49 protein-coding genes are annotated in these 57,671 nt (G+C 55.2%); 27 read left to right on the top strand and 22 right to left on the bottom strand.

The window, feature by feature from the left end:
* Nucleotides 1-25: 25 nt before the first annotated feature.
* Both CGZ80_RS24735 and CGZ80_RS24730 read left to right on the top strand, forming a co-directional pair.
* Nucleotides 26-1,111, top strand: a complete 1,086-nt coding sequence (locus tag CGZ80_RS24735) for a DUF1559 domain-containing protein (RefSeq protein ID WP_094418364.1) — start codon at nt 26-28, stop codon at nt 1,109-1,111.
* A complete protein-coding gene (locus CGZ80_RS24730; protein WP_094418363.1) occupies nt 1,111-1,443 on the top strand; it encodes a hypothetical protein in 333 nt (110 codons plus the stop codon). The genes CGZ80_RS24735 and CGZ80_RS24730 overlap by 1 nt, the downstream gene beginning before the upstream one ends.
* An 86-nt stretch (nt 1,444-1,529) precedes the next feature.
* Here CGZ80_RS24730 and CGZ80_RS24725 read toward each other — a convergent pair whose 3' ends face one another.
* The 3 genes from CGZ80_RS24725 to CGZ80_RS24715 are packed head-to-tail and all read right to left on the bottom strand — an operon-like array spanning nt 1,530 to nt 5,041.
* On the bottom strand, nt 1,530-2,660 hold the full coding sequence (locus tag CGZ80_RS24725; protein ID WP_094418362.1) for a Gfo/Idh/MocA family protein: 1,131 nt from the start codon (nt 2,658-2,660) through the stop codon (nt 1,530-1,532).
* Nucleotides 2,661-2,719: 59 nt separating this feature from the next.
* Nucleotides 2,720-3,730 (bottom strand): sugar phosphate isomerase/epimerase family protein, encoded by a 1,011-nt coding sequence (locus CGZ80_RS24720; protein WP_198953785.1) that lies wholly within the window; start codon nt 3,728-3,730, stop codon nt 2,720-2,722.
* A 60-nt stretch (nt 3,731-3,790) separates the two neighbouring features.
* Nucleotides 3,791-5,041 carry a hypothetical protein gene (locus tag CGZ80_RS24715; RefSeq protein ID WP_094418361.1) on the bottom strand — a complete coding sequence of 417 codons (1,251 nt, stop codon included), beginning with the start codon at nt 5,039-5,041 and terminating at the stop codon, nt 3,791-3,793.
* 417 nt (nt 5,042-5,458) lie between these two features.
* Between CGZ80_RS24715 and CGZ80_RS24705 the strand changes: the two genes are divergently transcribed.
* Nucleotides 5,459-6,634, top strand: a complete 1,176-nt coding sequence (locus tag CGZ80_RS24705) for an aldose 1-epimerase family protein (protein ID WP_094418359.1) — start codon at nt 5,459-5,461, stop codon at nt 6,632-6,634.
* Between the two features lie 7 nt (nt 6,635-6,641).
* Here the strand turns inward: CGZ80_RS24705 and CGZ80_RS24700 are convergent, their stop codons facing one another.
* Complete coding sequence (locus tag CGZ80_RS24700) at nt 6,642-7,478, bottom strand: peptidase C39 (protein ID WP_233148644.1); 837 nt, start codon at nt 7,476-7,478, stop codon at nt 6,642-6,644.
* Between the two features lie 158 nt (nt 7,479-7,636).
* Nucleotides 7,637-7,843: a hypothetical protein gene (locus tag CGZ80_RS27765; RefSeq protein ID WP_143544138.1), complete on the bottom strand. Its 207-nt coding sequence runs from the start codon at nt 7,841-7,843 to the stop codon at nt 7,637-7,639.
* A gap of 289 nt (nt 7,844-8,132) precedes the next feature.
* On the opposite strand from CGZ80_RS27765, the gene CGZ80_RS24690 reads away from it, so the two are divergent.
* The 9 genes from CGZ80_RS24690 to pssA all read left to right on the top strand — a co-directional run bounded on the left by CGZ80_RS24690 (nt 8,133) and on the right by pssA (nt 18,747).
* Nucleotides 8,133-8,894, top strand: coding sequence for a GDSL-type esterase/lipase family protein (locus tag CGZ80_RS24690; RefSeq protein ID WP_143544137.1), 762 nt, complete (start codon nt 8,133-8,135; stop codon nt 8,892-8,894).
* 287 nt (nt 8,895-9,181) lie between these two features.
* Nucleotides 9,182-10,513, top strand: a complete 1,332-nt coding sequence (locus CGZ80_RS24685) for an O-antigen ligase family protein (protein WP_158222841.1) — start codon at nt 9,182-9,184, stop codon at nt 10,511-10,513.
* Nucleotides 10,514-10,627: 114 nt separating this feature from the next.
* The gene (gene pyk / locus CGZ80_RS24680) at nt 10,628-12,181 is read left to right on the top strand and encodes a pyruvate kinase (protein ID WP_233148643.1); all 1,554 of its coding nucleotides are present in this window, start codon (nt 10,628-10,630) and stop codon (nt 12,179-12,181) included.
* 282 nt (nt 12,182-12,463) lie between these two features.
* A complete protein-coding gene (rpmI, locus tag CGZ80_RS24670; protein ID WP_094418353.1) occupies nt 12,464-12,670 on the top strand; it encodes a 50S ribosomal protein L35 in 207 nt (68 codons plus the stop codon).
* A gap of 114 nt (nt 12,671-12,784) precedes the next feature.
* Nucleotides 12,785-13,144, top strand: a complete 360-nt coding sequence (rplT, locus tag CGZ80_RS24665; RefSeq protein ID WP_094418352.1) for a 50S ribosomal protein L20 — start codon at nt 12,785-12,787, stop codon at nt 13,142-13,144.
* Nucleotides 13,145-13,438: 294 nt separating this feature from the next.
* The gene (pheS, locus tag CGZ80_RS24660) at nt 13,439-14,470 is read left to right on the top strand and encodes a phenylalanine--tRNA ligase subunit alpha (protein ID WP_094418351.1); all 1,032 of its coding nucleotides are present in this window, start codon (nt 13,439-13,441) and stop codon (nt 14,468-14,470) included.
* Between the two features lie 81 nt (nt 14,471-14,551).
* Nucleotides 14,552-16,630: a phenylalanine--tRNA ligase subunit beta gene (pheT, locus tag CGZ80_RS24655; protein ID WP_094418350.1), complete on the top strand. Its 2,079-nt coding sequence runs from the start codon at nt 14,552-14,554 to the stop codon at nt 16,628-16,630.
* A gap of 1 nt (nt 16,631) precedes the next feature.
* A complete protein-coding gene (locus tag CGZ80_RS24650; protein ID WP_094418349.1) occupies nt 16,632-17,660 on the top strand; it encodes a DUF4272 domain-containing protein in 1,029 nt (342 codons plus the stop codon).
* Between the two features lie 154 nt (nt 17,661-17,814).
* Nucleotides 17,815-18,747: a CDP-diacylglycerol--serine O-phosphatidyltransferase gene (gene pssA, locus CGZ80_RS24645; RefSeq protein WP_094418348.1), complete on the top strand. Its 933-nt coding sequence runs from the start codon at nt 17,815-17,817 to the stop codon at nt 18,745-18,747.
* Here pssA and CGZ80_RS24640 read toward each other — a convergent pair.
* The 11 genes from CGZ80_RS24640 to CGZ80_RS24590 all read right to left on the bottom strand — a co-directional run bounded on the left by CGZ80_RS24640 (nt 18,739) and on the right by CGZ80_RS24590 (nt 28,758).
* Complete coding sequence (locus CGZ80_RS24640) at nt 18,739-19,101, bottom strand: hypothetical protein (RefSeq protein ID WP_143544136.1); 363 nt, start codon at nt 19,099-19,101, stop codon at nt 18,739-18,741. The two genes, pssA and CGZ80_RS24640, sit on opposite strands and share 9 nt — an antisense overlap.
* Nucleotides 19,098-19,613, bottom strand: coding sequence for a hypothetical protein (locus tag CGZ80_RS24635; RefSeq protein ID WP_094418346.1), 516 nt, complete (start codon nt 19,611-19,613; stop codon nt 19,098-19,100). Before CGZ80_RS24635 ends, CGZ80_RS24640 begins: the two co-directional genes overlap by 4 nt.
* Nucleotides 19,613-20,443, bottom strand: coding sequence for a hypothetical protein (locus tag CGZ80_RS24630; protein WP_143544135.1), 831 nt, complete (start codon nt 20,441-20,443; stop codon nt 19,613-19,615). The genes CGZ80_RS24635 and CGZ80_RS24630 overlap by 1 nt, the downstream gene beginning before the upstream one ends.
* 5 nt (nt 20,444-20,448) lie before the next feature.
* Nucleotides 20,449-20,946, bottom strand: a complete 498-nt coding sequence (locus CGZ80_RS24625; RefSeq protein WP_094418344.1) for a type IV pilin protein — start codon at nt 20,944-20,946, stop codon at nt 20,449-20,451.
* Complete coding sequence (locus CGZ80_RS24620; RefSeq protein ID WP_094418343.1) at nt 20,943-22,037, bottom strand: type II secretion system F family protein; 1,095 nt, start codon at nt 22,035-22,037, stop codon at nt 20,943-20,945. Before CGZ80_RS24620 ends, CGZ80_RS24625 begins: the two co-directional genes overlap by 4 nt.
* A gap of 31 nt (nt 22,038-22,068) precedes the next feature.
* The gene (locus CGZ80_RS24615) at nt 22,069-23,835 is read right to left on the bottom strand and encodes a GspE/PulE family protein (RefSeq protein ID WP_198953784.1); all 1,767 of its coding nucleotides are present in this window, start codon (nt 23,833-23,835) and stop codon (nt 22,069-22,071) included.
* Nucleotides 23,836-23,892: 57 nt separating this feature from the next.
* On the bottom strand, nt 23,893-24,447 hold the full coding sequence (locus CGZ80_RS24610) for a hypothetical protein (RefSeq protein ID WP_094418342.1): 555 nt from the start codon (nt 24,445-24,447) through the stop codon (nt 23,893-23,895).
* A 2-nt stretch (nt 24,448-24,449) separates the two neighbouring features.
* Nucleotides 24,450-25,001 carry a GspMb/PilO family protein gene (locus CGZ80_RS24605; RefSeq protein ID WP_094418341.1) on the bottom strand — a complete coding sequence of 184 codons (552 nt, stop codon included), beginning with the start codon at nt 24,999-25,001 and terminating at the stop codon, nt 24,450-24,452.
* Nucleotides 25,002-25,014: 13 nt separating this feature from the next.
* Complete coding sequence (locus CGZ80_RS24600; protein WP_143544134.1) at nt 25,015-26,505, bottom strand: hypothetical protein; 1,491 nt, start codon at nt 26,503-26,505, stop codon at nt 25,015-25,017.
* Nucleotides 26,506-26,619: 114 nt separating this feature from the next.
* Nucleotides 26,620-27,063 carry a type IV pilin protein gene (locus tag CGZ80_RS24595; protein ID WP_198953783.1) on the bottom strand — a complete coding sequence of 148 codons (444 nt, stop codon included), beginning with the start codon at nt 27,061-27,063 and terminating at the stop codon, nt 26,620-26,622.
* 342 nt (nt 27,064-27,405) lie between these two features.
* Nucleotides 27,406-28,758, bottom strand: a complete 1,353-nt coding sequence (locus CGZ80_RS24590) for an enolase C-terminal domain-like protein (RefSeq protein WP_094418339.1) — start codon at nt 28,756-28,758, stop codon at nt 27,406-27,408.
* A 215-nt stretch (nt 28,759-28,973) separates the two neighbouring features.
* On the opposite strand from CGZ80_RS24590, the gene CGZ80_RS24585 reads away from it, so the two are divergent.
* A complete protein-coding gene (locus CGZ80_RS24585) occupies nt 28,974-29,657 on the top strand; it encodes an ABC transporter ATP-binding protein (RefSeq protein ID WP_094418338.1) in 684 nt (227 codons plus the stop codon).
* A 12-nt stretch (nt 29,658-29,669) separates the two neighbouring features.
* On the opposite strand, the gene CGZ80_RS24580 is transcribed toward CGZ80_RS24585, so the two are convergent.
* The 5 genes from CGZ80_RS24580 to CGZ80_RS24560 all read right to left on the bottom strand — a co-directional run bounded on the left by CGZ80_RS24580 (nt 29,670) and on the right by CGZ80_RS24560 (nt 34,453).
* Nucleotides 29,670-30,554, bottom strand: a complete 885-nt coding sequence (locus CGZ80_RS24580) for a methyl-accepting chemotaxis protein (RefSeq protein WP_143544133.1) — start codon at nt 30,552-30,554, stop codon at nt 29,670-29,672.
* Between the two features lie 182 nt (nt 30,555-30,736).
* Nucleotides 30,737-31,108 carry a response regulator gene (locus CGZ80_RS24575; RefSeq protein WP_094418336.1) on the bottom strand — a complete coding sequence of 124 codons (372 nt, stop codon included), beginning with the start codon at nt 31,106-31,108 and terminating at the stop codon, nt 30,737-30,739.
* Between the two features lie 70 nt (nt 31,109-31,178).
* Nucleotides 31,179-31,730, bottom strand: a complete 552-nt coding sequence (locus CGZ80_RS24570) for a hypothetical protein (RefSeq protein WP_094418335.1) — start codon at nt 31,728-31,730, stop codon at nt 31,179-31,181.
* Between the two features lie 45 nt (nt 31,731-31,775).
* On the bottom strand, nt 31,776-33,794 hold the full coding sequence (locus tag CGZ80_RS24565) for an ATP-binding protein (RefSeq protein WP_094418334.1): 2,019 nt from the start codon (nt 33,792-33,794) through the stop codon (nt 31,776-31,778).
* A gap of 8 nt (nt 33,795-33,802) precedes the next feature.
* A complete protein-coding gene (locus CGZ80_RS24560; protein WP_094418333.1) occupies nt 33,803-34,453 on the bottom strand; it encodes a hypothetical protein in 651 nt (216 codons plus the stop codon).
* Nucleotides 34,454-34,839: 386 nt separating this feature from the next.
* Here CGZ80_RS24560 and CGZ80_RS24555 point away from each other — a divergent pair, with 386 nt between their 5' ends.
* Together CGZ80_RS24555 and CGZ80_RS24550 are read left to right on the top strand one after the other, a co-directional pair.
* Complete coding sequence (locus CGZ80_RS24555) at nt 34,840-36,042, top strand: Tm-1-like ATP-binding domain-containing protein (RefSeq protein WP_094418332.1); 1,203 nt, start codon at nt 34,840-34,842, stop codon at nt 36,040-36,042.
* 60 nt (nt 36,043-36,102) lie between these two features.
* A complete protein-coding gene (locus CGZ80_RS24550) occupies nt 36,103-36,933 on the top strand; it encodes a phosphoenolpyruvate hydrolase family protein (RefSeq protein WP_094418331.1) in 831 nt (276 codons plus the stop codon).
* A gap of 25 nt (nt 36,934-36,958) precedes the next feature.
* Here CGZ80_RS24550 and CGZ80_RS24545 read toward each other — a convergent pair whose 3' ends face one another.
* The gene (locus CGZ80_RS24545) at nt 36,959-38,638 is read right to left on the bottom strand and encodes a cation:proton antiporter (RefSeq protein WP_158222840.1); all 1,680 of its coding nucleotides are present in this window, start codon (nt 38,636-38,638) and stop codon (nt 36,959-36,961) included.
* Nucleotides 38,639-38,921: 283 nt separating this feature from the next.
* On the opposite strand from CGZ80_RS24545, the gene CGZ80_RS24540 reads away from it, so the two are divergent.
* The 12 genes from CGZ80_RS24540 to CGZ80_RS24485 all read left to right on the top strand — a co-directional run bounded on the left by CGZ80_RS24540 (nt 38,922) and on the right by CGZ80_RS24485 (nt 57,466).
* Complete coding sequence (locus CGZ80_RS24540; protein WP_094418329.1) at nt 38,922-40,475, top strand: DUF1549 domain-containing protein; 1,554 nt, start codon at nt 38,922-38,924, stop codon at nt 40,473-40,475.
* Between the two features lie 94 nt (nt 40,476-40,569).
* Nucleotides 40,570-41,880: a DUF1501 domain-containing protein gene (locus CGZ80_RS24535; RefSeq protein WP_094418328.1), complete on the top strand. Its 1,311-nt coding sequence runs from the start codon at nt 40,570-40,572 to the stop codon at nt 41,878-41,880.
* Complete coding sequence (locus CGZ80_RS24530; protein ID WP_094418327.1) at nt 41,877-43,607, top strand: hypothetical protein; 1,731 nt, start codon at nt 41,877-41,879, stop codon at nt 43,605-43,607. Before CGZ80_RS24535 ends, CGZ80_RS24530 begins: the two co-directional genes overlap by 4 nt.
* Nucleotides 43,604-44,698: an AAA family ATPase gene (locus CGZ80_RS24525; RefSeq protein WP_094418326.1), complete on the top strand. Its 1,095-nt coding sequence runs from the start codon at nt 43,604-43,606 to the stop codon at nt 44,696-44,698. The genes CGZ80_RS24530 and CGZ80_RS24525 overlap by 4 nt, the downstream gene beginning before the upstream one ends.
* Nucleotides 44,695-45,609 (top strand): DUF58 domain-containing protein, encoded by a 915-nt coding sequence (locus CGZ80_RS24520; RefSeq protein WP_158222839.1) that lies wholly within the window; start codon nt 44,695-44,697, stop codon nt 45,607-45,609. Before CGZ80_RS24525 ends, CGZ80_RS24520 begins: the two co-directional genes overlap by 4 nt.
* Nucleotides 45,609-47,705, top strand: coding sequence for a BatA domain-containing protein (locus tag CGZ80_RS24515; RefSeq protein WP_094418324.1), 2,097 nt, complete (start codon nt 45,609-45,611; stop codon nt 47,703-47,705). Before CGZ80_RS24520 ends, CGZ80_RS24515 begins: the two co-directional genes overlap by 1 nt.
* Nucleotides 47,702-51,286: a hypothetical protein gene (locus CGZ80_RS24510; protein WP_094418323.1), complete on the top strand. Its 3,585-nt coding sequence runs from the start codon at nt 47,702-47,704 to the stop codon at nt 51,284-51,286. Before CGZ80_RS24515 ends, CGZ80_RS24510 begins: the two co-directional genes overlap by 4 nt.
* Nucleotides 51,283-53,877 (top strand): glutamine amidotransferase, encoded by a 2,595-nt coding sequence (locus CGZ80_RS24505; protein ID WP_094418322.1) that lies wholly within the window; start codon nt 51,283-51,285, stop codon nt 53,875-53,877. The genes CGZ80_RS24510 and CGZ80_RS24505 overlap by 4 nt, the downstream gene beginning before the upstream one ends.
* A 60-nt stretch (nt 53,878-53,937) precedes the next feature.
* Nucleotides 53,938-54,321 carry a BlaI/MecI/CopY family transcriptional regulator gene (locus CGZ80_RS24500; protein WP_094418321.1) on the top strand — a complete coding sequence of 128 codons (384 nt, stop codon included), beginning with the start codon at nt 53,938-53,940 and terminating at the stop codon, nt 54,319-54,321.
* Nucleotides 54,318-56,384, top strand: coding sequence for a M56 family metallopeptidase (locus tag CGZ80_RS24495; protein WP_094418320.1), 2,067 nt, complete (start codon nt 54,318-54,320; stop codon nt 56,382-56,384). The genes CGZ80_RS24500 and CGZ80_RS24495 overlap by 4 nt, the downstream gene beginning before the upstream one ends.
* Before the next feature lie 51 nt (nt 56,385-56,435).
* Complete coding sequence (locus tag CGZ80_RS24490; protein ID WP_094418319.1) at nt 56,436-57,137, top strand: hypothetical protein; 702 nt, start codon at nt 56,436-56,438, stop codon at nt 57,135-57,137.
* Complete coding sequence (locus CGZ80_RS24485; protein WP_143544132.1) at nt 57,086-57,466, top strand: hypothetical protein; 381 nt, start codon at nt 57,086-57,088, stop codon at nt 57,464-57,466. Before CGZ80_RS24490 ends, CGZ80_RS24485 begins: the two co-directional genes overlap by 52 nt.
* The last annotated feature ends 205 nt before the right edge of the window (nt 57,467-57,671 follow it).

Genomic DNA, 57,671 nt, shown 5'->3' with positions numbered 1-57,671 from the left:
GCCCCGCGAGAAATTAGAGGTCTCGATGATTTTCAAAAGTAGACGGCCCCGAAAAGCGTTCACGCTGGTCGAGTTGCTTGTCGCAGTCGCGATCATCGGCGTGCTCGTCGGTTTGCTGACGCCTGCGGTGCAAGCATCGCGAGAAGCCGCACGGCGAATGTCTTGCGGCAACAATCTTCGCCAGATCGGATTGGCGACGATGAACTATCACTCGGCGTTCCGGCAGTTCCCGGCTGGTTATGTTTCGCACCCGACAACCAACGGAGCCGCGCCTCCGAACGTTCGCATCGATCCGCTGACCTGGGACGCGTCGCCGGGCTGGGGGTGGCAAGCTGCGATTCTGCCTTTCGTCGAATCGAATGCGATTTTCGAAGCCTTGCAAATGGACGAACCGATTTGGTCCGAACATAACCGGCGAACGGTCGCAGCAACCTTACCCTGGACGTTGTGCCCATCGGCAACCGGCGGCGACGATGCATTTTGGGTTCGCGATGCGACGGGAAATAACCTTGAAATTGATGGGCAACCACTCCAACTGGGACGCAGCCACTACGTCGCCAGTCACGGCCAAGAGAGTTGCTGGGGCGAGTGCGGGTCGGCGGCGACGGGTGAAGTGTTTAGCAATATCTACACCGGCGCGACAAAGATCGTCGCGATTAACGGAGATGCCAAGCAGGTTGCCGACGGGCCGTTTTTCCGAAACTCGCGAACACGGTTTCGCGACATCCTTGACGGTACGTCCAACACCCTGTTTTTCGGCGAACATAGTTCAGCGCTGAGCGAGAAGACTTGGGTCGGCGTCGTGCCGGGGGCCTACACGCATCCACAGTTTTCGAGCCCCGAGAACGGCCCTGATGCTGCCGCCACGTTGACGCTCGTGCACAGCGGGCCTTCCGGTGGCGAACTCGATATCACCGGTACCCCGATTATTCACCCGGTCAATTTCCCGACCTATCACGTGGGGCAAATGTACTCGCAGCACCCCGGGGGCGGATACGTCGTGATGGGAGATGGATCGGTTCAGTTCGTCACCGAATTTGTCGATCTGCTGATTTGGGCGGAAATCAGCAGCATGAGAGAGAACGAAGTGATCGACTGGGGGAGGTTCTAGTGAGCGCACCATCGCGAAAAGGGCGGAACGTTCTGCTGGCGTTTGCCGTCGCTGTGACTGTGGGGATCATCGCCTACATGTTATTTCCCGAGAATTCGGTGACTCTCAGTAAGCCAGGGTTCGACATCACGCTAGCGTTGTTCCGGACCTGCAACCAAAACAGCGACGTAGGGCTGGTCAAGGTTGAAGCACTTGTCATGCAGATGCAGGATCAACTTCATGAGGAAGAAAGGCAAGCGATTGGCTCAATCATCAGCTCAGCAAGAGCAGGCGAGTGGCAAGCGGCGCAAATCGATTGCCGTCGATTACTTGATTCGCAAGTCAAGCATTAAAGAGCCGATCTTGAATGGCAGCGAGTGTCTAGCCATCAGGGCCCGGCGGTCGCTCGGGCCCTTGTTGCTGTTGTCAGGAAAAGCGATCAGACGTTCTTCCAAGCTCGCTCGCTGGCACTCGCCAACACGGCGTCACAGACCTTTTGTGTTTCCAGTGCGGAGCGGAACGTTGGCTCGCAAGGTTCGCCCGTTTCCAACGACTTGAGGAAGTCCGCGACTTGGTGGATGAAGGTGTGTTCGTAGCCAATGTTCAAGCCAGGCACCCACCAGTGGTTCATGTAGGGCTGGTCGCCATCGCTGATGTGAACGCTACGCCAGCCGCGAACGATCGAATCGTCGCTGTGGTCGAAGTATTCCAAGCGATGGAGGTCATGAAGGTCCCAGCGGATCGACGCGTTTTGGCCGTTGATTTCCAAGGTATAGAGCGCCTTGTGGCCACGAGCGTAGCGGGTCGATTCGAACAGGCCGAGCGATCCGTTTTCAAAGTGGCAATGGAAAGCACAGGCGTCGTCGATTTTGACCTCTTTCTTTTCGCCGGTTTCGGCGTGCAAGCGTTCTTTGACGAAGGTCTCGGTGACGGCGGAGACATCGGTAATGCTTCCGTTGAGCCACAGTGCCGTGTCGATACAGTGTGCCAGCAAGTCGCCGGTCACGCCGCTGCCAGCCGCTTCGGCATCGAGACGCCAAGTGGCTGCACCGCCTTGCGGCACGTCTTCGGAAATCGTCCAGTCTTGCAAGAAGTTGGCGCGGTAGTGATAGATCTTGCCCAGGCGACCTTCGTCGATCAGTTGTTTCGCCAGCGAAACGGCAGGGACACGTCGATAGTTGTACCAAACGGTGTTTTTGACGCCGGCCTTTTCAACCGCTTCACACATCCGTTCGCCTTCGGCGGTGTCCATCGAGATCGGTTTCTCGCAGAGGACCATTTTGCCAGCTTCGGCGGCCGCGATAGCGATTTCGGCGTGCAGGTTGTTTGGGGTGCAAATATCGATCGCGTCGATATCGTCACGCTTGAGCAACTCTCTCCAATCGGTTTCGACGGACTCGTAACCCCATTGGTCGGCGAATGCTTGGGCTTTGTCTTTGTTGCGAGCACAGACTGCTTTCAGAACTGGCTTGTACTCGAGATCGAAGAAGTGATTGGCTTGGCAGTAGCCGTTGCTGTGCGTCCGGCCCATGAAGCCATAGCCGACCATTCCGATATTAAGCGATTTCATGACGAAGTGATTGAGGAAGGTAGTGGTGGCGGGTGAAGAATTGAAAAGCGGTGATTAGTTTACGAGATCGATTGGTCGACTTTGATCATGGCGTCCAAAATCGTGTTCCAAGTCTCGGGCTTTTCCAGAGTCTCGTTGGGGAACATGCATCCGTCCCAGCAGATGTGCTTGATCCCACGTTGGTCGGCGTCTTTTAACCAGTATTGGGAGCAGCGGACGATGTCCAATTTGCCGTTGGGATCATCAGCCGGGCAGTGCTTGCCGGTCTTGTCGTGATCGCCGGCGCCGTGGACTTCCCCATCGTTTTGGGCAACATGGAAGTCGATCGTCCAAGGGCGAAGTTTGTCCGTCATCTGCTCGTAGGCGGCATAGAACTCTTCCTCGCTATAGCCGTCTTTCAACAGCGCGTGCTCGGGAGCGTTGTAGCCCATCAGGTACAGATACGTGTGTGCGAGGTCCGCTTGGAACCCGAGTGATTCTGGCATGCCGACTGCTTCGAGCAGATCCAACATGTCTTTCCAGCTGTGCATGCCCGCCCAGCAGATCTCGCCTTCGGCAGCCAGACGCTCGCCATGGTCGGCTGCGATTTTGGCAGCTTCGCGGAACGTGTTGGCGATCTTTTGGGTGTTGGCCTTCGCGTCTTCACGCCATTTTTCGACACCGAATTCGGCGCTGTCGATACGGATGACACCGTACTGGCGAACGCCGTGTTCGTTGAAGATCCCGGCGATCCGGCAAGCGAGCTTGACCGCGGAGAGGAACTTGTCGACTTGTTCTTTGTCGCCCATCGCGGAATCGCCAACGGTGCCTGGCCAAATCGGGGCGACCAGCGAACCGACGGAAAAACCCTTGGACTGGATCAGGTCCGCGATCCGTCGCAGCTCGTCATCGCTCGCTTCCGGGTCGGTGTGGGGCAGGAACAAGAAGTAATCGATTCCGTCAAACTTGCGTCCATTGACTTCGGCAGCGGCGGTCAAGTCCAGCATGTGTTCCAGACTGATCGGTGGCTCTTGATCGGGGCCGTCACCCTTGCCAACCAAGCCGGGCCACATTGCGTTGTGCAGTTTCATCGTTATCTATCGCGTAAGAATTTCGAGTTTAAGAAAACGTCAGTGCCAGCGCGGCGTTGATTAGGTCCCACCTTTGGGCAGGTTATCGTGCGTGTCTGGGCCGAAGTAACGCAGCCCGACCAACGGCTCGCTGCCGAGGTTTTCAATTTCGACTCCGCCGGTCGCCGCGACGTGCGAGATAAACACCTCGTCGGTGGTGTTTTCGCCAAAGTGAATCATCGCGGGCGTTTGCAAATCGAGAGCGCCCATGCGACCGCGGCCTTGAACGGTGATCCAGCTGCTCGCACCTGGATCTTGCAGCGTGCACTTGGCACCGGGTTGCAAGGTCAGTTCTTTTGCGCTGAAACGCTGCACGCCGTCGACGGTGCCATAAACGATCCACTTATCCTCGTACCCATCGCCGCTGCGGTTTTCGTCGACGATCGGTTCCAGGTAGTTGCTTTCTTTGAAGTGCGTGTCGACGTTCTTGTCCCAGTCCAGCTGGCCGACGATGAAGTCCAGGTCCTGGTGTTTTTCCTCGGGCATGTCTTTGACCAACAAGTCCCAGGGGACATAGCGGCCTTCGACGATCGATTGGTACATGCCGAACACGTCGCTGCCCCACTGGGGTTCGTACGTGCACAAAGAACCTGGCGCGTGCAAGACACCTGGAGGAATCAACCATCCGGTTCCACGTTTGAGGCGATACGCACGGCTTAGGTCCAAGATGCCGTTGTCGCCCGCGTTCCAGTTTTCCAGGCAGCGACGGACGTCTTCGGGTTGGGTTCCCGGTTCGAGGCCCATGAAGGTGTAGGCAAAGTTGTTGTCGACGTTATTCAGCTGCGGCGGAAAGTAATAGCTTTCCGGTTTGCCTTCTTGTCCGACCAGCGCCGCGTCCTCATACGTTTGGTGCATGTGGTGCGGGATGGGGCCCATGTTGTCAAAGAACTTGCTGTAAACGGGCCAGCGGTCGTACTTGCTGAAGATGGCTTCACCGACGACGTCATTGCCACGTTCGGCGACGGCGTCTTTTAGCATGAATTTCTTGCCTTCGAACAAGCAGAAGCTTTGCCCTTCGTGCCAGACACGTCCGTCGTTCGCAGCGTCCGTCGTGCTGCCAAACCATCGCTCATCAATCCCGCCCCGATCGGCACCGAATCGGTAGTAATCGTTGGGATGCAATTTGATCCGGCGTCCCGGGTGCAAAAACGAACGTGGGACCCACGTCGGGGTCAGTCGAAGCAAACCGCCACCGGCATCCATCGCGGAGTCCAAGATGGATGCTACCGAATCGCCTTTGATCAGACCGTCATCGAGTTTTACTTGCGTCATAGAAGCTGACTAACTGGGGGGATGGTGGAGGGAAATGCGGGCGCCAATTATCGCATGTTTGCGGCGGCAAGTCTGCCCGCATGTTGTATGGACTGTGCGCGCCGGAAACAAGATTGCAGGGGTAGCAAGGGGGGCAAGAAAGCGGGTGATTGACGCCCTCTGCGGCGAAAAATCGTGCTCGATCTTTCCCGTTCGTCGATCGGAGCATCGATTCGATGACGACTTGTCGCAGCACAACACGTACAACGCTGCCATCTCACTTAACCGGATCATGTGTGACAGAATTGTCTCACCGCTATCACAGGCCATGAACTGGCCCCTGGTTGGATCTATCCAGATCATCGACACTGATTGAATGATCTGCAAAGATCTGCCGCCGCTTTCGAGCTTATCAATCACTGACGAGACACTGACGCAATGGTGAAAACGCGAACGCTTCGTGCGATCGACGACCGAACGCAAAGCATCCTTTGGTACGAGAATTCTCCACTGGCCGTGTCGGTCGAATCCTCCGACGGCACGATCACGACCAAGCACGGTCGTTTCGTCGGTGGGCGATCCGATGGCGTCGAAATTGTTCGGATCGATACCGGTGCGATCGTGATGGACGTTCTGCCAACACGCGGAATGGCGATTTGGAAAATCGATTCGCGTGACACCCGTTATGGTTGGGATTCCCCGGTCGATGGCCCCGTGCATCCGTCGCTTGTGCCGACGTTTGATCCCAGTGGTCTCGGTTGGCTCGAAGGGTTTGACGAACTGTTGACGCGCTGTGGTCTGAACAGCAACGGTGCGCCCGAACACGACGACACAGGGAAACTTGTCTATCCGCTGCACGGCCGAGTCGGAAATCTTCCGGCCGATGGGTTGGTGATCGAATATGACGAGGTCGCAGGCCGCTTGGAATTGATCGGAGAGATCCGCGAAAGCCGGCTGTTCTTTCCAAACCTGCGCTTAGTCAGTCGTCTTCGCGTGCACGCCGGCAGTGCCAAAGTGGATATCTTGGATGACGTCACCAACGACGGTTCTAAACCTGCCGCGATGCAGATGCTTTACCACATCAATGTCGGCAGTCCAGTGCTCGAAGAGGGGTCACGGGTTGTGATGCCGATCGACGAGTTGGCACCCAAGGATCAACTCTCGGCCAGCGAAATCGACCGCTGGGACGAATATGACGCGCCGCAATCCGACTATGCCGAACGAGTCTACTTTGCCAAATTGCGAAGCGATGATCTCGATCAAACCACGGTCATGCTTCACAACGCTGCGGCTGATCGTGGCCTGGCCGTCACCAGTTCCACGCGAACGCTACCACGCTTCATCGTCTGGAAAAATACCGCCGATGTTGCCGATGGTTACGTGACAGGATTGGAACCGGCAACGAACTATCCCAATCATCATTCCTTTGAAGCAGAACAGGACCGAGTGCTGGCGATTGCTCCCGAACAGACGATTTGTTTTCGGGTGTCACTGGAGCCGCTTACCGACAGCGAAGCGGTGAATGAAGTGCGTGATCGTATTGATATGATCACCGGTGCCGATCCACCAACGATTCATGACGCGCCTCGACCAGGCTGGTCGCCGCAAGCGTAGCGTGAGATCACTCGTTGGAATGACTGAGACGAATCCCGTTGCCGTGCCACAAGACACGTAGGTCGTCCTCGCCCCAAAGCTCGATTCCACGCGACGGGTCGCCAATCACCAACGATGAACCGCCACCCGGTGCGCGGCCAAGTACGACGACGCTGTGCCCCATTCCCGGAATCCAGCCCCATTGATCAGCGTACCGTCGGTCCTCTGTGCCGTACGGCAGTTCAACGGCAAGCAGCGCCGGCCATGCGTTTTCATCGAGTAACTGTTGTAGCGTCGCATCGATGACTTCGGCGCGACGTCCGTTCGCTTCCGCAACCAATTTGATCCCGCGGTACAGGCCAAGCGTTGGTGTTCCGTCGGAATCGGTCAAGCAAAGCGGCACCATGTCGGCTTCCGAAACGGCGATGCCTTCGGCGTTCAGAAGTGTGGCCGCGGCGGCAGGGCTGCAATTGGCCCAGGAGGTTTGCATCGCGACGCCATCTTTCCAGTAGTTATGACCAGGCTCGGGCGGTCGAATCGCGATCGAAAGCATTGGCCATAAAATGATGGCGAACGAGCTTGCCGCAAGCAGGCTCGCGAAAAGCACGCGGCGCCAGCGTGGCGTGTCAGGCAACTGCCATGCGCAGCCCGCGGCGACCGCTGCGAAAAGGCAAGCGACGTTCGTGTAGATGATCGCCGCGGAGTGCGGAACGAACTTTGCCCACAGAAGCTGACCCGCCCCATAGAACAGGAAATAGATCATCGCCAAGCTCGATAGCGCGATGCCCAACATCGGGATCTGTCCCTTCGTTCGCGACGAAAGCGTTGCCGCCAATACTCCCAGCACCAAACATGCGAAAGACATGGTGACGATGGCGGTTAGCAGATCCGATCCTAGCATCCAGTTGGCTCATCAAGTAGCGTCGACGTCGGGCACAATCATTGTTACCACACTGCAACTGGTGTTCCGGGCAGCCGATGTATCGGCAGAAAAATACACGCGCCTCGACGACTCGCGAGACGCTAATTCGCCTCGGAGCTTTCTGCGAGACCGGGATCAACGGTCGACAAGCATCTGCCGACGATGATCGCGATACAGCCGGTGCAGGTGACGACGCCCGACGCGGGGCTGGAGGTCATCCAGCTGCAGCCGAGGCCTCCCAGAATGACGCCTGCTCCGATGCCGGTTAGCAGGGTTGAAATCTGTGTAAAATCAAGACTTCGAAACATCAAGCGTCCTTTGGAAAGGCAAATCAAGGGAGTGAGATCAGCGTTGCAAAAGCCATGGATTATCACGATCGGATCGATCGCGCGAGGTCGTACGATCCGTAAAGGCGATTTCAGCACGGATCGGCGGACCTAAGAGTTCTTAGCACAAGAATGAAGTCCGCGCACCCCCAGTGTTTCGTGTGCCCACAGAGGCAAACTTCCCAGAGCCCCAAAAAGGTACCTGACACCTTTTTGTGGGGTTGGGTAGATTGGTTGGACTTTGGAATTGACCTTGGAGGTGAACGTGGTGATGGCTCGGCAGTTTCGTTTGGTTGTGGTGCGGTTTGCGGTGTTGGTTTTGGTTTCTTGCGGCGTGGCAGCGTCGGCACAGGATGATGCGAGGCCAAGCGGTGCGGATTCTCCTGTGATCACGCCACACGTGCAGGAGGCAACGCAACGATGGGAAAAAGACATCGCGGCATTTGATTCGCTGAACGACGAATTGGAGCCGTCGGACGAGGCGATTCTGTTTATCGGGAGCAGCAGCATTCGGCGTTGGGAAACGATGCAGCGCGATATGTCGCCGTATAGGACGATCCGGCGGGGGTATGGCGGCGCGAAGTTTACGGACATGGCGGTCTATGCCGAACGAGTGATTACGCCACATCAGTATCGCGCGGTCGTGATGTTCGTCGGCAATGGGATCACTGCCGGTCCTGACAGTCACAGCCCTGAATTGATCGAGCAAATGACCCGTCACATTGTCGATGTCGCTCATCAGCATCGACCAGACGCTCCGTTCTTTTTGATCGAGATCACGCCGACGCAAAGTCGTTTCGGAATCTGGGACAAAGTTCGCAAGGTCAACGAACGGCTGCGTGAAATTGCTTTGACCACACCCAACACGTACTTCATCGAAACGGCTGGCAATTTCTTGCATAGCGATACCAAGCCACGCACCGAATTGTTCGTCAACGATCAATTACACCTTAACGAGGCCGGCTATCGATTGTGGTCGGATCTGATCCGCCGCCGCTTGGATGATGTGTTTCGAATGATCGCCGCCGAATAGTTGGGTGGCGAGATCGATTCTGGGGTGATGACAGGGTTCCGGCCGTGTCGGTCACGCCGGACAAGACGATTGTGGCGATTAAAGGTTGGTTGATCCGTAGCGGCGGATCACAACGCCACACTCTTTGGCACCTATGTTTGCACGACAACTGTTGTTCATTCGATCGTGCCCCCAGATCGCATCGCCCTCATTGAAAGGGGCGAGCGAAGCTTCTTATGTCGTTCCTGGCTCTTCTATTCGCGTTTGCCTTTGCCGTCTGGTGCATCCCGCTAGCCAGATACGTGCAGATGGTTCACATGCTCCTGGGTCTGCTGTGGGTCGGAACGATTTTCGGGCCTCCATTTTTCGCATTCGACGGGCCGATCCAGATCAGTCTCGATCGGCTGTTGCTCGCGATTACGATCGGCGTGGCGGCGTTCCATTGGTGGACGGGCGCGATCACGTTGCCTTCGCTAAACCGTGTCGACGTCTGTGTTGCCGCTCTGGTCGTTTATATCTACTGGAGCAGTCGCGGATACAACATCGCCGAAACAATTGTCGACCCGACCGCGCGGTGGCTGTTTTATATCTTGGTGCCCGCCATCGTTTATGGACTTGCCCGCATCACCCCGTTTTCGTCAGCCGATTTCAAGCTGCTGATGCGGGGAATCATTGTGCTGGGTTTGTACCTATCGGTGACCGCAGTTTGTGAAGTCAAAGGCTTTCATTCGCTTGTCTATCCAAAGCACACCTTGGATCCGAAGGTCTGGATGTTTTTAGGCCGTGGTCGTGGCCCTTTGTTGAACCCGGCGGGCAATGGGTTAATCATCGCGATCGCAATGGCTTCGGTTTCGGCGCTGTTTGTCAAAGCGGATCGCCAAGCACGCGCGGTGTACGCGGCGCTCGGAGTCATTTTGTTTTTGGGCTGTTATGCAACGTTGACACGCAGTTGTTGGCTAGGAATTGTTGGTGCAGTGGTGGCTGTCGGATTTGTCTTCAGCCCTCGGTGGATGCGCGTGATGGGCATTGCTTCGGTCGCCTTGCTGGCCGTCGCCATGTCGATGGGACTGAAAGAGCAAATCATGTCGTTCAAACGCGACAAAGCGTTGTCAGCTGAAGACGCAGCCAAAAGCGTCGAGCTACGTCCGCTGCTAGCGGCTGTTGCATGGGAAATGTTCAAAGACAAGCCGCTGACCGGTCATGGATACGGGCAGTACCTCCAGCGTCATACCAGTTACCACAGCATTCGTGAGCTCGGTTTGCCGCTTGAAATGGCGCGCCCTTACAGTCACCACAATGCGTTTTTGGCATTCCTGGTCGATTCAGGCCTAATCGGGCTGGGACTGTATCTGGCGATTTTGGGGATGACAGCGGTCTATGGTTGGCAGCTCGCCCACAACGGGGGCTTGCCGCTGGAGGCCCGGCAGTTGGGGTTGTTCAGTCTCGCAACCTTGGCGGCCTACCTTCCGAATGCCATGTTTCACAACATGACCATCATTCCCATGGTCCAGATCTTTTTGCTGACCACCAGCGGTCTGGTTATCACCGTTTATCAGCGTGGGCTGTCCGGTGCTAAGCAGGGCGAGCGACGTCGGGTCGAGCATCAACAGACGCGATCGTCGTTCCCTGTCACCGGATAGGGGGCAATGCGGTCGCCTTGATGTCCGAGATACGACAAGGGGGTGAAAGGCAGTGTTTCGTGGGGGTGTGACGTCCGAATGAGGAAATGGTGCGCCAATTGAAGCGGTAGTGGAATGATCAACGACCTAATGAACAATCGTCTTGCCATTGTTCCCGGAGACGCGAAATTGGTGGTTGGCCTGATTGGCCCCTCAGCACGCTCCGCAGGAACCCCAATGCAAGACGCATCGAGTGGCTATCGCCACACCAAGATCATCGCAACGATCGGCCCCGCCACCGAGTCCGAGGACAAGCTGACGAAGCTGATCGAAGCCGGTGTCGATATCGTTCGACTGAACATGGCGCACGGTACCGGCGAATGGGTTGCCGAAACGATTGGGCGAATCCGGGCAGTCTCGCAAAAAATCGGTCGCCATGTTGCCGTGATGATGGACGTCAAAGGCCCCGAGGTTAGAACCGGGCCCGTCGAGAAAACGATCGACCTCTGCGTGGGGGATCACTTGGAATTGCACACCGGTGATTTCGAACAAAAGGACGACGGCATTCACCGGGTGAGCGTCAACTATCCCGATCTGCCAAAAGACGTTCGCGTGGGGACCACCGTATTGATCGATAGCGGTTTGATTCGAACCGAGGTGCTGTCGAAAACCGAGTCAACGATCCTGCTTGAGGTCAAGACGCCCGGACCGATGGGATCGCGGCGACACATCAATTTGCCCGGTACGCTGATCAACCTGCCAGCGCTGACTAAAAAAGACGAACGAGATCTGCAGGCAGGAGTCGAAGCCGGGATCGACTTCGTCGCATTGTCGTTCGTACGGCAAGCCGCTGACATTCGCACGCTCCGCGAATACTTGAAATCGATTGGATGCAAAGCTCGCATTATCGCCAAAATAGAAGATCAGGCGGGTGTGCGGAACATGCATGAAATCATCATGGAAACCGACGCCGTGATGGTTGCCCGCGGCGATCTCGGTATCGAAATCGAGTACCACAAGCTGCCGCTCGTCCAGTCAGAGTTGGTGCAGTCCTGCCAAGCACACGGTAAGCCGGTCATCATCGCGACGCACCTGCTCGAGTCGATGGTGACGTCGCCGATGCCGACCCGCGCAGAAATCTCCGACGTTTCAAACGCTATCCGCGAGCAGGCTGATGCGATCATGCTGTCGGGGGAAACCACGACAGGCGCTTACCCGCTCGAATCGGTCGACGTCCTTAAAAATATCTGTCACAGCATCGAGCCCTCCGTCGCCGGCCACATCAACGACCGCATCGAACTGCACACGCCCAAGTCGAAGATGCTCCGTTCGAGCGTCAAACTCGCCAAAGAGCTTGGCAAGTCAGGCGTGGTCGTGTTCACGCGGAGTGGATTTTTGGCATACGTGCTGGGAGCGATGCGGGCGCAGAATGTGCCGATCTATGCCTTCACCGATGTCCCGTCGACGTTCCATCAACTGATGCTGCCCTGGGGCGTCGAGCCGTTTCTGATGGAATTTGACGAGAACCCCGAAATCACCATCCAAAACGCACTGGGGCAATTGCTGGTCAAAGGTTGGTGTACCGAAGAGGATTGGCTGGTGGTGATTACCAATGCGCTAGCTGACAATCAAATCATCGACACGTTGCAGCTCCGCCAGGTGAAAATCACCTGTGATGTGAAGTTCTGAATTCGCAGCGTTCAGTATCGCCTTGTGAGGAGAAAAGTCCGGGCCGTCACTTTGGGCGGTTCAGTGCGTCCCCGCGTCGGCGGCAGCCAAGGAAAGCAGAGTCGCCAGTTGGTAAATCCGATCAAATTCGCTGCGCAGGCGAATTTATTGCCAATTGGACAGCGGAACCTCTTCCGAATCGCCGAGACAGTTGATACGCTTCGCGATCCCTCACGAGACAGCGAATCTCGCGGTGTTTGCTAGCAATAGCTCACATTTTCCTGTACACCCACTAATGGAACGATGGGAACTAAGATCAAGACCCACAAGGGTACGAAGAAACGATTTCGGTTGACCGCTAAAGGCAAAGCAATGCACCGCCAAAGCGGAACCAGCCACTTGGCATGTGGTCTGAGCAAAAAACGTCGCCGCAACTTGCGCGGAACGACTGCTCTGGACACCTGCATGGAAAAGACCATTCACGCTGCATTGAATGGCAACAGCTACTAAGCTGCCTTAAATCAAACAAGTTTTCCCCAATTGGATGGGCGATCGAACATCAGCTGAACGCGTTTGGCGAACAGTTGGGGCCTGATTCCAATACAAATCTGAAGGAATGCACCGATGCGTGCAACTAACGGTGCCGCTCGTCGGCAATCGAAGAAACGTCTTTTCAAACGTGCAAAAGGCTATCGTGGTGGACGCGGTAAACTTACCCGTACCGTCAAAGAAACGTTGCTGCGAAGTGGCGTGTACGCTTTTCGTGACCGTCGTGTCAAAAAGCGTGAATTCCGCCGCCTGTGGATCACCCGTCTGAACGCTGCATGCCGTATGCACGACATTCGCTACAGCGAGTTCATCTTCGGTCTGAAGAAAGCGGGTATCGAAATGGACCGCAAGACCTTGTCGGAAATGGCGATTCACGACGCCGACGGTTTCAAGGCTGTTGTCGACAAAGTCAAAGAAGCTCTGGCCGCCGCTTAATCGGCAGCAAGCTGACTTTATCCTGGGCGTGAAGGAATCGGTGACGACCAGTTCATCGACGACCGCACGCCCAGTCCTGTTCCCTCGTTCTCGCGAACGATTTCAGGCTTGGTTGCATCTCAATTTGTGGCGAATACGTTTCGCCACTTTGTGATCGAGGTGCCTCTCACCAGCCGGCCGCGATGAAAGCGATGCCGGGGTGCGTTGTTGCAAGGGATGTTCTATTCTGCTGCACGCGTTCCCTGAACGTACGCCCCGATCCCCAACGTCTTCGCGTTCAAACTCTAGTGACCCATGTCTCTCAAAGACTTTCTATCGGCACTCGATTCTCTTCAGTCTGAAGCCCTTGGCACCCTCGAAGGTGTAGCTGACGCAGAGACCTTTGAGGCCGCGCGAGTCAAATACGTCGGCCAAAAGAAAGGCGCCCTCAAAGACATCCAAAAGCAAATGGGTGTTGTCGCTCCGGAGGATCGCAAGTCCGCCGGAATGAAGCTGAACGAGGTCAAACGAGCAATCGAAGATGCCGTCGAGCAGGCACAAAAACGTTTAAAAGGCGGCGACGATCAGTCGGGTGATCCGACCTTTGATCCCACGCTGCCAGGGATCCGGCCGAGCATTGGTCACGTCCACCCAATCACACAAACCATCAATCACTTGATGGAGATCATGGGGCGGATGGGGTTTGAAGCGGCCGAAGGTCCCGAGGTCGAGGACCCGCACCATAACTTTGTCGCGCTCAATATTCCCGAAGACCACCCGGCACGTGACCCGCTGGATAACTTTTATCTAGCGACAGCCGCATCGGGAGCCGAGCGTCAAAATGTGGAAGGCACACGGTTGCTGCGCAGTCAAACCAGCACGGTGCAGATCCGTGTGATGGAAAACAAGCAGCCGCCGATCCGCGTGATCTCGTTGGGACGCGTCTATCGTCCCGATGCGCCCGACGCCACGCACTTTCCGATGTTCCACCAGATGGAAGGGTTGTACGTTGACACCAACGTGACGATGGCCAACCTGAAAACGGTGCTACGGATCTTCGCGACGAACTACCTCGGTGGCGACGTCGAGATCCGCTTCCGCCCCTCGTTCTTTCCGTTTACCGAGCCCAGTGTCGAAGTTGACTTTTACTGGGACGGCAAATGGATCGAGTTCGGTGGTGCCGGAATGGTTGATCCGAACGTTTTCCGCGCCGTCGGCTATGACCCCGAAAAGGTGTCCGGGTTCGCGTTCGGCCTGGGCGTCGAACGGCTTTGCATGCGGCGCCACGACATCAAAGACATCCGCGACCTTTACAGCGGTGACATGCGATTCCTGTCGCAGTTTTAAATCCTTCGGCGCGACGGTTCGCTTCGCAACCAGTTGCGCTGATCTTGATGACTCCTTTCCACTAGCGATCTTAGATCTCAAATGTTGGTTTCCTGGAACTGGCTCAGCCGCTACGTCGACTTGTCGATGGATCGAACCGAATTGGAAACCAGGCTGAGTCTCAGCGGACTCAACCACGAGGAGACCGACTCGTGGAAAGACAATCCGGCGCTAGTCGAAGGCGACTATTGCATCGACCTGGAAGTCACCAGCAACCGCGGTGATTGCTTGGGGCACATCGGCGTTGCTCGCGAAATCGCGGTGTTGTTCGATCTGGATTTGAAAGTCCCTGATCCGAAGCTGTCGACTTCAGCGACTGACGTGAATTCGTTGTTGAAGGTCGACAATCGCTTTGCGGAGGCTTGCCCACGCTACACCGCTCGAGTGATTCAGGGCGTCAAGGTCGGCCCCAGCCCTGATTGGTTGGTCGAAGCGTTGCGTTCAGTATTTTGGCGTCGCAACAAAGACCAAAAGGTCGAATTGCCACAAAGCGTCAATAACATCGTCGACGCGACTAACTACGTGATGATGGAATGCGGCCAGCCGCTGCACGCGTTCGATTATGCGAAACTCGCAGGGCAGCAGATCGTCGTCCGTCCTGGTCAGCCCAAGGAAACGATCACGGCGATTGACCACCGTGAGTACGAATTGGACGAGTCGACCTGTGTGATCGCCGATGCCAATCATGCTTGTGCTGTCGCTGGCGTGATGGGTGGCGCGGATTCGGAGGTGACTGAGTCGACGACAGACCTCGTGATCGAAGCAGCCATTTTCACGCCGCTTTTTGTTCGCCGTTCCGCACGTGCTTTGAAGCTGCACAGCCCTTCGTCGTATCGCTTCGAGCGTCGCGTCGACCCCGTCGGACTCGATTGGGCCAGCCGACGTGTGTGTGAGTTAATTGTTGACATCGCAGGCGGCAGTGTCGCCGAAGGTCTCATCGACACCGCTCCAGACGTCCAGCCCAACCCGCCGGTTGTACTTCGTTTGTCGCAGATCGAGCGAATCCTTGGGATCAAGGTCTCTGCTGACGAGACAACGCGAATCTTGAACGCGCTGGGCTGTGAAACGAAAATCAAAATTGGCAGCGACGAAGGCTCATTCGTACCGCCGACTTGGCGTCATGACCTGTCACGCGAAGCCGACTTGATTGAAGAAGTTGCTCGGGTTCACGGGTATGAAAAGATCCCGGAAGACAGCCCGATCCCGGTGGCGCCGAGTAGCAAGCGTCCATTCGATGTGGCGGCCGAAAAGATCCGCCATACGTTGACGGCCTCCGGGTACAGCGAAGCGATGACGCCAAGTGTTGTTCGCAAGGTGCTTGATGACGCGCTCTCGGTGTGGACCGAGCGGCCTGCGCTTGTCACGCAGACCGCGATGCTGAAAGGTGCCAAGACGATTCGGCGGTCGTTGCTGCCCAGCTTGTTAGAAGCTCGCGCGAACAACTGGGCATCGGCATCAATCGAAGCCAACCTGTTCGAAATGGCTCACGTTTATCTTCCCGATCAAGCCGCCGAGGGATTGCCAGAGGAGCACTACAGTGTCGGCATAGTGTCCGGCGAGAACTTCTTCGTGGTCAAAGGCGCTGTCGAAACACTTTGCCAATCGATGGGCATCGGACAATCATTCGGTGTCAAACCAAAGCCAATCAAAGGCTTTGTCGAAGGCCAAGTCGTTGAATTGACCCTGGGCGATGATTGCTTGGGGTACTTGGGTGTTGTCGATCCTAAAACGCTGAAGCAATGGAAGTTGCCCGGCAATGTTGTCGTCTGTGAACTATCGATGTCGACGCTGATGGACCATGCTCAGCTGGTGCCTCAGCAACAATCGGTGAGTATGTATCCGTCGGTCGAACGCGATTTGAACTTCGTCATGAAAGAATCGGTTCGCTGGAATGATTTGGAATCGATCGTTCGCTCGGCAGTCGGCGATCAATTGAAGGCGGTGACCTATCGCGAAACGTATCGCGATGCCGAACGCGATGGCAATGACAAGAAACGCATCTTGATGACGGTCCAATTGCAACGCGACGACGCGACGCTGAGTGGCGACGAAGCGGACGCACTCGTGCAGGCCGTGATCGGCAAATGCAAGAGTGAACTCGGCGCCGAACTGTTGGGTTAAGATGCCCGTCAAAGTATTCGCCTACTGCACCAACCGCGACGCCGCATGGCCGGACTTTCCGCATCAGCCGGAGCAACGTCGCGATCTTTCAACGCCGGGTTTCGATCAGCATTTGATCGAGATGGTCACGCAGATTTTCGAGAAATCGGGCGGCGAGATCAGCCAATCGGTGTACGGCGTTTGTCGTCACTTGCAACGGACCAATGTGATCCTGACCTTCGATGTCGAAGCGGAATTCTTGGAAGCGATCGCGCCTTGGGCTTGGAATGCGAACGCGATTCTATTTTTGCCCGATGGCAACATTCGTGATCCCAACGGTGCGGTCTTGGTTGAACGGGAAACGATGCAGCCCGACCCGAGTGCGCAGTTGCCATACCCGCAGGACGCTCGGCAACGTAAGGCACAGAATGAGCAAGAACTACGCAACCGCCAAATCGACACGCCGGATGCGTTGCCGCCGGTAGTTGGGCTGAATGAAGTTCACTTGCGAGCTGCTGATGACGTCGCTTGGCGGGCGCTGGCACTGTTCGTGGTGGCGGTCCGCGCCGAATCGTTGGCAAGCGGGAATCCGATTTCGGAAGAGGCGTTGCGTCAGAAACAACCGCTGGCGTTCCAAGCCCTCACGCCTTGGGAACAGCAGTTCATCAGTGATGATTCTCCTGCAGAAGAAGACATTTCGGCGGCCGGTTGGCGTTACGAATCATTGGCCACGCTCCAATGGGTGCTGGGAATGACACCGTCGCTGCCTTTCCCAGATGTGATTTGTGACGTTCCTGCGGCAGCGACATTGATGATGTCGGTGTCGGCGCGAGAATTTGTCGCGGGTGCAAAATTGCGACCGGTCGACCAAATCCTTGACGCGATGGATTTGAATTACCGATTGCTTTGGGCGGCGCGTCAAGCAACGGTTCAATCGGTCGATCCGCCATCCGGAATCGAGGGCGGCGTCATTGCCGAGAGGCAGCATTCGCTAAACTGGTTGACCTGCTTCGAAAATGCAGAATGGGACAACGTGGACATTCCGAGCTGACAGGCTCTTACCGTCCAAGCGATATGCCAGCCAGATTTCTTGAAAGTCGGGGATTCTGGCGTGCCGGTTGCAGCGATGCTTGCAGCGTATTTGATTGATTGAAACCGAACCACAGCAGTAGGTCTGTGATGATGCCAACGACAAAGGTTGGGCGATGAGTGAACTGAAAGGCGAATTGCGTCCCATCCCTGACGAAGAACAAGAGCTCGAAGACGGCGAAGGCCCTCCGTTGTCGGCAAAAGACTTTCGACGCCAAAAACGTCGCCGCCGTCGGAAGCTGATGTTGGCGGTGCTGCCGACAATGTTGACACTCGGTAACGGGATGTGCGGGCTAGCGTCGATCGCGGTCGCCGTCAGCGGACCTGAGCTCGGCCTGCCGCTGGAGCAGAAATTGTTCGCGTCGGGATTGCTGATCTTCGGCGGAATGTTGTTCGACGCACTCGACGGCTCGGCGGCCCGAATGACAGGGCAGGAAACCGAATTCGGTGCCCAGCTCGACAGTCTTTGTGATGCTGTCACGTTCGGCACCGCCCCGGCGGTGATCATTTGGCGGATCAGTGATGCGTTACCCCAGCGATTTTTGTGGGCCTGTGGCGTGCTGTTTACGCTTTGCGTCTTGATTCGCTTGGCTCGGTTTAACGTCGAAACCGGCGAAGACGACACCCACGAAACCTTTGAAGGGCTACCCAGCCCGGCGGCCGCCGGGACGTTGGCCGCCTTCGCGTTGGCAATGCCGGAGCTTAAAAGTATCGCCGAAGAAGCGAGCTATTCAGAGCACCTGCAATGGGTTGCCGAGAAGATGTTGATCGCATCGCACTATGTGATTCCAACACTGGCGGGTGTGTTAGCATACCTGATGGTGTCCCGATTCCAATATCCACACTTGGTCGCCCAGTATGCTCGCGGGAAGCGGTCGCTGCATCAGATCGGTCAGGCATTGTTTGTCGTGGTGGTCGCGATCTTTATCCACTGGATGGTCTTGCCGATCGCGTTCTGCTACTACTCGTTTGGCACTCCATTGAAGTCATTGTTGTTGTCACGCAAAGATTCCTCGCCACTCGATGCGGCGACCAATCATTCAGAATGACTTCGGCAGGGGCGGCAGCGACAGCGCGTCAGCATCTTCGCGTGCCGAAACTGTCCACTGACTAGCATTTAAACGCTGATACGTGACTCGATAAATTCGATTCGAGTTATCGATGTCAGCATCAAATCGGAAATCAAACGATGTTGCTGGCGGGTCACCAGTTTCCAGCCGTTGGCACGCGATTGCCAAAACGCTTACCGGACCATGGACGAATGCTTCTCGCTTGATCCGTGCTTGTTCGATTTGCAACGCGGTGGTTAAGTAACGCGAGTGAACCGCTGCCAGAGCACTTGATGTCAGAATCAAGATCATCACCACCAGTAATGCGTACCCGCGTCTTGTAGAGCGTTTCATTGCGAAGGCTTTGAGGTATCGAAGGTATACGTTTCGGTGAATCGCCCCAGGCCTAGGGTGAGCAAAAGCTGTACGTGATCGCCTTGGTCATCAACTTGCCACGCTTGAACGGAGTGTGTCAACACATTCGAATGCGACCCGAATGGATCGGAACGGATTAAGAGTTCTTGCTCCGATTCGTAAACGATGACACGGTCTGGCGGCATCCAATCGGCTCGGTTGTTTTGATCGCCGTCAAAACATAGTCGAAGGGTCGTGCGATTGGTCGATTCGATCCCAACCAGTGTTCCAACACTCCGTTCTCCCAGCGGCTGGTCCGGATCACAGCCGGAAAGGTCACGTCGAAGTGATTCGACTGTCAAGCGAGCTTCCGTGGCCAATCGTGTGCGGGCAATGTTTTCGCTCATTCCCCGTGACAAATCCACGGAGATCGAAGCGGACACGACCGCCAGCATCGCGACTAGTCCGGTTGCGATAGTGACTTCAAGTAAGCTGGTCCCGCGTCGCCGCATCAGTTCAGCTCCACCGTCACGGAGACGCTTCCATCGGACGACTGGATCGGCGGGGCCACAATGTCAAACGACCGCCGTGAGCGCAGACGCACCGCGTCACACACAATCGTTGGGCCGGAGCCAGGTGTGTCGATGACTTGGACCGCAATCATCGATCCCCGCACGTGGTACACGCCCAATCGCTGCCAATAGAGTCCGTCGATTTCGGTGTCACGGGTATCGACCGTTTGATCGACATCAATTGTGTCGGCAAACGATCCTGCGAAATAGACACGGTGCCGTACGGCCACGCCAAAGTCGGGTGATCTTGGGACGTGCAGAAGCAGTTCATATTCGCCATCAGGTACATTTGAAAAAACGTAGGCAGCGAACGATCCGTGCGATTGATCCGCAGAGAGTCGCGTGATGGTGTTTCCAAAACTGTCTGGTACGTTGCTCTGCGTTTGCCAAGGCTGACTGTCTTGGGCATGGTGCGAATAGAAATTCGGTCCACTATTGTCGACGACTCGATCGAAACCGGCTTGGAAAGGGGTTGGCATTTTCGCGATCCTTCGCTCATCGACTTCAAGATCCGCGAACACACCTAACTTTCTCGCCCAAGCTGCTTCGGCAGGCTCTCCCAGCGAATTCGGGTTGATGGAGATCGTTTGCGATGGTGGCAAAGTGTTTTGCAGTCGAACACTTTGACGCGTGGCCACCACTGAGAGGCTAAACAGACCACTGGTTGCGATTGCCAACAAGACCATCGCAACCTGCACTTCAAGATAGGTTGCAGCCAGACGTGACCTTTGCGAAGTCCTGCGGTGTAGCGGAAGTTGCGAGCCAGTCATGGTGATTACACCCCTGGCGTCAACGTTAGTGGCTTTCCTAGCCAGTTGCCGGAGGATCGAGCGACCTCGCCGGTGACTTTTCCGGTCTCGTCAATGCCGAAGCTTCCGTGCCAAACACCGGAACTGCCGGACGAACCGCCCCTTTGAAGATTGCGACGTGTCGCTCGGATCGAAAAACTCTCTTGATCGGCCATGCGGATCGAAAAATCGTATCGTCCTGAGCCCTGAAGAAGATCTTCGCTTAGCAGATCCGCGTCGACCAAGTCGCTGATGTCGTTGGCGTAGCTTCGGTGATCCAGCCAGTAGAAGCGTTGTGCGCTTGCGATCGATCGAAGATTGGCGATGGCTAGATCTGCATGTGACTGTTCCATCGTGTGCATGACGCTTGGTGCGGTGAACGCCAGTAACACCGCTAAAATGGTCATCGTGACAACGACTTCGATCAACGAAAACGCGCGAACGTATCGGCGACTCAGAAAGGAACTGTATCGACGAGGGATCAATGGACATTCCCCGCCATTTCGAACATTGGAATATAGATGGCCAGCATGACCACGCTGATAATTCCGCCCATCACCATGATGATGATCGGTTCGGTCAGCTTGGTAACTCGCGTTACAAAGGCTTGCGACTTTTCGCGATAGTACGGCGCGATCTCCTCCATGACTTTGCCCAGTTGAGCTGACTCTTCGCCGACACGAACCGCGTTGATCATCATCGTGGTAAACAGTCCGGATTCTTGCAAACCGTCGGCAAGGCTGCGGCCGGCGGCGAGACGATTACGGGCATCCAAAATCGCTTCACGGAACGGTGGCTGCGCGGCAAAGAGATCGGCAACCGTCTGCATTGTTTCCAGCATCGGAACGCCGCTGCGCAACATCAACGCGAGATTGGACGCAAAGCGGTACATCGACGACTGAATGACAAGATCGCCAACGATGGGAATCGCCACCAACAGACTAGTCGCGTAGTGCCGTCCCGGTCCCGTTTTCAACCAGCGACGGAGCGCCCAAACGGAAAACACGAGGACGCCGAACGCATACAAACCGTAGGTGGCTAAGGTGTCGCTAATCTCCAGCACGAACAGTGTCACGCCGGGGAGTTTGGCACCCATTTCATCGAACATTTCGCCAAACGTTGGTACGACGAACCACAGCATTGCCAGAACGACTAATACGGCAACGAAGATCAAAACGCAGGGGTAGATCATCGCCCCGACGACCTTGCGGCGCGTGTCGGCCAATTCGCGAATCTGTTGGTTCAGATCGGCAAGCACTTCATCCAATTTGCCAGTTGCCTCGCCGGTCGCAATCATCGCGTTCCAATGCATCGGAAACAGATCGCTGGACGATTGCATCGCGATATGAAGCCGAGTGCCTGATGCGACACGGTCGGCGACGTCGTCCATTGCCTGTGAGAGGGTCACGCTTTGGTTTTGTGCCGCCGCAAGCCGGATCGCTTGCAGCAACGGTGTTCCCGACGACAACAGCGATCCTAACTGTTGGAAAAAGGTCATCTTGTCGTCGAGGTTGGCTCGTCGGTGTTTTTGCGAGGCGGTCCGCGCCCGTTTTAGGAACCAACGATCGAGAGACATGATGAGATGGTGGTATGGTAAAGAGTTTGGATTAAGGATCACTGCAGAGGCCGATCGCCTCTTCGAGACTCGTCATCCCGTCAACGACTTTCACTAATGCGCTTTGGGCTAGCGATTTCATACCGCTTTTCGCAGCCAAACGTTTCATGTTCCCGACCGATTCACCGGACTGGATCATGTCTTTGAGTTGCTGGTTAATGCGGATCACTTCGAAGACAGCAACGCGGCCTCGATAACCGGTTTGTCGACAGCGCTCGCAACCCACGGCACGAAAGACTGGAACGTCACGCGGAATGTGGTACCGCTTGCTGGTTTCTTGATCGAGGTGATACGGGATTTTGCACTCGTCACAAAGTCGACGAATCAGACGTTGGGCAACAAGCAGACGCAACGTATTGGCAAGCAGGAACGGTTCAATTCCCATGTCTTGCAGGCGAGTCACGCTGCTGAGCGCGTCATTGGTATGCAAGGTGGAAAATACGAAGTGCCCCGTGAGTGCCGCTCGCATACAAATTTCGGCGGTTTCCGTATCGCGGACTTCGCCGACCATAATCACATCGGGGTCTTGGCGAAGAAATGCACGTAACGCGCTGGCAAAAGTCAGACCAACCTTGGAGCGTGTTTGAACTTGGTTGATTCCTTCGAACTTGAATTCGACAGGATCTTCCACCGTACAGATATTCGTTTCGCTATCGTTTAGTGCGTTCAAGCACGAATAGAGTGTCGTACTTTTCCCGCTCCCGGTCGGACCGGTAACAAGCATTAAACCGTGCGAACTTTGGATCGCTTCGACCAGATCTTTGTGTTGGCGTCGATCCAAGCCAAGCTTCGTCAGGTCATGTGGCAACGCATTCTTGTCGAGTACACGCATCACGACTTTTTCGCCATACACCGTTGGGCAGGTGTTGACGCGCATGTCGACGCGTTTCTCGCCCGAGCGAAGTGCAATCGCGCCGTCTTGTGGCAACCGACGCTCCGCGATGTCCATCTTGCTCAATACTTTGAGGCGGCTGATCACGCTGCTAAGTAGTGACGTCGGTGGGGGCGAAATTTCGGATAGGATGCCATCGACGCGCAACCGCACGCGACACGCGTCCTCATAGGGTTCGATGTGAATGTCGCTGGCGCCGTAGGAAAGAGCTTGTTCAAAAATCCCGTTGACATAGCGAATGATTCTGCCATCTCGGCCCGGCGGTGGGGCTTGGTCAAGGTGAATGATCTCGGTGGCTTCGGCTGCTTCTTCGTCGTCGAGTTCTTCAATTTCCTCGACTTCTTCGAAACTGGGGGATGACGTCGTCGGCAGAGAAGCGTTCCAGCCTCCTTCCTCGTACAGCAAATTGAGAAGTCGTTCAATCACCGAAAGCGGTGCAAACATCGGACGCATTTGGCGACCGGTCAACAGCTTGACTTCGTCCGCAAGTAACAATGAATCCGGCGAAAAGACGGCGACCTCCAACACGTTGCCATCATCGTTCAGTGGTGCGATCAAATGGTCACGGCAAAGTCGGTTGGGAAGGATCGACGCGATCGAAGGATCGATCGGCGGCGGAGTATTGATCGGCGGGTCGAATAACGGAACCAAGTAGTGTTCTGAGTAGCAACTCGCGATTTGCGTTTCGTTGGCCAACCCACAACGAATGATTTGCTCTTCGATGGTTGCTTCGCTTTTGCCAACCGATTGCCACAACTCTTCCAAGCGTTCAGGATCCAGCGACTCGATACGATCGAGTAGCTGAATGATCAGCGGATTTCGGTTGGAAGGTAGTGTCGCCGTTGACATGTTCTTTGCCGCTTTCATGATTTGGAGTGCCCCTTTTCCAAATGTTCGCGATGACAGATCGTTGTTGCTGCGGATCTATTGAAGCGTGAGGTCAGGTGGAATGTTGTGAGTGTGTACTAGGTGATTTTGATCACCGATCGAGATGACGACCGAATCGTGATTGATCTTTGTCAGGGTGCCCGCAATGTGGGACCAGCCTGGGATGGAAATTGCATCGCCGAGTTGATGGACTCGACCATTGAGAATGCCCCACGACTGTGAAGCTGTTGTGCCGATACCGTCCAGCGAGACGGCCTCGCGAATTTGTGAGGTACTTGGCATTTTCAAACTCGACTTGGCCTCGCTACGAGTTGCCAATAGCGGTCTGTCGAGACTTGAGGGTTCGCTTTCGCCACTGGTCTTTTCGCCAGTCTCGGTCACGACGAGAACCTCTTCGAAAGGATCGCGTTCACAAGGAATCGGTTCGCGGAGTGGCTCGATCGCGTTCGGCTTCCAGCGGACCGCTTTCGCACGAACGATATCGTCGTCGAGATTCAACGGTTCTTCCGGTGGCAAGCTGAGGTAGCCTGCGAAGCCTGCTACCGTGACCATAAGCATTCTCGCGATTGGTGTGATCGATCGAGCTTTCATCGCTACGCTTGCTCCTTCAAGACGCGAAGGGAAAGCTGCATCTGTGGTCGATCGCCGCCGCGATTGTTCGGCTGAATATGGATTGTTTCGACTCGAACCAATTGAGGTTGTGATTCCAGCTGAAATACCGCCTGGCTGAGTTCTGCGTAGGTGCCGGCGAGATCGATTGCGACCCGAACCGTGTAAAGCGTCCCGAGACGTTGCGGTGGATCCGCATTGAGGTGTTGGATCTCAACGGGCAGGTCGCGAAAAAGTTCGATCAGTTGGCTGTTGACGACATCATTGCCTGGTTCTTCAACGATGGCAGATTCGAGCGGCTTTAACGCAGTTTGAAGCAGTTCGACTTCTTGCCGCAATTCGCCTTGGTCACGGAGCAGAGTGGTTTCGCGTTGTGTGTCACGGATGTGGTTTTGCAGCGGATCGTAAACCACAAGACACATCAGAAACAGCGTCACCAACGCGATCGCCAACCGCATTCTCAACGGGTCGCGTAGCGAGCGCGACAATTGTCGCAAATCGTTTCGCCAGTCGCTTTGTTTTCTTACTTGTTCCATGGTGCGGACGTGATCAACCCTTCGTAGGATCCGAAGTTAATACGATTGAAAATTGCGTCCCCTCGACGCCGGTGGTTTGTGAATGTGTACGACGGATGTCAGTCATTTCGACGCTACGAAAGGATTCGCGGACGCTTTGAAGGTTTGCGATCACATCGGAAAGCTCTGTCACCGACTCAGGAAGTTGCCCGTCGGAGGCAAGAACGCATTCGGCATTTAAGACTAGCTTGGTCGGTGTTTCTCGGACTTCACGTTTCCGCTTTTGCGGCATCATTGCGGTGCCGCGGACTTCTGTCAGACGCGTTCCATGCGGAAGTGCCGAGGCGATTTCCGCGAGCAATGGGCTCCAACGAATTCGTTTTTCAAGAAATTGGCTTACAGCAGACGCACGCGCGTTCAATTGATCACGTATTTGCCGAGGGTTTACCCTCTCGTTGTTGTTCAGTGACAGCTTGTCATCCAGCACTGCCAGGCTGGCGGCGATCTCTCGTCGCTCGGAACGATGATGCCCCAATCTTTTGACAAGAACGAACGCCACGAGGCAAACGGCCGCGAGGTAAACGAAGACCTCTTGGTATGGGATCAGCTTGATCAAACGTGTCGCTGGTTCGGTCTGACGAATGAAATTGAATTCGGATGGGTCGTTGTCCCGTCGACCTTCGATACATGACCGTGCGATGTTCGGGGCCTGCATTGATGGCGTATCGAACCATGAGTAGCCATTCGGCAAATTCTGGGCGAGCCATTGTTGGTCATTGAGCGATTGCAGTTCCTTGCGACCGTAAATCAGAACCGTTTCTGGAGGTTGCTCGACACCACATGCACGGTGCCCTGCTTCGATCGAACGGACGATTGAAACGATGCCTCGTGCTTCGTCGCCTGGTGGCAGCGGAATGCTTTGCCAATGAATAGGGCGAACGCCTTTCGTCATTACACCCAGCACGCTGTTTTCCCCCAGGAAGATTCGGGTCGCGATGCGATCGCTACGATCATTTCTGGCGCTGTCGGCGGCGCAAATCAAAACCGACGCCGCCGGACGTAGGCAGCGCAGTTGGACGCCGCATCGCTGCATCGCCGCAGAAATTTCACCAACGCGATCATTGGACACGGCGACGATGCTTACCAAAGGCCTGCGGTCCGCTTGCCAATTCAAGACATCGATCGATAGCTGATCCAGTTTGGCAGTTGTGCTTCGTAGCGATTCTCGAAGCAGTGTCCTTGGGCTTGCGTTGCCGCCACCACTATTGACCGGTCGAGTCGCGAAGTAACACTCGCTAGTCGGGATTGCGGCGAAGACTTGGACGGCAGAAGGCGATTCGATTTCAAGGCCGACCAACAGCTCTGAAAATGCGGCGGAAAGATCTTTTTGATGCAACGAAACGTTCGCTGCCGCAGTTTTGGCTTTCCCCCAGACTCCGTCTTTGAGCCGGCAGCCATACAAGTGCTGGCGTCCAAAGAGAACTCCGATGGCAATGGGGTTCGATTTTGAAAGAAGGTGGCCCATCGATTGCAATCTCGCTACAAAGCCGTTTGCCGGATACGAAATTGGGCGGCCCACAAAACAGTGGTACCGCCCAAGACCAATCAAATCGGGCGTGATGCCCTGTCCAACTCGCGATCAAGTACTCTGCGGGTTGATTTCGGTGTCGATCGTACTCGTTGCCGAGTCGTAGCCGTCTTCGGTAAACGTGACGGTGTAGGCGCCATACCCAGAGCTTGCGCCGGAACGGGTGAGTGTCAACGTCCATGAGTCTTCGAGGGTGCCGGTGGAACCTGCACCGACAGATCCAACGCTAAAGTATTTCGGCGGGGCTTGTTCCATGTCCAATTCAGTCAGATCAGACGCATAGGTTCCTTGGCGTGCTTGGTAGCGTTCTTGTGCCGCGCGAACACTGGCAAGGTATTTGAACGATTCCGACGCTTTACTGCGTTCGACGCTCTGCAGCAGGCGAGGAACGCCGAATGCCGCGAGCACGCCGATGATGATCACAACAACTGACAACTCGACAAGCGAAAATCCCTTGCGGGACTTCTTGGGGAAATAGATGAATTTGTCAGCCACAACGGGCCTCCCACGAGCAAGTGATTCTTCTTTACAAATGGCCTCCTTCGGATTCGTCCCTGTCGTTAACGGCGGCGAATCTCGTTGAGTAAGAAAGTGATAGGACACCCCTGGTAGAGTGTCCGGAAACCCTTCCGGAAAAAATGGGACCGGGCCTAGCGAGGGGACTCACCGGTGTGATTTTTTTGGGTTGTAACGATTCAGGCAATCGAGGGAGGCCTTTGAGGACTGGGCACGGATCGCCCAGGCAATTCGCCAAGAAAGTCCAGGCGGTGCGCCAGAAAAGAAGGGGGCAACGAAAACGCTTTCAGCTCTGTACGTCAGCCCGTTGCCCTGGCGGCCTCAGCAGGCAGACAGACCCAACCCGTCCAAACATCTGGTGTCCATCGAACCGTCACGGACCGAAAAGATGCCCGGAAATCGTTGTTCCCAGCCACGGTTCGCTGCCGGGCAGTACTGTCTGGAATTGGCTTCGATCGCGGCAACACCGGGAATGTGCGCGGCTAGGCCAGCCGAATGGATCAATGATGCGCCGGGACAAGTGAGGTCTTGGACACACAAAAACATGCCGAGCTTCTTGATTGCGACAGCCATCAATAGCGATTGGGTTTGCCCTTTGCAGGCTTTCAAAGCTGCCCCGGTGTATCCCATGTCACGGGCGAGCAGTAGCGTTTCCAGGTCCGTCAGTGATTCATCAATCACGACCGGTTTGATTGCCGCGGCGCGATGCATTTTGTTGTCCGGATGGGCTTGCAAGTCACGCGCGGTCGGTTGTTCGACGTATTGAATTCGATCAAATCCTTGGGGCGATGCCGCTTTGATTCGTTCCAGGACTTCGATCAAGTAATCGACATTCGGGCAACGCTCGTTAAAGTCCAGTGAATAGTGCCATGTATCGATGCCGCGTTCGGACTGGACTTCTGACGCGATCCGATCGACTTTGACAACACGTTGAACATCCCAGTTCACATCGTCGCCATTTAGTTTGATCTTCATATGAGTCAAGCCGTTATGCCGAATCCACTGGGCCAGCGTGTTTGGCAATCCGTCATCCGTCGGCGTGGTCAGCTCCATTTCGTCGAGCGGGTCGAGAGCGCCGACGAGGTGGTAAAGTGGCATCGAAGGTTTGGCCGTTTCGCTAACCGAATTGGAGATCCATTCACCACGATAGTCTTCACCGAGGTAGTGTCCCGCATCATGTGTCATCCACTCGGGACCATAGGTTTGGTAGCAGTTCACACCATGCAGTTTGCCGTATGCGTCGTGGATCGCTGCGTCGAAAGGGCTGCCAGTGACGAGCGCGGCCAGCTTTGGTATCGGCGGATCAAGGTTCTCCCGATTTGATAATGCCGTCGCGTTTTCGAGAAAGCGATGTTCGAGTTGGACTCCCAGATCGACGGGATGCCCAAAGTCATCGTGGTCGCTAGCCAGTTGCGCGAACTGGTTGGCAAGCGTCGTCATCGAGCCTAGCGTTTCGTCGTGACTGCGAGTTTGGGACGGATAGGCCCAAATGTTCGACAGTGGCATCGATCCAAACCCACGCCCTGTTTTTCCTTCGCGTGAAACGACGTCGATATGAACATTCAAAATGGTTGCCTGGTCGACCTCGACCCCACCAAACTTCATCACCGTCCGATAGTCATAGTGTTCGAAGTCAATTGTCACACGAGTGATGCGAATGTCCGTTTGCTTCATCGGTCGTTTCAGGGGAGGCAATCAAGGGGGGAAGGTTCCCAACGAGTTTACAGTTCCTGCGTCTTGAAGTCGTGACGTGGCAAAGAAATATTCGCACCGACCAGCATTGCGAAGCATTGAGCGGTCACAAGAGTACGTCGGTTGGCCTGCTCGAACGTGGGTGTTCGATCGGTTAAGCTGTGTTGTTGCCAATATCCTCCATCGATTGCAAATCCATGACGACGCTACGAGTCGAACATCTTCGAAAGACCTTCCAATCGGCGGGTGAACCGTTGCACGTGCTGCGTGACGTTTGTATGGAAGTCTCGGGCGGGCAGTCATTGGCGATTGTCGGCCCGAGCGGAAGTGGCAAGAGTACGTTGCTTCAGATTCTAGGTGCTTTGGACCGTCCCGAGGGCGGAGCATACACCGTGGATGGTGAAGACCCCTTCCAGCTTGATGATCAAGCGATAGCGCACTGGCGGAACCAAAAGATCGGCTTTATTTTCCAAGACCACCATCTGTTGCCGCACCTTTCGGTCATGGAAAACGTTTTGGTGCCCACGCTTGCCGGGGGACGTGCGACAGAGCCCTTGATTGAGCGGGCTCGGGAGCTGCTCGATGCGGTCGGATTGTCACAGCGGGTCGACCACCTGCCGGGAATGCTCTCGGGCGGTGAACGAGAACGCGTGGCGATCGCGAGGGCGTTGCTGATGAGCCCGGCATTGATTCTGGCAGACGAACCGACCGGGAATCTGGATCGCAAAACGGCCGAAGCGGTGACCGAAGTTTTGCAACAGTTGCAAAAAGAAAACGGTGCGATCTTAATCTGCGTGACGCACAGCGAAACGCTCGCGACGGCAATGGATCAGCAGTATGAGTTGATCGATGGCAAGCTGGTTGTACCTGCGGTCGGCTAGGCCCAACCAAAATTAGAACAGGACCACTTCACCGGCTTCGACGTGTTCTTCTTCTTGTCCGTCATGGCCGACTTCTTCGCTAATGTCTGCGAGACAAGAGTCGATGACCTCGCGATTTTCGAACAGTGCGAGGAGTTTTTCGATGTCGTGTTCGGCGCGTTTGAGTCCCTGAGCGACGGGGTCTTGGAACTGGAGGTAGGAAAGGGTTTCGCGTGACCGTTGCAAAATTTCGTTGTTGCGTGTTTCGGTTGTTTCCAAGACGCGGCTGAGTAGGGTCGAGATCGATTGCGTCTCACGTCGAACGTCTGTCATCTCTGCCCGAAACTCTTCGGAAAACTCCGAAAGAGATTGTGCGATGGCGACCGTTTCGGATTCGAGCAGCGGCATACCTTCGACAAACTCAGCAACCGATTCGGCGATCGTGTGGTTGGCTTCTTCGACACATTCGCTGAAGGATTTCATTTCTTCGCCCAAAATCGCGAATGCCCGTCCGTGCTCGCCCCCAAGTCGACTCGCTTCGATTTGTACGTTGAACGCGAGGACTTGGCTTTTCTTCATCAAGTGCGCGGTTTGCTTTGCCGCGTCATGGATTCGCCTGGACGTTTGATTGGCCATGCGGACGAGATCAAGTTGCTGTGAAAAGCAGCTTTCGACGCGAGTCACTAGCGACTCGATCATCTCGGATTGGTGTTCGATCGCCTCGGCGATGGTGCGTTGATTCTTGTCGGATGAATCGACGTCTTGATCGTCGTCACGAGCGTGTTTGGGATCGGGCTCGGTGCGCACAAATTTCGCCAGCGAGGACCGCAGTTCGTCATTGCCGGAGGTGGCGGTCTCTACAATCGCGATGACAAGTTGTCCGATGTTTAGCGCAGCGTCCTCGGTGGTCGAACGCATCTTCGTCAAATCTTTGATGATTCGCGCAGTGACTCTTCGACAAAATCTAACTTGACCGAACGTCGCGGTGAGTTTTGAAAAACCGAACATGATTTACCTAGTTCGTCTTTTCGTATCGATACAAGATGGAGATCTCATAGGTTTGCGAATGGATTCCTATCCTTGCAGACACGGTGGGTGGTTCAGTTGGCATTGGTCAATTTCTTGACCGCGGCGACAAGCATGTCGGCTTTGAATGGCTTCACGATCCAGCCACATGCGCCGGCCGCTTTCGCTTTCGCGATCAAATCCTTAGCCCCTTCAGTGGTCAGCATGATGATGGGAAGTTTGGCGAACTTGACGTCTTTTTTGACTTCAGCCACCATTTCGATTCCGTTCTTATTGGGCATGTTGACATCACATACGACGCAATCGACGCCTCCAGATTTGATCTTGGCAGCACCGTCCACGCCATCGACAGCTTCACTGACAGTCAATCCCGCTTGGGACAGCGCTGCACATACCTGCTGGCGAACGGTCGCCGAATCATCAACAACTAGGACGTTTGTACTCATGGCGTCTGATAGGGGTAACTAGGAATAGTAGTGGTCGTAGAATTCTGGCTTACTGCGATGGGAGTGCTGACTAGAAAAAGTGCAGACTTCCCTCATCAGCCGATACCAAATCAGGGTGGTGTTCCCACGACAGCGCTGGATCGACATTGACGTGTAGAAGCACAATGACAACTCCAAAGTCCAAACGGACGGCTTGGATAGTTTGTTGATCACAGCCGGTGGTGAACCCGAGTTGTAATCCGCGAACGGAGACGGGAAGGCCCATCTGGCAACTCACGTCGTATGCGGCAATACGGTTCTTGAAGCGACCGGCAAGCTGGTTGGCCAACTCTCCTGCCCAGTCGGTCGGGCATTGCGCTGACCCTTGACAGAGCTTCGAGATTGTTTGGGCATGGGTCAGCAGACCGATGGAACAACGGAGACCGGAACCGCAAATCCCGATCGACGAAGTCACCATTTCTTTGTTGGTACAGCAAGCGTCCGCTTCGCAATGCAGCAGCTCCGCGGATTCTCTGCGCGTCATTATTTTCGGTTGAATTTCCGAATCACAATAGAAATCGAATAGTTCGGAAATCGCATTGCTGAATTCCTCGTCGATCACTTCGATTGCAGGTCGTGACATATCTAATCTCTTTTCGTCGTGGAATCCTTCAATTCGCTCGCAGGTTTAAGCTGCGGTGATTTGGAAATCGGCTTCGAGTCCGTATGACGCTAGTAAACGCTGCGTTTCTGGAGCCATCGATTGAAGCGGAAAAATGAAACGGTATTCGGTCCCTTCGCCTTTTCGGCTGCTGATTTCGATGTTCCCTCCCAACGCTTCGGTCGCTTCTTTTAGTGCCCCCATGCCAATTCCCCGTCCGCTTACTGAAGTGATGGAGTTGGACGTTGAAAGGCCGTTGGCGAACACCGCGTTGAGCAGATCCGAGTCGGATTGATTCGGCAAATTTCGGTCTTGGGCGATCTGAGCAACCTGTTGCCAGTCGATTCCTCGCCCATCGTCGGCGACGCTGACAATGAATTCACTGCCCTCAATCAATGTTGTCAGAGTTACCGTTCCGCTGTCGCTTTTTCCCATCACCCGTCTTTCATCGGCTGCTTCCAATCCGTGATCGACTGCGTTGCGAATGGCATGGATCAAGGCCGACCAGAAAGGGCTCCAGTGCGTTGGCTCCGTACGCAGATTTCCTGCACGGATGATGACGTCGATGTTGCCTTTTCCCAATTGCTTCGCAATCCGTTTTGCCTGATTGGACACACGATGAAGTCGCGTTTCGGTCGGTTCAAGTTTCCATGCGGCGACACGCATCGCGAGTGTTTCAATTGGCTCTCGATTTAGCAGCCCTGAAAGTAATTGGTTATATTGTTGATCGGTGAGTCGATATTCATTGCCAGTGTCGCTGATCAGCCTTCTTAAATTCCCCCGAACCTGTGCCCAGCAGCTAAATAGTTCGGTCCACACCTTCCCCTGAGGGATATCGTCCAATTCAGCGATTGCCGATTCGACCTTGTGACAAGCATCTGAAAGTCGGTCGAGTCCAAAGATCGCCGCGTTGCCTTTAAGGGTGTGCAGACGGCGTTTCATCAGGATCAAATCCTCGCGACATTCACTGCGTAGACATTCGATCAATTCGGACGCTTCATGGAAGAATTCAAGGAAGCCCGTACGGTCATTCGTGATTCCTTCCAGCATCCGAATTAATTCTCGGCTATCCGATTCGAGCTTTTGACGTTCGACTTCGGCTGTGATGTCTGTGATCACAATCGTTAGGTGAGAGAGTTCGTTTTCTTCGACTGGGTGGTATTGCAGCGACAGCGTTTGGCCGGTGAGATTTAACCGTTTGGGAAGCTGGTCAATGGTTACTTCGACGGGCATGATTCCGTCGAAGACTTCGTCGAGTCCGAATGCCAACCACTCGGCGGCTTGTGCGTCTACCTTGGCGATCACGTCCGATAGTTTCGCTTTGGTTTCGAACCTACCAAGCAGTCGTGTCACTGCCCGGGAACGCTCGTCTTGGATTCGTCCCTGGCGGTCAATCGTTAAAAAGCCTTGGTCAACCGAATTTAGAATCATGCTCATGTCACGATTGCGTGCTTCCAGCTCAGCTGTCCGTAGACTGACGATTTTTTCTAAGCCAATCACATTCTCGAAGAAACTGCGCGCGATAAAAATCGCGGCGACTGATTCCAGCACGACAAATGCGGCATGCACGGCAACAACCCACAATGGGGCGTCATAATTGAAAACGCTTGACGGCAGGAAAAACCAAAGCATCAAGTGGTGTGTCGTCGCGGTCAAAGCCGCAGCGATGATTACCATCGGATTGGCGAAGACGGCCAACAACGCGATCAGCACAAAGAAATAGAAGTGCATTTCGATTTGCACTGGCCCTTGGCCGAAATGGGCCAATAGGCCGCCAAGGAACATCGCGGAGATTCCAATGACGACCGATATCGCACGTTTGGACTGGAGGGTCCACAACGCGGTCAACGGACCAAGCACCGCTAGCGTTGTTAGCACGGTTGCTTCGATCGCCCCGGTGTCGTTGAAAAAGGCGATCGTCGCGAACACCGGAATGTGAAACGCGAACACAATTGCGAAGATCCGATTCATGCGCGCAAGGTATGCGTCTTCGAAGTCGGAAACCGTCGCCGGCAACACGATGTAGCGGGCAAGTGAAGCAAACATGATGTGAACTACTCCGGTTTGTATTTGAGTCGCAGTGGATCGACAATGTCTTGCAGATCACGCGAAATCGCACAGCCGTAAACCGGCAGCGATTCGATCGTCTCGCCATTTTGAAGCGAGGCGATGATGGATTCGTCCTGGTATCCGAGGCCCTGTTTGCGAGCCGTATAGCCTCCCGAATACAGGAGCTCGCCATCGGTTCGGAAAGCCAGCAGGAGCGGACTCGATTCGATTCCGTACTCGGCCGTCAGTTGTTCTGGACTGACGAGTGTTGTTCGATAGCCTCGCGCTTCGGATTGAGACTTCCATTGACGATCCTGTCCGACCAACAACATGCTTTCGTCGACGTCCGCCGACGGAGAACGATCAAGGAGGTGACGTAGAACACGACGAGAACAAGGGCAGTCGAGGTTGATCACATGAATCACCTGCAATTCGTTATGTCGGGAAGCGATGTCAGTCAACAATGCAGGCGAAAGTTTTGAACCGGGTTCCGGTTTCGGCAAAGCGACCCAATGAGCAACCATCAATAGTGAAGTGATCACACTTAGCGCAACTGCCCAAATCGTGATCGCGAACTTTCCGCCAAGCGATCGCAGGCTGGTTGTCCAGGTTGGCAGCTGGTCTTTCGACGCCGTTCTTTCAAACGAATGGGTCATGTGAGAAAACAAAAAACGGGAGGCAAATCTGCATCGGAGGGTCGTTCGGACTCCAGTGCCGGTTTCAACGGTTGAAGCGTTCATGCCACGATCGAAGAGATTGCCGGAGGTTGCCCACGCAATGGTTCAACGCAACTAACGCACGGGCGCACGCAGAGAGGGTGAACTGACCAAAGAGTACGTAATTCTCGCGAGGACTTTCCCCCGTCGATCAGCACTGCGCACCAACGCACTTTCCGACCGAGCAATGACGCACATCAGGATTGGCGATTCTTGGGTTGCGATTGGTGTATAACTCGGGCTGAGTCTTTCGTTCTGTTGGCCCGATCTGTTGTCCCCGGTGCCGAGCCCTGCAACATTCAAATCCAAGACTGAAAGGACAGTTGATGGAACCTGCGATCTACGCCATTGCGACGATGGATACTAAAGGCATCGAGTTAGATTTCGTTGCGCAGTTGATTCGTGACGCGGGGGTGTTGGTACGCACCCTCGATGTCGGGACGATGTCAGATCCCACGGTATCGCCCGATGTCGATCGAGCCACTTTGTTGGGGAGTCGACGATTACCGCAAGGAGATCGCGGTGAAGCGATCAAAGTGATGTCAGCCTCGCTGCGGGACTACCTCGTTGACGAATGGGAGCAAGGCCGCGTTGCCGGCGTCATTGGTCTGGGGGGCAGCGGGGGAACATCCTTGATTACGCAGGCGATGCGAGCGCTGCCAATCGGATTGCCAAAGTTGATGGTGTCAACGGTCGCCAGCGGCAACACGGCGCCCTATGTCGATTGCAGTGATATCACGATGATGTTTTCGGTGGTGGATGTGGCCGGACTGAATGTTGTTTCCAAGGCAGTCTTCGCCAACGCGGCCGGCGCCATCGTCGGTATGGTGCGACGCAACGGAATTGAACGTGCGAGGAAACAGACTCTTGCGATGACAATGTTCGGCGTGACAACACCTTGTGTCACCTCGGTTCGTGAAGCGTTTGAAATGAGTGGCTACGATTGTTTGGTTTTCCATGCGACCGGTACCGGAGGTCGTGCGATGGAACGTCTCGTAGGTTCCGGGATGATCGATGGTGTCTTGGACATCACCACAACTGAAGTGGCTGATCAAATCGCCGGCGGAGTCTTTCCTTGTGGAGAGCATCGTTTCGAAGCAACTTTGCATGCCAGATTGCCTTTGGTGCTAAGCCTCGGCGCTTTGGACATGGTCAACTTTGGCACCAGAAATTCAGTGCCGGATCGCTATCAAGGGCGTTTGTTTCATGTTCACAATGAACAAGTCACGTTAATGCGAACGGACGAAAACGAGAATCGCCAATCTGCGAGATGGATCGCGGACAAGCTCAATCGTTCGACATCGCCATTGACGGTCGTCATCCCAGAAGGCGGCGTCTCCGCCCTCGATGCCCCAGGGCAAGCGTTTTACAATCCAGAGGTCGATCGAGTTTTATTTGATGAACTCGAAGAGTCGCTCCTGGTCAGCGAGTCACGGCGGGTGGTGCGATCACCGTTTCATATCAATGATCCTGAGTTTGCCGCATGCTTGATCGATGAATACAACAAGCTGATTGCCAGCGATCGATAGTGGTACTCGCTCGAGTACCCTTCACGCTACTTTCCCTACACCCTCCAAAGATTGAATTCCATGGCTGAATCAAGGACGTCCATCCTGCAACGTCTGCGCACGAAAGTACAACAAGGTGACTCAATCATCGGTGGCGGTGCGGGGACCGGAATCAGCGCAAAATGCGAAGAGGCAGGCGGAATCGACCTGATCGTGATTTATAACTCCGGACGATTTCGAATGGCCGGTCGCGGATCACTGTCTGGGTTGATGCCATACGGGAACGCAAACCAGATCGTTAAAGAGATGGCTTACGAGGTCTTGACGGCGGTTGACCACACCCCAGTGCTCGCCGGTGTCTGTGGGACAGACCCCTTCATGCTCCGCGATCAATTCTTGCGCGAGCTAAAGGACATGGGATTTGCGGGAATTCAGAATTTTCCTACCGTCGGTCTAATCGACGGTACCTTTCGGGCGAACCTCGAAGAAACCGGAATGGGATTTGGACTGGAAATCGAATGTATTGCCGCCGCACATTCGATGGACCTGCTGACGACACCCTACGCCTTTGATGCCGAACAGGCCAAATTGTTGACCGAAGCTGGTGCCGACATCGTCGTCGCGCACATGGGGTTAACAACAAGCGGGACAATCGGTGCGCAAACCGCACTCACCCTTCAAGATAGCGTCAGCAAGGTCCGCGAAATCGCCGAAGCGGCAAAGTCGGTCCGCGAAGACGTGTTTGTCCTCTGCCACGGCGGCCCGATCGCGATGCCGGAAGATGCTGAGTTTGTACTGCGCCACGTCGATTCGATCGAAGGGTTTTATGGTGCCAGTTCGATGGAACGATTGCCAACCGAAGTCGCGTTGACCGACCAAGTCAAGCGGTTCGCCAAGATCCGGCGTGCTTGATCAACGTCGGCCTTCTTTTTTGCAACTATGACTTTTTGCGACGCTGCGTGATCAGGGCGTGCATCACGTCACTGCGACGAACGACGCCTTTCAATTCGTGTGGACTGCTCTTGCTGACAACTGGGATGCAGTCGTCGGTTTCGCCTTGGAACAATTCGAACGCTTTGGTGGCCGGGTCATCCAGGTGCAAGCAGGACTGCAGATCGCTGACCAGGTCTTCTGCCCGCACGAGTTTGGCCGCACTGTGATCGAACAAGACGTCGCTCAGGAGCGGATAGCGAATCACACCCACGACGCTCAACCGATCATCGACAACGGGATAGGTATTGTCGTGACTGTGTTCAATGTGGTCGACGACTTGGTCGAAGTCGGCTGATTGGTGGATGCCCTTGGTCTTACGAAGCAGGTCGCTAACTTTGACTTTGCTGATCGCTGATGGCGTCGGTTCGCTGCGACGAAGCGCCGATCGGAAACGGTCGACGACGTTCCGCAATTGTTCCATCGGTGTGCGGCTGGTGTGGTGAATCGCTTGGGCAAGCGGCACTTCGCCGGTCTGCAACAGCGATTTGCGAATGAACAGAGGTCCGATGATTTCGAACAGCACCACCGATCCCAGAATGATGTCTTGAATCGGTTTGCCCAGTGTCTCGTTGCGACCGACGGCGATCGTGGATAACGCGATCGCTGCGCCGGCTTGGGCAAATAAACATGCACCGCCCCAGTATCGCAATTCACGCGGCTGGCGGGTCAGTTTGGCAGTCGAATAAACGCCGATCCACTTGCCCAAGATTCGGAACACGATGTAAACCGCACCAAGCTTTCCGGCGGTAATAAATGCACCGAGGTCCAATTCGGTTCCGTGCGCGACGAAAAACAGAACCGCCAGCAACCCGGACAAGTGGTCCAGTTCGTCGACAATCTTTTGTTTGTAATCTGACGTGTTGGCAACCGTCACACCCATCATCAAGAACGACAGCATGTAGGGGACATCAAAGGACTCGTTGATGCCCAGCAAAAACGTGATTGCCGCGACCAGCAATACCAGCCAGCGTTTCATGCTGAGGAACCCGCAGCCATAGCTAACAAACAAACCGGCAATGATTCCCAAGACAATCGATCCGGCGATATTGGTGACCACCTTGAAAAGTTCGCCGCCCAGGCCGACTTCCAGAGTGCCCTGTGAATATTCGATGGCCAAAAAAGCGAATTCGAACAACACGATACAGGCAAAGTTATTCATCGCGACCAGAAAGCCGGTACTCTCGGTGACGGGGCCTTCGGAGCGGAATTCCTTGAGGACCAAGATCGTCGTAGCCGGTGCCGTCGCAATCGCCAAGCACCCCAGCAGCAACGCCATGCTGCTAGAGCTGCCAAAGAGCAGCAGTCCGACAAACACGAATGAAAGTGTCAGAAAAATCTCGCCGGCAGAGATCATCAAACAGTGTGCGGCGACGCGGCGAACTTTTGAAAACGTGAATTCGCAGCCCAGATTGAAAAGCACTAACGCCATCGCCAACTTGAGTAGCGGTTCAACAACGGTGACGTGGTCACTCGGTACCAAGTCGAGCGCACTTGGCCCGACCAATAGTCCGACCAACAGATAAGCAGTGACTTTTGGGCAATGGACAAGGTCAGCGAGTACACCCGCGCCAAGGCAGGCGGCGAGCAGCAGGCCGATCGTGCTGGTAATATGAATGTCTCCCATGGAGGCAAAGTTTAGTCGATTGGCTTGGAGATGGGGGCCGGCAGGGGACGCTTCCTTGTGGCTCGCCGGCGGATCGGGCGGTCGCTCCGTTTGTGACTGTCCTGCGGACGGAATGGGGCGCATTGCGATCCCGATTTGAGTGCGGCGCCGGGGTGTTTGAACCGCTAAAACGCTTTTCGGCGAATTCTCTTGACACTTATAGACTCGATGTCTAAATTGAGGTTGTCGTGGCGGGGGGGACCTACCTCGTCTTCGTGAGTTCGGCTACGAACGAGAGAGAGCGATGGACAAGTGCATCCGGATTGGGTTGGCCTTTCTGATCGGCGGGGTTGTTGGCAGCGTTGAGATTCCGTCTCCGCTCCGGGCGAAAGCGCAGTCCATCGAGCAGTCCGCCGGAGCAGCTCAGGGAGAGCCGGAAGGCAAGGTCGAAGGCTTCGAAGCTAAAGAAGCTGGAACGGCGGCCGCAGCGATTGAAAGTGGTCCGATCGCTTCGAGTGACTCACGAGGCGAAGCGCTGTCCGACTGGATTGACTCCCGTGGCGAGAATGCTTGGGGGACGCCGCCTGAATCTTGTGACGATCTGACATTTGCCCGCCGAGCCTATCTGGACTTGGTCGGACGCGTTCCCAGCGTTTCAGAAATTCGAGACTATCGCGAGCTCGGTGAGAACCGTCGCGAGCAACTGGTTGACGAATTGATCTTTGGTGAAGGTCCCAGGCGCGACGCGTACATCCGGTTGTTGGCTTCCAGTTTGGCGCGGCAGTGGCGGCAAGTGTTGCTACCGCCTGGGACGACAACGATCGGTACACCGGAGACACTCGAGTCTTGGCTTCGCGACGCGTTTTCGCAGAACCGTCCCTTCGACGAGATCATGCGTGATCTAATCACGCTACAAAGTCCACAAGATGGTGGCGGCTATTATCAGCTGGTCGGGGCAACGCCTGAAAATTATGCGGGCAATCTTTCACGTGTCATGCTCGGTGTCCGAATCGACTGTGCCCAGTGCCATGACCATCCCTTCACGGACTGGAAACAAGAAGACTTCTGGGGGCTTGCCGCATTTTACGGAGACCTTCAGAACGTCGGTGTCGGGGCGGACGCTTCACGCAGTACATCGCGAGGCACGATCACTCACGAAGGGACGACATATACGGCAAAGTTTCTTTGGGAAGATGACACGCTAGACGCCCCTGCAAGGACACCTCGCGTTCGCTTGGCGACTTGGTTGACATCCAAGGACAACCCGAACTTTGCCGCAACGGCGGTCAATCGATTTTGGCAGTTGCTCGTTGGTCGTGGCTTATACGCCGATGTTGAAAACCTCGATCTCGCCGACGAGCAGGAGCGGGCATTCCTTGACGAGTTTGGCCAGCGATTCGCGGCTGAGGGATTTGACGTCCATCGCTTGGTTGCCGGGATCGTGAAATCGGATTGGTATGCTGCCCAGGCGATGGCCCCGTCGGAGAGTCTCGACAGTTTTCAACGCGATTTAAAAGTCATCAGTCCGGAGCAGGTGTTCGATTCGCTCGAGCAGTCGTTGCATCTCCCGATCAGTCGCATTGACCCCACGGCACCGCGATGGACGGGCGTTCGCGATCAGATGGTCAATCGCCTTGGCGAGGCGATCGGTGCCTCGCCAGAAGACTATGCCTCGGGAATCCCGCAGGCGTTGATGATGATGAACGGCCGTGTGACCAGCGAGGCAATCAGCTTGGAAAGTAGTCGGCTGTTGCGAGCGGTTGTCGAGTCACCTTTTTTTGACGAGACGCCCGGATCGAAACGCTCTATCTGGCAGTGCTCACCCGACAGCCATCGGATGAAGAAAAAGAATCTTTAGCGGAATACTTAGACAAAAAATCAACTCCCGAAAGTCGTCGTAAAGCATTCGGGGAAATCCTTTGGGCCCTCCTCAACAGTCCGGAGTTTGTGCTATGTCGATAAAGCATTCGTTTGAACGGTTTTCGCGGCGCGACTTGGTTCGCATCGCGGCCGCATCGGCAGGCGGGGTCTGTTGTTCGCCGTGGTTGCCACGGCTGGCCAGTGCCGCTCAAGGGAAACGCCCACCGAAGAGCTGCATCCTGTTGTGGATGTCGGGCGGTCCAAGCCAGATGGAAACCTTGGATCCCAAGCCTGGTCACCGCAACGGCGGTCCGACCAAGTCGATCGCAACCGCCGTGCCGGGAATCGAAATCTCCGAGAACCTTCCGGAGGTCGCCAAGCAGATGAAGGATCTCGCGATCATCCGATCGATGAAAACGCGGGAAGGCGATCACGGGCGGGCGACACAGTTGATGATGACTGGGTATCGTCCGATGGGCGGCATGACCGATAATCCGGTGTTCGGCTCGATGGTCTCGCACCGGCTGAAAATGGAGGATCATCCGCTCCCCGGATACGTCTCGATCGCGCCGTTTCAGCGCAATCAATTGGGCGCCGGTTTCTTGGGGCCTGATCATTCGCCGCTCTTGGTTTCCGGTGTTAGTAGTGATCCAAACACACGAGCCAATCTGACGATCGAGAACCTTGCGGTCGCAGGTGGCGACACCAGCGTACTCGCCGAACGCCAAGCTTTGTTGTCCATGATGCGCCAGGGTGCCCCCTCGACGTCGAATTCGGCAGTCAAGCATGCCTCGGTTTATAACCAGGCGATGCGGATGATCGAATCTCGCGGCGAGGGGGCGTTTGATCTCGACGAAGAATCCGTCGAGTTGCGTGATGCCTACGGCCGTAGCCGTTTCGGTCAAGGATGTTTGCTGGCCCGAAGGCTTGTCGAACGAGGCGTCCCGTTTGTCGAGGTTACACTTGACCAAGCACCCGGAGGAACGTGGGACTCGCACGTCGATAACTTCAACACGGTTCGTTCAATGTGTGAAGTCCTCGATTCCGCATGGGCAACGCTGATCCGTGATCTCCGGGACCGTGGCATGTTGGAATCGACCATGGTGGTGTGGATGGGTGAGTTCGGCCGTACACCTCGGATCAACGGAAGTAGCGGTCGCGACCACTTCCCAGACGCCTGGAGTGTCGCGCTTGCCGGTGGGGCGATCGCTGGTGGTCAGGTCTATGGCAAAACGAGCCGCGACGGAATGGAAGTGACCGACCATCCGGTCCATGCACAGGATCTGTTTGCGACCATGTTGGAAGGCGTTGGGATCAACTCCGCTGACAGCAATATGAAAGGCGATCGACCGATCCCGTTGGTTGACGAAGATGCTTCGCCGATCAAGGAGCTTGTCGGATGAAGATGACGACCGTCGACGTGTCCAGTGTATCGTTGGTTGCTGTTGCCGAGGTAGCATGCAATCACGCGACAACTTTGACGTTCCCAGGGCAACGGTCTTGTGGAAACGGTTGGAGTTTCGTCGTCCGGACGTTGTCGGTCGCATTGATCGTTGTTTTTTTCGGTCAAGCCGAATTAATGGCAGTCTCGGGTGAATCGACCGTCGACAGTTCTGGCGAGTTTGGCACGCATGACATGTTCATGTTGGCGCCCGCCGGGCCGGTCCACTTGCGCTTGCTGATTACCAACGGTGGCAAATCATTAGCCGGGACTCGAGATGCTTATCTGAACCGTTTGACGTCGGCGCTTGATAGCGACAAGGATGGAAAGGTCAGCCGTGAAGAAGCTGGGGCACACCCGCTGTTTGTGAGTAATACAAGATTTACGGGCAACAAGTTTCTCCAATCACTCCGCAGCAGACGGCCGTTTTCCAAGGAAGAGTTAGAACTTGCTGTCGATCGTGCCGCGGGACAATTGGTGACGTATCGCCAAAATAATTCATTGGCCGAACAAGACATGAATGTGTTCAACGTGCTCGACCAGGATAAGTCGGGTTCGATCGAACGCGCCGAAATGAGACTGGCGGCGGCGAGTATTGCCGAACGTGACACGGACTTTGACCAGTGCATCACGTTCGACGAATTTTTGGAACAGCCCACGCAGGTGCTTCCCAATGTGGTCGTCAATTCGTTAGCAGATGATCCGCCAGGTTCTGTCCATGCGGATATGTTGCGTGATGCTACCGAACCGGTGCTTGCCGCACGCCTGATTCGCACCTATGACCGCAATCGTGACCGACGCTTGTCGTTCGACGAATTGGGGTGGGACGTGTCTCGCGCGAAACCATTGGACATCAATTCGGACGGGCAACTGGATCTCCGCGAACTTGCCGCGATTTCGAGTGGGGAACCGGAGATGACACTGGCGGTCGATTTGGAACAGTCTTCCGCCGGGTCGCTCCGGCTGCTGGCGAGCAGTTTTGGTGACGTCAAAACGGATAGCGATGTGATTCGCATCCGGCATGACGCGCTCAATCTGTCGATCAGCTATCGCCATCGTGATCCTGTTTCCGAAGCGGAAACCAATGCTTCGGAGGCGTTCAATCAAATCGATGTGGACGCAAACGGGTATCTCGATCGCGATGAAATTGCCGATCACCAACGCTTCGAACGCTATCTGTTTGACGCGATGGATCGCGACGGAGACGACCGGGTGTTTTCCAATGAAATGCTGGACTACGTGCGCGACTACACCGAACCGGCATCAACAACCTGTCAAATCACCTTGATGGATTCAGGCAAAGGATTCTTCCAAGTTTTGGATGAGAACGCTGACGGTCGGATATCGATCCGCGAGTTGCGTGCCTGTGAAGAGAATTTGCTGAAATCCAATCAGGGGCGTCCACACATCGATCCGGAACAGATGATGGCATCGTTCCGGATTGAGATAAAACGAGGTGGGACCAGTCTGTTTGGACGCGTCGATCGGCCAACGATCGAAACGCCGGCCGCGCTACTGGCAGCACCTGAAGGACCGATTTGGTTTCAACGCATGGATCGCAACAGTGACGGTGATTTGACATGGGACGAGTTCTTGGGCAGTCGTTCGACATTCCATCAACTCGATCAAGATCATGACAGCCTTATTGACAAAAACGAAGCTTCGTTAGCGAGTAAGTTAGACGGATGAGTACGACAACGGACCAAAACCAATCGACCTTGCAAAGCCCTTCGAACAATGGGCAGTTACTCGACCAAGTCGACAAGCTTCGGCAATCTCGTGAACAGCTTCGGGCCGAAGTCGGCAAGGTGATCGTTGGGCAACAAGAAGTCGTTGACCTCTTGCTTCTGGGCCTGCTTTGCCGCGGACATGTGCTACTGCACGGGGTGCCCGGACTGGGCAAAACTCTGATGGCACGCACGCTATCGTCGACTTTGGATTTGAAATTTAAACGTGTCCAGTTCACACCCGACCTAATGCCATCGGACATTACCGGTACGGATGTGATCGAAGAACAAGAAGGCGGAGGTGGTCACCGATTGAAGTTTGTTCCCGGGCCGATTTTCACGAACTTCTTGCTTGCCGACGAAGTCAACCGGACACCCCCAAAAACGCAGGCAGCACTTCTGCAAGCGATGCAGGAACACGAGGTCTCGGTCGGCAATACGACTTACCAGTTGGACCCGCCGTTCTTTGTCGTTGCCACGCAGAACCCGATCGAGATGGAAGGCACCTACCCACTGCCAGAAGCTCAGGTCGACCGGTTCATGTTTAATATTCGGGTACGGTATCCCAGCGTTGTCGAGGAAGCCGCAATTATCCGCGGGACGACCGGCAACGAGTTTGTCGAACCGCAAGCGGTGCTTTCCTCCGAAGACCTATTGCAATTGCAGTCGATCGTCCGCGGCGTTCCGGTTTCTGATGATGTCGTGATGTATGCCGCCCGCCTCGTCGCGGCGACCCGTCCGACCGGTGGCGAACGCGGCGGCAGTGCGGCAAACGGAAAACCGACCGACAAGAACGCTCAAGACATCGAAATGGTACGGAAATACGTTACCTATGGTGCCAGTCCTCGGGCAGGTCAAGCATTGGTTTTGGCAGGCAAGGCGAGGGCGATCTTAGAAGGTCGTTATCACGTCGATTTCGCCGATATCGCGGCGCTCGCCCACCCCGTGTTGCGTCACCGCTTGGTCATGAATTTTCATGGCCGTGCCGATAACGTTGACTCCGATGATGTGATCGATGCGTTATTGCGTGAAGTAAGCGAGGAATCGCCGTGATCGCAAAGCAAGCCGCACGAGAGGATCGACCGCGTTGGTTGCAGCCAGACGAACTGGCACGTCTCAGTTCGATTGAGCTGCGTGCTCGCGGCGTCGTAGAAGGATTTTTACAAGGTCTGCACCGCAGTCCGTTCATCGGATACAGCGTCGAGTTTTCGTCGCATCGCCGCTACGGTCCCGGCGATGATTTGCGGCACGTCAACTGGAAGCTGTTTGCCCGTCAACGCAAACTGTACGTTAAAGAATTTGATGCCGAAACGAACCTGAACTTGTACCTGTTCGTTGACGGCAGCCGATCGATGCAATGCAAAGTCGGCGGCGCGATGACAAAACATGATTATGCGGCGACGTTGGCGGCCGCGTTTGCTTCGCTTGCGTTGAAACAACGCGATGCGGTCGGGCTGGGATTGTTTGATGATGGCGTGAACCATTACCTCGATCCTTCGGCCAAACCCGGACGTTGGGAAGATTGCTTGGCGATGTTGGCGAAACCGAACCAAGCAAAAGTCACCGCTCTGTCAAAATCGTTGGAACAGGCGGCCGCACTCGCCAAACACCGTGGAATCGTTGTGATCCTGAGTGACTTGGTGGATGACGATATGGAAGGCCTCAAAAAAGGCCTTCAACAACTACGCCACCGTGGTCATGAAGTGATCGTGTTTCATTTACTCGATCCATTTGAGCGGCACTTGGCGGACAGTGGGCGGTACCGTGTCTTGGACATGGAAAGCTCCGCACAGTTGACAACCAATATGGAAAGCGTCCGCAGCGAATACCTGAAAAAAATCGACGCTTGGTGCGAGCGATTGGATGACGCGTGCTTGCTTCAGGGCGTCGATCGTGTCGAGTTGACAACGGACATTCCCCCAACAGCAGCGTTGGTGGAATACTTGGTTCAAAGATCAAACTGATGAACTTCATTCAAACCGGATTTTTGATCGGCGGCATCGCACTGGGGATCCCAGTGTTGGTCCACCTTTTAAGCCGTTGGCAAGTCCAGCGTGTCGAATTGGGCACGATGCGTTTCTTGCAAGAAGTGATGCAGGACGGGGCACAGCGAAGAAAGATTCGTCGTTGGCTGCTGCTGTTGACGCGACTCGCTTGTGTCGCCGCATTGGTATTGCTTTTTGCTCGGCCGTACCTGCCGGAATTTATCCGCCGCGACGGGGACCGGTTGCGGATTCTATTGATTGACCGTTCGGCCAGCATGGGAATGCCCGGCGAGAACGGACGTTTGATCGACGATGCGGTTGCCAAGGCCGGCGAGATGGCCGAGCAACTCGGAACCGACGCGAAAATCGTTTGGGCATGGTTTGATTCGTCGGTTCATCCGATCACCTCGGAATCCAAACGCGTCGCCGCACCGCGATCCGTTGTCGGCAGCACGGATTATCTTGCGGCACTCAGTTGGGCACGTGACCAAGTCGATGCGATGCCGGACGCGATCGCCGATGTGGTTTTGATTTCCGATTTACAACAGTCCGGTATGGCATCCGAATCGGCCGAAGTCGCCACACTCGCGATGCCAGAAGATCTGCCTATCCGATTGATTGATGTCGGACGGGTGGCTGCGAATAACTTGGCTGTCACATCAGCCATGCCAAACATGATTCGGACACCCTCGGATCAAGACGCAATCGTCAACGTCACACTGTTCAACTACGGGACGTTGCCGATGGAAGAAATTCCGATGATGGCGATTGCTGAAAACGGCGAACGTTCGGTGCGACTGAAAAAATCGATCAATATTCCGGGCGAACAAGCTCAAGAATTGACGTTTGATTTCGGCAAACTTGATCCCGGTATTTGGAAAATCATCTTGCAGTTGGATGTCGAAGACGATTTGGCGATCGACAACCAACGGATCACGGCGATCGAAGTCGGTAATGCTTCGCCGGTGGTCGTCTTGGATGGGGGGACGCGTGACGAGACTCGCGTGGGCGAAAGCTTTTATCTGGCCGCCGCACTGCGTCAATCGAAGACCGCATCAATCATTACTCCCGACGACACCGAAAGTCTTGAAAGCGCGACAAGCCGGTTCTCACCGCAAGTGATTTACTTGTTTGACGACTCGCTACCTGACCTCAATCCACAACAATTCCCCTTAGTGGTGATCGCCGACAGCGCATCGGTCACTCGGGCGATTGTCAATCGGTTGGAATCCTATGTTGGATCTGGCGGGCGGCTCTTGGTCTTTGCTGGCGATGGTGTTTCCCAGAATGGTGAAACGGCCGATTTGTGGGACGGATCACCATTGATCCCAGGTCAACTGGGGCCCGCTCGGTCGAGTGGTGTCATGCCGTTTCATATTGACGGGTTTGATCAGTCGTCTTCGATGTTGATGATGTTCTCTGATCCGCAGCAAGGCGATCTCGGCCGACTCGCATTTGATCGGGTTTTGCCCGTCGAACCTTCCGAATTGACCTCTGTCTTGGCGTCATTTGATGGAGGATTGCCCGCGCTCACGCGGCACGGATTCGGACAGGGAAACGTCGTCTGGTTTCTGTCGAGCGCCGACGCGAGTTGGGCAAAGTGGACGACCAGTCCGTTGTACTTGCCGCTGGTCCACCAAATGGCTGCGGATCTATTGAACATGACGGGCGAAGGCCGAATTCGCTTTCGGGCTGTCGGTGCCGCTCGCGACTTGGTCGCCGTCTCCGCACCTGGGGAGCTGTATTCAGAACAAGCTCTGATCCGTCCGGTCAGCCACGCTACCACGGACCCGGTCAAAGCGAACCTTTTAGATTTTGAAAGCCCCGGTTTCGAGGCGACCGACAGCGGCGTGCTCTACGTCGTCAACCCTGCATCAAAAGAGTCAGACACGACTCGTATTCCTGTTGACCAATTCGCGTCGCACTTCCAAATCACCCTGGCAGATTCGGACTCCAGTGAAGTTTTGCAAACGGTCCGAGATAGTAACAAGCGTGAACTGTGGCCCTTCGTCGCCGCGCTCGCTGCTTTATTGCTGATGACCGAATTCTTCCTTGCCAATCGGACGACCGCATGAACGCTCCAGATGTTGCCTATCAAGTCGCTCGACAATTTGCGGTTTTGCGTCGACGGTATTTAACCGTGCGGATCGCGACCTTGCTTGGGCTGGGCGCCGCGACGTTCTGCCTGTGGATCGCTTTGCTCGTTTGGGCAGACTTCAAATGGGAGTTAGCGGGCGAGACGCGATCTCGCGGCTTGTTGGGTGGCGCGGTCGTGGTTTTCTTCGCGATGAGCTGGCGACTGTTCGTGATCGTCAAGGAAACGCGGAAACGAACGTTCGCGGGAATTTTGGAACGTTCCTATGACGATTTTGGGCAGCGTATCCGGACGGTTTTGGATACGGTCGATGGACGCATCTCGGGGCCTGTCGAGATGCTGCGTGCGCTAGGAAACCAAACCCTGGGACGCTGGGATTTGGCGATGCCCAATCGGATCGTTCCGTTCAAATGGATGTATCTCGGCGGCATTTGCTTTCTCATTGCCGCTGCCGTCCTCGCATCACTGCATGGGGCAGGCGGCGAAGCGAGGCTAGCCTTGCACCGTGTCTTGGGAAGCCAGCAGCCCTACACAGAATTGGAAGTCTCTCCAGGCGATAAAAAAGTTCTTGAGGGGACGCCGCTCAGTCTGTCACTTGATCTCGTTGGACGGACCGATCGTGAAGTCTTGATTCGCTATCGAGAAGTCCCGCTTGATTTGGATCCTCAGACAACGGATGAAAACATCGAGTGGATCGAGTCAAAACTTGCGGCTGACAAAGTGCAAGACGAATCGTACCCGTCGGAAGGACGTAAACGCTTCAGCCTGAACTTGGGCAATGCGATCAAGCCAGTGGAGTATCAGTTTGTGTCTGCTGGCCGAACGACAAAGATGCATCGTATTGACATCCAGCCATTGATCGAACTGAAACGCTTGGCGATCGATGTCACGCCGCCGGAATACACCGGGCTTCAACCACGTCTGTTTGACCGATCCGAAATCACCGTGTTGGAACGATCGGAAGTCCAGGTCACCGTCGAAGTCAATCATCCATTGGCATCAACAGAGTTGCTGATCGGACCAAAGAAGTCCCAGATGCAGCCGGTCGAACTTGTGCCCGGCGATGACCCGCGAGTCTGGACGTTTTCACTGCCAACCGAGGATACGGTGCGTTGGACATTCGCCGGGGCTGGTCCTGACGGAACGCCAATGGACCCTGTGGAAGGGCGATTGGGTATACGGCGTGATCGTGCACCCGAGTTGCGCTGGACGGAGCCATCCGATGAGCTTCGTGTTCACACCTTGGCCGAGGTACCTCTGACTGTCCAAGTCTCCGATGACTATGGAGTCGTCGAATCAGGCATCGCCTTTCAGATCGGAAGTGACGTCGAATATGTGTTGGTCGATTGGGTCCCCGATTCGGAAGGCGATCATTCTGGAAGCATGAAAACGCGATTGAAGCTCAGTGAGATTCTGCCACTTGAGTCGTTTCGCCTGACCGAACGCGACTACATTGCGTACTACGCCTATGCCGTCGACAACCGGCCCTGGGGAGCTCATCGAACCGAAAGCGATGTTCGGTACATCGATATTCGACCTCTGCGTCAATTCTTTCGAGAAGCTGAGATCGAACCCATGCCGGGTGGCAATGGCCGAGTAATCGTTCAGCTTGACGAACTGATTCGTCGGGAACGATTTGTCATCAACCGAACGCGAAACTTGATTCGGAAAGGCGATGACTTGGCCAGTGAGCTGGGGGCAATCGACCGATTGGTGAAAAACCAAAGCGAGCTCGCCGACCTCACACGATTCCTCGCCGAATTCTTCCTCGAACGCGGAAACGATGATGTCGAAGCGCTCAGTCGTGCCGAAGCGTCGATGTTGCAAGCGGCCGATTCGCTTGCCGCAGGAGCGATGGAGCTTGCATTCGCGCAGGAAGAAGACGCACTGCAATCTCTCGTCGAGGCACGACGCGAACTGGAAATCCTGCTGACCAACATGCAGTCGCCAAGTCAACGACGTGCAATGAATCAGTTGGCAAGGCAACTACAACAAAAACTGCGACGCGACCGCCCGCAAACGCCGCAAGAATTGGTTGATACCCTGAAAAGGATCGCTTCCGATCAGCGCCAGCTCGCACGTCAGTCGCGGCAAATGCAAAACGGAAGCCAAGGGTCTGGCGGAACAAGCGGCGGCAAACCGACGGACATGCCTGCGACTGAAGGTTCCAATTCGGACCAACCGGCAACTGAGCCCCAAGAAAATGCGGAAGCCGAAATGCCCACGGACCAGAACGCTGAGGGCCAGAGTGCTGAGGACCAAAGCGACAACGCTGGGCAGGGTGGCGAAGAGACCGAAGAGACCGCTGACCCGGCTGGCGCTAACGATAGCACTGCGGACGACAGCGACGCACCGTCTGAGGAAGAAATGTTGTACGAAGCCCAAGTTGAGTTGCTGGCCCGTTTGGAGGCGGTGCGTGACGAACTTGATCAGGAACTGGAGTCTTCGGAATTGCTGTCCGGACGAATGCAAAAAGCACTTGAAGAGATGGATACGCTCGCCGACCAGGCACGCGAACGAAACTTGCCTGCTTTTTCTCGTCAGGGAAACGCGTCGAGCGATTTACTTGAGGAAATGAGCAATCAGCTTGAGTCGATTGCGGCAACCGAACCGGTCACTCGTATCTCGACACTCCGTGATTTGACGGTCGGCATGGGGATGATGGAACGCCAGCTATCGGATCGGCTTCGCGGTGGGCAAGGTGGTCAGGGCGAGGATGAAGCAGGAAACGATGAGACGCAGCTGGAAAGGACGTTGAATCGGATTGCCGCGCGTGGCGAAACCTTGAAGGAGGTGCTTTCAAGCCAAGCCGAAATCGGTGATATCGAGATGAGCGAAGTAAACGATCGGCTTCGCCAATTTGCGGACGAAGCGGAATTCATGGGATTGCTCGCCGACTCACGGCAGGCGATCGGGGAGGTGAATCTTGAAGACCAAACGCAGCAAAATTTGGCTGGCGAAGCGGCGATGGATCGTGCCAACGATTACGTCGACGCGGCACGTCAGTTGGAGCGGCTGTATCAACAACTGGTGACGCCGCGTTTGGCCCGCCTGCGACAAATGGAACAGCAAGCGACACAGCTGTCGCAACAATCCCAAAATGGTTCCGGCGAACCTTCCGAACAGCCACCGGAAATCAAGGCACAAATGCAGCAGCTCGCTCAAGACCTACGCGATGAGAGTCTGCGTGAACTGGCCGAGCTTTTGGAAGATGGTTCCGGCGGAGTAGGCGATGAGCCGATGGAAAATGAGTCGCAGGGTGGTTCTTCTGAAGCCGACGATCAACGAAATGGGATGCCGGCGAATGCTGACGGGAGCATTCAGAGCCTCTTGATTGGGAGCAACGGCGGTGGAGGAATCTCGTTGCAAAATCGAACCTCTGGACGCTTGCAGGTGATCGCTCAAGAGCTTCGCCGCCGGATACAGCAGGTGATCTTGTTGGAAATCGCTGCTGATCGGGATACACCGGTACCTTCGGAATATCAGCGGGCGGTTGACGGTTATTTTCGCACACTTTCGAGCGATGACGCTTCCACGGCTACCAGCGGAGCGGCCCAATGAGCTTGAACATGATCTTGCCGTGTATCACGCAAATGGGATTCGGCGATTCGAACAGTTTGATCGCCGAAACGTTCGTCACTTGGGAAACACCACTGCAACAATGGGCTTGGCTGGGATTGGCAGGCGCCGTGATTGTTGTCTGGGCGCTGTTGCGGATCTGTTGGGGCAAGACATTGGTACGAGACCGCTTGGGACTCGTGCTGTTGCGTGCCGCTGCGGTTGGGATCGTTCTTGTGATCATGCTGGGTCCCAAGATCGTCGATCAGCAACCAGGTGAAACGACACGCCCACGGATGATTTACCTGTTCGACGGTTCGCAAAGTATGCAGCTCGGCGGCGATCAAGATCGCTGGCAACAGGCGATTCAATTCACACGTTCGGCACAACAGGGCGCTGGCGAACATGATGGCGGCGATGTCCAAGCATTTCGATTTGGGCACCGCCTCGAACCCTTTGCAAAATCGGACGGCAACCAGGCATCGATCGACCAAATACCGGAGACTCTTAAGGGGCGACCGGAAGGCGATCGCATGGCACCTGCCATTCGGTTGGTCGCGTCAGGCGACCCAGCTGACGACGCAACTTCGATCGAACCGCCCGCCGCATCGGACTCACGTTTGGCCGATGCTTTGCGTCAGTTGTTGCCCCAGGTTCGCGGTCAAACATCGGCAGGCGTTGTCCTGCTGTCCGATGGTCGGGTGCGTGCATCGGAATCGGTTGAACATCTCGGCGAAATCTTTGGCAAGAACAAAGTGCCGATTCATGTGGTACCGATCGGCCACGCGGGAGGCTCGGGGGACATCGCAATCGTTTCGTTGGTCGTTCCTTCAAGAGTGAGGAAGTTTACAGAAAACGAACTGCAAGTCTTCCTACGCAGTTTCGGCTATCCCGGCCAAGAGACAACGGTACGTGTGTTGCGCAAGTCGACAACGATTGACGATGACTATGCCGAAGTCGCTGCGATTCCCATTACATTGACTGGCGGGGCACAATCGGCGTCGCTTGTCTTTCGGGTGGACGACCGCGCGGAGGACTTGGTGGTGGTCGTTGATCCGATCGATGGCGAGCTTAGCACAAAAAACAACCGTGTCGAAACGCATGTCGAGATCGACCGTACCAAAGTTCGTGTGCTAAGCATCGAGGCGAATCGGCCACGACAGATGCAACAGGCTTCGTTTCTTGGTGGGCTGTTTAGCAATTTGGGAAGAGAGCAGTCGAGTGAAGAGGTCTCGATTCAATCGGCGTTGCAGGCCGACGAAGATATCGAGTGCACCGTTTTGCAAAGTCTTGGCGGGCAAAGCTTGCGTCGAGTCGCTACCAACGGGTCGGTTCAATCCAGCAGCGGCTTTCCATCGACACGCGCGGAACTGTTCGCATACGACTGTGTGATTTTCAATGAAGTCACTGCCGATGTTCTCGACGAGGAACAACAGCGTTGGTTGGCACAATGGGTTGACGGTCGCGGTGGCGGTTTGATCCTGACAGGTGCGGGTGCGATGCGTCAAACGGGATGGCAGGACACTCTTCTGGAGGCCTTTCTGCCGGTTGTGCTGGAACCGTCAAACGCGGTCTACCCTTTGTCGACCGCCGTTCAAGTGACCGAACCGCTGCACCCGATTTGGCGATTGCGAATGGAGCGATTGCTCAACGAGCAGATTTTGAAAACGTTGCCCGAACTCGGCGTCGCGGTCGGCGACATCATCGCAAAACCCGATGCGACGGTGTTGGCACAAACGTCCGAGGATCACAAGCCAGTGATTGTCGCACAGCGAGCCGGTCGGGGCCGAGTCCTGGTGTCGACGGCTTCTTTGTCTGGTTCGTATCTTGAAGGGCTCGCACAAAACTGGGGTGATCAACCAGAGCGAGTCGCGGCAAAGTTCTGGCGCAATTTGGTTTACTGGGCAACGGAAGAATCTTCGACAGGTCGCCGCCGATTAGTCGTCAGTAGCAACCAACGTTTTTATCGACCAGGTCAGCGACTGCAGATTCGAGCGACGTCGTATGACGAGGCCGCGTTGCGGACAACAGGCTATCGAGTTTGGGCCATGTTCGAACCTGAATCGCTCGACGACATGTCGCTTTATTCGCCTGTCCTATGGCCTGACAATGTGGTCCGGGAAAGTGGCGAAGTTGGGCCACGGATCGCCTGGGGGGAAGAACTCCCCATGAAGATCAACGCCGAAGAACAGGTCTACGAAGTCAACTTGATGCTCAGCGAGTCGGTCGCCGCATCCGACAGTGGGATGCGGATTGAATTGACTGCCTACGAGGGCGAAGACATGGGGATGGCGTTCAGCCATGGAACACAGGTCGATAGCACTTCGTTGGCCGTTCAAATCCTGAGTGATCCGTTTGAGCAACAGAACCCGTTGCCCAATCATGAGTTATTATCGCGGCTGGCTGCCGTTTCAGGCGGCAAAGTGCTTGAAGATCCCGATCAATTGACTGAGCTGCTTCGAGAACGCCAAGAGCAACAGGGGCCGGCGAAAGTCGAATCGACGCCGGCCTGGAACCGAATTTGGCTCTGGTTTGCTCTAATCGGACTGCTCACCACAGAATGGATCTGGCGTCGAACCACAGGTTTGGCATGATCCTACTCGGCGAACGAACTTGCTTCATAAGAACACCTTGAACGACAAAGACATGAAACGATGGTGAAACCTTCCAAAGACGTCACGGCTGCCGAATTAGCAATTCTGGAGAAGCTGTGGGAGAACGAACGGGCTACTTTGAAACAGCTCTCCAAATGGCTCTATGGTGCCGAAACCCCATCGGACATCGCGACCGTTCAAAAGTTGATCTCACGGCTGGAAACCAAAGGCTTTGTTGGACGGAACCGTGATTGTTGGCCACACCAGTTCGCCGCGATCGTCGGCCGCGACGAATTGATTAGCAACCGATTACAAGCCACCGCAGACGAGCTGTGTGACGGCACCATGGGGACGTTGCTGACACACCTCGTGAAGTCGGCCAAGTTCAGTTCGCGCCAGCGAAAACGACTTCGCAAAATCCTGGACGAAATGGATTCCGAATGATGCCATTGCTGGAGCTGGTTATCGGTAACTTGCTTCTAGCGACGTTGATCGCGGTCATCGCCCTTTGGGTCGGTCGTCGTGGTAAACGCGCGGCGCTTGCCCATGCGCTGTGGATCTTGGTCCTGGTCAAGTTGGTGACCCCACCAATCATCTCACTGCCCGTGCCGATCCCTTTGCCAGCTCAGGCCTCCGCTTCTACAAAAACGACAAGTCAAACACAAACTTCTTTGCAAGACGGATCAGGGGAGAACGTTCAGAGAATTGCCAACCCAAGCGGCGAAACACTACCGCGACCGTCTCAAAAAACGAATCGCTCTGAAATCCTAGCGAGCGAGATTCCGGACAGGGGAAATCTGGCGAGTCATCCAGACGATGACGCTTCATCTAGCGAGGCGTTTTCGTCCGCCGATCGCGACGCGTTTCAAACAAGCTATGCGGCGATGGTGACGAATTCGCCATCGAGCTTGTCAGAGTATTTCGATTCCTTTGGAGCCAAATTGACCGGGTGGTTGGTAACCGTCTGGGGCATCGGGTTCCTGCTGATGGCTTCTCGCGGACTGGTCCGATTGATCCGCTTCCGAAAACTGATTACCGAATGCGGCCATGACGATGAAGCTGCCGCCGAGATCGTTCAGCAATTTTCCTGTCGGCGTCTGTCCTCGCGATGGGGCTCGAAACCGCCCCGAGTCGTGCGGATGGATGTCCACGTTTCACCGATGCTTTTCGGGTTCGCGACCCGACCAATTATCGTTTGTCCCGAAGACCTTTGGCAGGCAATGTCCGACGAAGACCGTCGGGCATTCTTGGCACACGAAACGGCGCACTACTGCCGGCGAGACCACTGGGTCCGGTGGCTGGAATGGTTTGTGACGTCTGCCTATTGGTGGTTCCCCGGTGTCTATTTTGCAAAACAGCAGCTCGAGCGACATGAGGAAGCTTGTTGTGATGCGCGGGCTGTCGAATTGCTCGAAACCAAGCCTCGACGCTATGCAGAAGCTCTGTTGCGCGTCGTGGACTTTATCAGTGAACACCAAATTGGGCTGCCCAAGTTCGCATCGGGAATGCAACCGACCGCAACCCTAGAAGAACGGCTGCGGTTGCTGATGCGTCAAGAAGGCAACGCCCCGGCTTCGCGAAGTGTCCGAATGGTTTGTGGTGTGATGTGTTCGGTGATCATCATCCTTCATCCACAGCTGTATCTGATGCCCCTTGGTGAACGCCCCGACTTGGCAAGTCATTGGTCGGTCGCGCCTCCATCGTTTAGCCAGGTGATCGAACAAACTCCCAAAGCTCAGATGCAGGCTGCCGAAATCGAAGCTGCCTTGCCACCGGCGCCCTCGGGTTTTTGGAATCTTCAACCCGCACAACGTTGGGCGAGTTTTACGTTAAAGACGTCTGGCTATCGACTTCGAGCGGTTACCGACCGTGGGATTTCCATCGTCGGTGAGCGAACGCATCTCTCATTTCAGCAGGACGAATTGACAGCGATCTCGGAGGTGTCTTCAACGGGACGTGTGATTATTGGAGATACCGATGGCAATGTCCGCCTTTGGGATTTGGACGCCTCGATGGCGGTGTCCCTACTTGGCAGCCATCAGAACGAAGTGACCAGTGTCTGTGTTGGCAACGACGGCGGCGTCTTTTCTGCAGACGCTGTCGGGTCTGTTATCCGCTGGGAAATGCAATCCGGGCAAATGATCGCGCGATGGACTTCCGATGGCGATCCGATTCAGTCCATCCGAATGTCCGATGATGGGACCTACCTTGCCGTAGTCTGCGGTGACTGGCAAAACCAACGTGTCGCGCCGACCTTGCACTTATTGAACGCGCAAACGCTTTCTCATCACGGCCAACAAATGCTGCCAGCCGGTGCGGCATTGGTTCAACAAGACAGCCTCAATCGTTGGTGTGTGATCTGCTGGGATGGAACGGTGCTAGATCTGTTTAGCGAATCGAGTCGCGGTTCGATCGACAAAATACAAGTGTCGGCGCTTCTGTTGTCGCAACACGCCGAGTTTGAAATCGAACGATCGCAAGTGATGCAGTCACCACTGTTTGAATGATCCTGTTCGAGTGACTCTGTTCTCTCCTCTCGATAAACGTGTAGGAATGCTATGTACCGTTTGCCGCTTTTCGCCGGTTTAGTGATAACGCTTGTCTCAATCGGAAGCTCACAAGAGGCGGTGGAGCCCGCCGCTGATCGGGCCCCGACCGCGTCGCATCGTCATCTGGCAATCATGGTCGGGCTGCCCGGTGACGACACACATCGCGAACAGATGACAGCCGCCGCAGAAAAGCTGATTCGGAATGTAGAGCAAACCTTGTCCGTCAAACCAGAACATCTCACGGTGCTCGCAGGTGACGCTGAAATGCAAGAAACACTTTCTGCCGCACACGAATCAGTCGGAATCAGCAATGCAAAGACGGTCGAGCAAACGCTGCGTGAAGCGTCAGAAAAACTGACACCAAGCGATGCCTATTGGGTGATCATGATTGGGCATTCCCATCTCAACGGAATCGAATGCCAATTCAATGTGACCGATCGAGATTTCAATCAGGTTGACTTTGCAAAGTGGTCAGAGCCGGTCAAATGCTCGGAGCAAGTGTTCTGGCTTACACAGCCACTGAGCGGACTTTGGATCAAGCCGATGGCCAAACCGGGGCGCGTAGTCTTGACGTCGACGGAAGCTGATCTCGAGTTCACCGGAACTGAGATGCCCTATGCCTTGGCAGACCTATTGGCCGGGGAAAGCTCGATAGCACGTTGGGCGATCTTGATGGGGACTCCAAAATCAGCTTGCTCGACTTGTATCTGACGACTTGCGTCGACGTCACCATGCGATTCCGCTCAATCGATCGGTTGCAAACCGAACACGGACAACTTGACGACAATGGTGATGGTCGCGGTACCGAAGTCCAAACGGAATACCTTCCTCCTGAACCTGTCGATGAGGATAAGGAAGAGGAAGTGGACGAAGAAGAAAGCGAGGAAGAGGACGAGAATAAAAACGATGCCGAAGTTGAAACAGTTACAAACGCTGAGCAGCCAAATGCCGAGCCTATAACACCTCCCAAGCCAGAGCTCATTACCAGCCGCAATCTCGATGGCTTCCGTAGTCGCTTTATTCTTCTTCACCGCGACTAGCGGGCCGGTCCTGGCGAAGTGGCTCGCTTCATCGGCCCCACAGTAGATTGCCTAAACTGCCCAAAAGGTACCTGACACGAATGGCACGTAGTTAGTCGTAACTGATTGTTGCAAAACGATTTCGGTTGGGTTTCCGCGGAGTTTTCATCAGCTTGTAGCTCTTTGGCCTTTTCTTTACCACTCGCTCTTCTTGGCGTCCAGGACG

It is taken from the genome of Rhodopirellula sp. MGV, assembly GCF_002251265.1.
GTDB classification, from domain to species: Bacteria; Planctomycetota; Planctomycetia; order Pirellulales; family Pirellulaceae; genus Stieleria; species Stieleria baltica_A.
The sequence above is the reverse complement of the archived record's forward strand: the minus strand, read 5'-3'. Positions and strand labels throughout refer to the sequence as shown.

Coding starts and splice junctions, on each gene's coding strand:
- pheS (WP_094418351.1), top strand. CDS start 13,439: ATGTCTCTCAAAGACTTTCTATCGGCACTCGATTCTCTTCAGTCTGAA.
- CGZ80_RS24545 (WP_158222840.1), bottom strand. CDS start 38,638: ATGGGAGACATTCATATTACCAGCACGATCGGCCTGCTGCTCGCCGCC.
- pheT (WP_094418350.1), top strand. CDS start 14,552: ATGTTGGTTTCCTGGAACTGGCTCAGCCGCTACGTCGACTTGTCGATG.
- CGZ80_RS24685 (WP_158222841.1), top strand. CDS start 9,182: ATGGTTCACATGCTCCTGGGTCTGCTGTGGGTCGGAACGATTTTCGGG.
- CGZ80_RS24495 (WP_094418320.1), top strand. CDS start 54,318: ATGATGCCATTGCTGGAGCTGGTTATCGGTAACTTGCTTCTAGCGACG.
- CGZ80_RS24590 (WP_094418339.1), bottom strand. CDS start 28,758: ATGAAGCAAACGGACATTCGCATCACTCGTGTGACAATTGACTTCGAA.
- CGZ80_RS24570 (WP_094418335.1), bottom strand. CDS start 31,730: ATGTCACGACCTGCAATCGAAGTGATCGACGAGGAATTCAGCAATGCG.
- CGZ80_RS24555 (WP_094418332.1), top strand. CDS start 34,840: ATGGAACCTGCGATCTACGCCATTGCGACGATGGATACTAAAGGCATC.
- CGZ80_RS24565 (WP_094418334.1), bottom strand. CDS start 33,794: ATGTTTGCTTCACTTGCCCGCTACATCGTGTTGCCGGCGACGGTTTCC.
- CGZ80_RS24600 (WP_143544134.1), bottom strand. CDS start 26,505: ATGGGCCACCTTCTTTCAAAATCGAACCCCATTGCCATCGGAGTTCTC.
- CGZ80_RS24615 (WP_198953784.1), bottom strand. CDS start 23,835: ATGAAAGCGGCAAAGAACATGTCAACGGCGACACTACCTTCCAACCGA.
- CGZ80_RS24640 (WP_143544136.1), bottom strand. CDS start 19,101: ATGAAACGCTCTACAAGACGCGGGTACGCATTACTGGTGGTGATGATC.
- CGZ80_RS24620 (WP_094418343.1), bottom strand. CDS start 22,037: ATGTCTCTCGATCGTTGGTTCCTAAAACGGGCGCGGACCGCCTCGCAA.
- CGZ80_RS24540 (WP_094418329.1), top strand. CDS start 38,922: ATGGACAAGTGCATCCGGATTGGGTTGGCCTTTCTGATCGGCGGGGTT.
- CGZ80_RS24705 (WP_094418359.1), top strand. CDS start 5,459: ATGGTGAAAACGCGAACGCTTCGTGCGATCGACGACCGAACGCAAAGC.
- CGZ80_RS24535 (WP_094418328.1), top strand. CDS start 40,570: ATGTCGATAAAGCATTCGTTTGAACGGTTTTCGCGGCGCGACTTGGTT.
- rplT (WP_094418352.1), top strand. CDS start 12,785: ATGCGTGCAACTAACGGTGCCGCTCGTCGGCAATCGAAGAAACGTCTT.
- CGZ80_RS24505 (WP_094418322.1), top strand. CDS start 51,283: ATGAGCTTGAACATGATCTTGCCGTGTATCACGCAAATGGGATTCGGC.
- pssA (WP_094418348.1), top strand. CDS start 17,815: ATGAGTGAACTGAAAGGCGAATTGCGTCCCATCCCTGACGAAGAACAA.
- CGZ80_RS24525 (WP_094418326.1), top strand. CDS start 43,604: ATGAGTACGACAACGGACCAAAACCAATCGACCTTGCAAAGCCCTTCG.
- pyk (WP_233148643.1), top strand. CDS start 10,628: ATGATCAACGACCTAATGAACAATCGTCTTGCCATTGTTCCCGGAGAC.
- CGZ80_RS24605 (WP_094418341.1), bottom strand. CDS start 25,001: ATGGAACAAGTAAGAAAACAAAGCGACTGGCGAAACGATTTGCGACAA.
- CGZ80_RS24635 (WP_094418346.1), bottom strand. CDS start 19,613: ATGCGGCGACGCGGGACCAGCTTACTTGAAGTCACTATCGCAACCGGA.
- CGZ80_RS24575 (WP_094418336.1), bottom strand. CDS start 31,108: ATGAGTACAAACGTCCTAGTTGTTGATGATTCGGCGACCGTTCGCCAG.
- CGZ80_RS24650 (WP_094418349.1), top strand. CDS start 16,632: ATGCCCGTCAAAGTATTCGCCTACTGCACCAACCGCGACGCCGCATGG.
- CGZ80_RS24715 (WP_094418361.1), bottom strand. CDS start 5,041: ATGACGCAAGTAAAACTCGATGACGGTCTGATCAAAGGCGATTCGGTA.
- CGZ80_RS24580 (WP_143544133.1), bottom strand. CDS start 30,554: ATGCGTTCGACCACCGAGGACGCTGCGCTAAACATCGGACAACTTGTC.
- rpmI (WP_094418353.1), top strand. CDS start 12,464: ATGGGAACTAAGATCAAGACCCACAAGGGTACGAAGAAACGATTTCGG.
- CGZ80_RS24500 (WP_094418321.1), top strand. CDS start 53,938: ATGGTGAAACCTTCCAAAGACGTCACGGCTGCCGAATTAGCAATTCTG.
- CGZ80_RS24550 (WP_094418331.1), top strand. CDS start 36,103: ATGGCTGAATCAAGGACGTCCATCCTGCAACGTCTGCGCACGAAAGTA.
- CGZ80_RS27765 (WP_143544138.1), bottom strand. CDS start 7,843: ATGTTTCGAAGTCTTGATTTTACACAGATTTCAACCCTGCTAACCGGC.
- CGZ80_RS24735 (WP_094418364.1), top strand. CDS start 26: ATGATTTTCAAAAGTAGACGGCCCCGAAAAGCGTTCACGCTGGTCGAG.
- CGZ80_RS24585 (WP_094418338.1), top strand. CDS start 28,974: ATGACGACGCTACGAGTCGAACATCTTCGAAAGACCTTCCAATCGGCG.
- CGZ80_RS24700 (WP_233148644.1), bottom strand. CDS start 7,478: ATGTCTTTCGCATGTTTGGTGCTGGGAGTATTGGCGGCAACGCTTTCG.
- CGZ80_RS24720 (WP_198953785.1), bottom strand. CDS start 3,730: ATGAAACTGCACAACGCAATGTGGCCCGGCTTGGTTGGCAAGGGTGAC.
- CGZ80_RS24490 (WP_094418319.1), top strand. CDS start 56,436: ATGTACCGTTTGCCGCTTTTCGCCGGTTTAGTGATAACGCTTGTCTCA.
- CGZ80_RS24630 (WP_143544135.1), bottom strand. CDS start 20,443: ATGACTGGCTCGCAACTTCCGCTACACCGCAGGACTTCGCAAAGGTCA.
- CGZ80_RS24725 (WP_094418362.1), bottom strand. CDS start 2,660: ATGAAATCGCTTAATATCGGAATGGTCGGCTATGGCTTCATGGGCCGG.
- CGZ80_RS24515 (WP_094418324.1), top strand. CDS start 45,609: ATGAACTTCATTCAAACCGGATTTTTGATCGGCGGCATCGCACTGGGG.
- CGZ80_RS24510 (WP_094418323.1), top strand. CDS start 47,702: ATGAACGCTCCAGATGTTGCCTATCAAGTCGCTCGACAATTTGCGGTT.
- CGZ80_RS24560 (WP_094418333.1), bottom strand. CDS start 34,453: ATGACCCATTCGTTTGAAAGAACGGCGTCGAAAGACCAGCTGCCAACC.
- CGZ80_RS24610 (WP_094418342.1), bottom strand. CDS start 24,447: ATGAAAGCTCGATCGATCACACCAATCGCGAGAATGCTTATGGTCACG.
- CGZ80_RS24690 (WP_143544137.1), top strand. CDS start 8,133: ATGGCTCGGCAGTTTCGTTTGGTTGTGGTGCGGTTTGCGGTGTTGGTT.
- CGZ80_RS24530 (WP_094418327.1), top strand. CDS start 41,877: ATGAAGATGACGACCGTCGACGTGTCCAGTGTATCGTTGGTTGCTGTT.